The sequence below is a fragment of the Agreia sp. Leaf335 genome (assembly GCF_001423605.1).
In the GTDB taxonomy this organism is placed as follows: Bacteria; Actinomycetota; Actinomycetes; order Actinomycetales; family Microbacteriaceae; genus Agreia.
This window is the reverse complement of the sequence record NZ_LMOQ01000005.1, coordinates 1-54110: the sequence shown is the minus strand read 5'-3', so window position 1 is coordinate 54110 and position 54110 is coordinate 1. Positions and strand designations below refer to the sequence as shown.

General features: G+C 66.5%; 50 protein-coding genes, 1 tRNA gene, 1 rRNA gene and 1 pseudogene. 19 read left to right on the top strand and 34 right to left on the bottom strand.

The genetic code is table 11. The features are described 5' to 3' along the window. Positions 1–154 precede the first annotated feature (154 nt). From ligD to ASF79_RS16940, 4 genes are all read right to left on the bottom strand, one after another. Entirely contained in the window at positions 155–1177 is a 1023-nt protein-coding gene (gene ligD, locus ASF79_RS16955) for a non-homologous end-joining DNA ligase (RefSeq protein WP_055857438.1), read from the bottom strand. 63 nt (positions 1178–1240) lie between these two features. After that, on the bottom strand, positions 1241–2143 hold the full coding sequence (locus ASF79_RS16950; RefSeq protein ID WP_055857435.1) for a glycine betaine ABC transporter substrate-binding protein: 903 nt from the start codon (positions 2141–2143) through the stop codon (positions 1241–1243). A 71-nt stretch (positions 2144–2214) separates the two neighbouring features. Beyond that, positions 2215–3159, bottom strand: coding sequence for an ABC transporter permease (locus ASF79_RS16945; RefSeq protein WP_082496019.1), 945 nt, complete (start codon positions 3157–3159; stop codon positions 2215–2217). Continuing rightward, positions 3156–4460, bottom strand: a complete 1305-nt coding sequence (locus ASF79_RS16940) for a quaternary amine ABC transporter ATP-binding protein (protein ID WP_200933596.1) — start codon at positions 4458–4460, stop codon at positions 3156–3158. Before ASF79_RS16940 ends, ASF79_RS16945 begins: the two co-directional genes overlap by 4 nt. 353 nt (positions 4461–4813) lie before the next feature. Here ASF79_RS16940 and ASF79_RS16935 point away from each other — a divergent pair, with 353 nt between their 5' ends. Together ASF79_RS16935 and ASF79_RS16930 are read left to right on the top strand one after the other, a co-directional pair. Further along, positions 4814–5068: a DUF4190 domain-containing protein gene (locus tag ASF79_RS16935; RefSeq protein ID WP_055857433.1), complete on the top strand. Its 255-nt coding sequence runs from the start codon at positions 4814–4816 to the stop codon at positions 5066–5068. A 70-nt stretch (positions 5069–5138) separates the two neighbouring features. After that, complete coding sequence (locus tag ASF79_RS16930; RefSeq protein ID WP_055857430.1) at positions 5139–6137, top strand: LLM class flavin-dependent oxidoreductase; 999 nt, start codon at positions 5139–5141, stop codon at positions 6135–6137. Positions 6138–6152: 15 nt separating this feature from the next. Here ASF79_RS16930 and ASF79_RS16925 read toward each other — a convergent pair whose 3' ends face one another. After that, on the bottom strand, positions 6153–6785 hold the full coding sequence (locus ASF79_RS16925) for a hypothetical protein (RefSeq protein WP_055781743.1): 633 nt from the start codon (positions 6783–6785) through the stop codon (positions 6153–6155). A gap of 92 nt (positions 6786–6877) precedes the next feature. On the opposite strand from ASF79_RS16925, the gene ASF79_RS16920 reads away from it, so the two are divergent. Together ASF79_RS16920 and ASF79_RS16915 are read left to right on the top strand one after the other, a co-directional pair. Continuing rightward, positions 6878–7234, top strand: coding sequence for an MmcQ/YjbR family DNA-binding protein (locus ASF79_RS16920; protein WP_082466324.1), 357 nt, complete (start codon positions 6878–6880; stop codon positions 7232–7234). Between the two features lie 34 nt (positions 7235–7268). After that, the gene (locus ASF79_RS16915; RefSeq protein WP_055781745.1) at positions 7269–9080 is read left to right on the top strand and encodes a DEAD/DEAH box helicase; all 1812 of its coding nucleotides are present in this window, start codon (positions 7269–7271) and stop codon (positions 9078–9080) included. Positions 9081–9106: 26 nt separating this feature from the next. Here the strand turns inward: ASF79_RS16915 and ASF79_RS16910 are convergent, their stop codons facing one another. Then, complete coding sequence (locus tag ASF79_RS16910; RefSeq protein WP_055857428.1) at positions 9107–9499, bottom strand: PPOX class F420-dependent oxidoreductase; 393 nt, start codon at positions 9497–9499, stop codon at positions 9107–9109. Continuing rightward, positions 9496–10407: a DMT family transporter gene (locus ASF79_RS16905; protein WP_235480627.1), complete on the bottom strand. Its 912-nt coding sequence runs from the start codon at positions 10405–10407 to the stop codon at positions 9496–9498. Before ASF79_RS16905 ends, ASF79_RS16910 begins: the two co-directional genes overlap by 4 nt. Positions 10408–10447: 40 nt before the next feature. Here ASF79_RS16905 and ASF79_RS16900 point away from each other — a divergent pair, with 40 nt between their 5' ends. After that, complete coding sequence (locus ASF79_RS16900; protein ID WP_055857445.1) at positions 10448–10960, top strand: MarR family winged helix-turn-helix transcriptional regulator; 513 nt, start codon at positions 10448–10450, stop codon at positions 10958–10960. An 82-nt stretch (positions 10961–11042) separates the two neighbouring features. Next, on the top strand, positions 11043–12086 hold the full coding sequence (locus ASF79_RS16895) for an NAD(P)-dependent alcohol dehydrogenase (protein ID WP_055857424.1): 1044 nt from the start codon (positions 11043–11045) through the stop codon (positions 12084–12086). A gap of 140 nt (positions 12087–12226) precedes the next feature. On the opposite strand, the gene ASF79_RS16890 is transcribed toward ASF79_RS16895, so the two are convergent. Further along, positions 12227–12796 carry an ECF transporter S component gene (locus tag ASF79_RS16890; RefSeq protein WP_055857421.1) on the bottom strand — a complete coding sequence of 190 codons (570 nt, stop codon included), beginning with the start codon at positions 12794–12796 and terminating at the stop codon, positions 12227–12229. A 92-nt stretch (positions 12797–12888) separates the two neighbouring features. Between ASF79_RS16890 and ASF79_RS16885 the strand changes: the two genes are divergently transcribed. Beyond that, complete coding sequence (locus ASF79_RS16885) at positions 12889–13485, top strand: GIY-YIG nuclease family protein (RefSeq protein ID WP_156351900.1); 597 nt, start codon at positions 12889–12891, stop codon at positions 13483–13485. A 9-nt stretch (positions 13486–13494) separates the two neighbouring features. Here ASF79_RS16885 and ASF79_RS16880 read toward each other — a convergent pair whose 3' ends face one another. From ASF79_RS16880 to ASF79_RS16865, 4 genes are read right to left on the bottom strand one after another with little or no spacing between them, the layout of a single operon-like run. Then, entirely contained in the window at positions 13495–15804 is a 2310-nt protein-coding gene (locus ASF79_RS16880) for a glycoside hydrolase family 3 N-terminal domain-containing protein (RefSeq protein WP_055857419.1), read from the bottom strand. 4 nt (positions 15805–15808) lie between these two features. Next, positions 15809–16684 (bottom strand): carbohydrate ABC transporter permease, encoded by an 876-nt coding sequence (locus tag ASF79_RS16875; RefSeq protein ID WP_055781765.1) that lies wholly within the window; start codon positions 16682–16684, stop codon positions 15809–15811. Then, the gene (locus tag ASF79_RS16870; RefSeq protein WP_082466328.1) at positions 16684–17700 is read right to left on the bottom strand and encodes a carbohydrate ABC transporter permease; all 1017 of its coding nucleotides are present in this window, start codon (positions 17698–17700) and stop codon (positions 16684–16686) included. Before ASF79_RS16870 ends, ASF79_RS16875 begins: the two co-directional genes overlap by 1 nt. A gap of 10 nt (positions 17701–17710) precedes the next feature. Beyond that, on the bottom strand, positions 17711–18994 hold the full coding sequence (locus ASF79_RS16865) for an extracellular solute-binding protein (protein WP_055781767.1): 1284 nt from the start codon (positions 18992–18994) through the stop codon (positions 17711–17713). 223 nt (positions 18995–19217) lie between these two features. Between ASF79_RS16865 and ASF79_RS16860 the strand changes: the two genes are divergently transcribed. Next, positions 19218–20225: a LacI family DNA-binding transcriptional regulator gene (locus ASF79_RS16860; protein WP_055781772.1), complete on the top strand. Its 1008-nt coding sequence runs from the start codon at positions 19218–19220 to the stop codon at positions 20223–20225. A 10-nt stretch (positions 20226–20235) separates the two neighbouring features. Here the strand turns inward: ASF79_RS16860 and ASF79_RS16855 are convergent, their stop codons facing one another. Together ASF79_RS16855 and ASF79_RS16850 are read right to left on the bottom strand one after the other, a co-directional pair. After that, positions 20236–21957 carry an ABC1 kinase family protein gene (locus ASF79_RS16855; protein ID WP_055857415.1) on the bottom strand — a complete coding sequence of 574 codons (1722 nt, stop codon included), beginning with the start codon at positions 21955–21957 and terminating at the stop codon, positions 20236–20238. Between the two features lie 5 nt (positions 21958–21962). Next, positions 21963–22526 (bottom strand): PadR family transcriptional regulator, encoded by a 564-nt coding sequence (locus tag ASF79_RS16850; protein ID WP_055857411.1) that lies wholly within the window; start codon positions 22524–22526, stop codon positions 21963–21965. A gap of 149 nt (positions 22527–22675) precedes the next feature. Between ASF79_RS16850 and ASF79_RS16845 the strand changes: the two genes are divergently transcribed. The 7 genes and pseudogenes from ASF79_RS16845 to ASF79_RS16815 all read left to right on the top strand — a co-directional run bounded on the left by ASF79_RS16845 (position 22676) and on the right by ASF79_RS16815 (position 31794). Next, positions 22676–23146 carry a DoxX family protein gene (locus tag ASF79_RS16845; protein WP_055857408.1) on the top strand — a complete coding sequence of 157 codons (471 nt, stop codon included), beginning with the start codon at positions 22676–22678 and terminating at the stop codon, positions 23144–23146. A gap of 10 nt (positions 23147–23156) precedes the next feature. Continuing rightward, on the top strand, positions 23157–24086 hold the full coding sequence (locus tag ASF79_RS16840; protein ID WP_055857405.1) for a Ppx/GppA phosphatase family protein: 930 nt from the start codon (positions 23157–23159) through the stop codon (positions 24084–24086). Between the two features lie 15 nt (positions 24087–24101). Further along, entirely contained in the window at positions 24102–24737 is a 636-nt protein-coding gene (locus ASF79_RS16835) for a TetR/AcrR family transcriptional regulator (RefSeq protein WP_326942886.1), read from the top strand. Positions 24738–24879: 142 nt separating this feature from the next. Further along, positions 24880–26553, top strand: a pseudogene (locus tag ASF79_RS16830) (amidase); the annotation flags it as partial. A 405-nt stretch (positions 26554–26958) separates the two neighbouring features. Beyond that, complete coding sequence (locus ASF79_RS16825) at positions 26959–29838, top strand: aminotransferase (protein ID WP_055857396.1); 2880 nt, start codon at positions 26959–26961, stop codon at positions 29836–29838. Between the two features lie 66 nt (positions 29839–29904). After that, the gene (locus tag ASF79_RS16820) at positions 29905–30933 is read left to right on the top strand and encodes an agmatine deiminase family protein (protein WP_082496021.1); all 1029 of its coding nucleotides are present in this window, start codon (positions 29905–29907) and stop codon (positions 30931–30933) included. A gap of 90 nt (positions 30934–31023) precedes the next feature. After that, positions 31024–31794, top strand: coding sequence for an MBL fold metallo-hydrolase (locus ASF79_RS16815; protein ID WP_055857391.1), 771 nt, complete (start codon positions 31024–31026; stop codon positions 31792–31794). Positions 31795–31861: 67 nt separating this feature from the next. Here ASF79_RS16815 and ASF79_RS16810 read toward each other — a convergent pair whose 3' ends face one another. Both ASF79_RS16810 and ASF79_RS16805 read right to left on the bottom strand, forming a co-directional pair. Beyond that, positions 31862–32995 carry an FUSC family protein gene (locus tag ASF79_RS16810; RefSeq protein ID WP_055857389.1) on the bottom strand — a complete coding sequence of 378 codons (1134 nt, stop codon included), beginning with the start codon at positions 32993–32995 and terminating at the stop codon, positions 31862–31864. A gap of 108 nt (positions 32996–33103) precedes the next feature. Further along, positions 33104–33177 (bottom strand) — tRNA-Pro (locus tag ASF79_RS16805). 174 nt (positions 33178–33351) lie between these two features. Between ASF79_RS16805 and ASF79_RS16800 the strand changes: the two genes are divergently transcribed. Genes ASF79_RS16800 through ASF79_RS16790 form a run of 3 tightly spaced genes read left to right on the top strand, consistent with a single transcriptional unit; the run spans position 33352 to position 36312 of the window. Continuing rightward, positions 33352–34437: a LolA family protein gene (locus ASF79_RS16800; RefSeq protein ID WP_055857384.1), complete on the top strand. Its 1086-nt coding sequence runs from the start codon at positions 33352–33354 to the stop codon at positions 34435–34437. After that, on the top strand, positions 34434–35447 hold the full coding sequence (locus tag ASF79_RS16795) for an ABC transporter ATP-binding protein (protein WP_055857381.1): 1014 nt from the start codon (positions 34434–34436) through the stop codon (positions 35445–35447). Before ASF79_RS16800 ends, ASF79_RS16795 begins: the two co-directional genes overlap by 4 nt. Further along, the gene (locus ASF79_RS16790; RefSeq protein ID WP_055857378.1) at positions 35434–36312 is read left to right on the top strand and encodes an ABC transporter permease; all 879 of its coding nucleotides are present in this window, start codon (positions 35434–35436) and stop codon (positions 36310–36312) included. Before ASF79_RS16795 ends, ASF79_RS16790 begins: the two co-directional genes overlap by 14 nt. Positions 36313–36331: 19 nt before the next feature. Here ASF79_RS16790 and ASF79_RS16785 read toward each other — a convergent pair whose 3' ends face one another. After that, positions 36332–36727 (bottom strand): DUF3054 domain-containing protein, encoded by a 396-nt coding sequence (locus ASF79_RS16785; RefSeq protein ID WP_055857375.1) that lies wholly within the window; start codon positions 36725–36727, stop codon positions 36332–36334. Positions 36728–36803: 76 nt separating this feature from the next. Between ASF79_RS16785 and ASF79_RS16780 the strand changes: the two genes are divergently transcribed. Next, positions 36804–38078 (top strand): HNH endonuclease signature motif containing protein, encoded by a 1275-nt coding sequence (locus ASF79_RS16780; RefSeq protein ID WP_055857373.1) that lies wholly within the window; start codon positions 36804–36806, stop codon positions 38076–38078. A 44-nt stretch (positions 38079–38122) separates the two neighbouring features. Here ASF79_RS16780 and der read toward each other — a convergent pair whose 3' ends face one another. The 17 genes from der to rrf form a co-directional block, all read right to left on the bottom strand. After that, complete coding sequence (gene der / locus ASF79_RS16775; protein ID WP_055781817.1) at positions 38123–39631, bottom strand: ribosome biogenesis GTPase Der; 1509 nt, start codon at positions 39629–39631, stop codon at positions 38123–38125. Between the two features lie 25 nt (positions 39632–39656). Further along, positions 39657–40391 carry a (d)CMP kinase gene (cmk, locus tag ASF79_RS16770; RefSeq protein WP_082496020.1) on the bottom strand — a complete coding sequence of 245 codons (735 nt, stop codon included), beginning with the start codon at positions 40389–40391 and terminating at the stop codon, positions 39657–39659. A gap of 2 nt (positions 40392–40393) precedes the next feature. Beyond that, positions 40394–41476 (bottom strand): prephenate dehydrogenase, encoded by a 1083-nt coding sequence (locus ASF79_RS16765; RefSeq protein ID WP_055781819.1) that lies wholly within the window; start codon positions 41474–41476, stop codon positions 40394–40396. Between the two features lie 3 nt (positions 41477–41479). Then, on the bottom strand, positions 41480–42289 hold the full coding sequence (locus ASF79_RS16760; protein ID WP_055857370.1) for a pseudouridine synthase: 810 nt from the start codon (positions 42287–42289) through the stop codon (positions 41480–41482). Beyond that, entirely contained in the window at positions 42276–42896 is a 621-nt protein-coding gene (gene scpB / locus ASF79_RS16755; RefSeq protein ID WP_055857367.1) for an SMC-Scp complex subunit ScpB, read from the bottom strand. Before scpB ends, ASF79_RS16760 begins: the two co-directional genes overlap by 14 nt. Continuing rightward, entirely contained in the window at positions 42886–43713 is an 828-nt protein-coding gene (locus ASF79_RS16750; RefSeq protein ID WP_055857364.1) for a segregation and condensation protein A, read from the bottom strand. Before ASF79_RS16750 ends, scpB begins: the two co-directional genes overlap by 11 nt. After that, positions 43697–44587, bottom strand: coding sequence for a ParA family protein (locus tag ASF79_RS16745; protein WP_235500813.1), 891 nt, complete (start codon positions 44585–44587; stop codon positions 43697–43699). Before ASF79_RS16745 ends, ASF79_RS16750 begins: the two co-directional genes overlap by 17 nt. A gap of 85 nt (positions 44588–44672) precedes the next feature. Continuing rightward, positions 44673–45599 carry a site-specific tyrosine recombinase XerD gene (gene xerD, locus ASF79_RS16740; RefSeq protein ID WP_055857361.1) on the bottom strand — a complete coding sequence of 309 codons (927 nt, stop codon included), beginning with the start codon at positions 45597–45599 and terminating at the stop codon, positions 44673–44675. Between the two features lie 3 nt (positions 45600–45602). Then, entirely contained in the window at positions 45603–46256 is a 654-nt protein-coding gene (locus ASF79_RS16735) for an NUDIX domain-containing protein (protein WP_055857356.1), read from the bottom strand. Continuing rightward, positions 46249–48012, bottom strand: a complete 1764-nt coding sequence (locus ASF79_RS16730) for a CTP synthase (RefSeq protein ID WP_055857352.1) — start codon at positions 48010–48012, stop codon at positions 46249–46251. The genes ASF79_RS16735 and ASF79_RS16730 overlap by 8 nt, the downstream gene beginning before the upstream one ends. A gap of 118 nt (positions 48013–48130) precedes the next feature. Beyond that, positions 48131–49837: a DNA repair protein RecN gene (gene recN / locus ASF79_RS16725; protein ID WP_055857350.1), complete on the bottom strand. Its 1707-nt coding sequence runs from the start codon at positions 49835–49837 to the stop codon at positions 48131–48133. Continuing rightward, on the bottom strand, positions 49830–50744 hold the full coding sequence (locus ASF79_RS16720; protein ID WP_055781845.1) for an NAD kinase: 915 nt from the start codon (positions 50742–50744) through the stop codon (positions 49830–49832). The genes recN and ASF79_RS16720 overlap by 8 nt, the downstream gene beginning before the upstream one ends. A 2-nt stretch (positions 50745–50746) precedes the next feature. Beyond that, the gene (locus tag ASF79_RS16715) at positions 50747–51550 is read right to left on the bottom strand and encodes a TlyA family RNA methyltransferase (RefSeq protein ID WP_055857347.1); all 804 of its coding nucleotides are present in this window, start codon (positions 51548–51550) and stop codon (positions 50747–50749) included. Beyond that, positions 51543–51698 carry a hypothetical protein gene (locus ASF79_RS17605; protein ID WP_200933597.1) on the bottom strand — a complete coding sequence of 52 codons (156 nt, stop codon included), beginning with the start codon at positions 51696–51698 and terminating at the stop codon, positions 51543–51545. The genes ASF79_RS16715 and ASF79_RS17605 overlap by 8 nt, the downstream gene beginning before the upstream one ends. A 28-nt stretch (positions 51699–51726) precedes the next feature. Further along, positions 51727–52746 (bottom strand): HAD-IIA family hydrolase, encoded by a 1020-nt coding sequence (locus ASF79_RS16710; RefSeq protein WP_055857344.1) that lies wholly within the window; start codon positions 52744–52746, stop codon positions 51727–51729. Next, positions 52718–53557: a hypothetical protein gene (locus ASF79_RS16705; protein WP_235500812.1), complete on the bottom strand. Its 840-nt coding sequence runs from the start codon at positions 53555–53557 to the stop codon at positions 52718–52720. Before ASF79_RS16705 ends, ASF79_RS16710 begins: the two co-directional genes overlap by 29 nt. Before the next feature lie 478 nt (positions 53558–54035). Further along, positions 54036–54110: ribosomal RNA gene (gene rrf / locus ASF79_RS16700) — 5S ribosomal RNA — on the bottom strand; the annotation flags it as partial.

The window sequence follows — 54110 nt, the reverse complement described above, 5'->3', positions numbered from 1 at the left end:
CGAACATCGCCGGGATGATGGCGAAGTACTTGGCCCCCCCGGATCTGGCCCCGCTGGATTCGCTGGGGCCGGTTGCGCCAGCCTAGGGAGACAGCCGCGTGCCCCCAAGAGGGGGTATCGGGTTGTTACCCGATCTTTACACCGACGAAACGCGTCACGGTTGCTTCTTCGCCCTGCTCGGCTGCACCCGCGGCGGCTCTCCCGGCATCTTGGGATAGTCGGGAGGAAAGGGCAGCTCGCCCAGACCGCTCTCGATGTCGCGCGCCCACCACTCCAGGAGAACCTCGATGGAGCCGGGCGACGACTGCATCTGCGCCCACGGGTCTCCGGTCGTCGACAGGCGCTCGGGCACGGTCAGGATCGTGAAAGCCGTCGGGTCGGCCGCGTCGAGTTCGCTCCAGGCGAGGGGACACGAGACCGGTGCGTGGGCGAGCGCTCGTGGACTGTAGGCACCGGCCATCGTTCGATCGCGATTGGCCTGGTTGTAGTCGACGAACATGCGTTCACCGCGCTCCTCTTTCCACCAGTTGGTGGTGACCTGGCGTGGTATGCGCCGTTCCAGTTCTCGGGCCGCGGCGATCACCGCGTGCCTGACGTCGAGAAACTCGTGATCGGGTCGAATGGGCGCGAACACGTGCAGCCCGCGATTTCCCGAGGTCTTGATGAACGCCTCCAGCCCCGCCTCGGCAAGGACGGCCCGCAACTCGAGCGCCACGGGTTTCGCATCGTCGAAGTCGGTGCCCGGTTGAGGATCGAGGTCGATGCGCAACTGGTCGGGAAAATCGCTCGATGTGGCGCGCGACGCCCACGGGTGGAACACGATGGTGTTCATCTGCGCGGCCCAGACGGCCGCCGCGGGCTCATCGAGCACGAGTTGCGGATGCGTTCGACCGCTCGGGTAGACCACCATCTCACTGCGTACATAGTCGGGTGCGCCCTTCGGAGGGTTCTTCGAGAAGAACTGCTCGCCGTCTATGCCGCCGGAGAATCGCTGCAACGACACGGGTCGATCGCCGTTCGCGACGATGAAGGCCTCACCGACGGCGACGAGATAGTGCGCCAGATCGAGCTTGGTGATGCCGGGCTCCGGCCAGATCACCCGGGAAGGGCTCGAGATGCGCACCTCCCGATCACCGTGGGGGCCGGGAACAGTGATGCTTGCCGCTTCGCTCGCCATAGGGGCAGGCTACTCGTCCGGGCGGCGCGGAGTCACTCCCCCGCCGCCCGAACGACGTGACGGCTACTCGGCCGTCAGCGAGTCGACGTAGTCGCGGTTCTCCGAGATCCACTTCTCGACGACGGGGCCGAAGTCCTGGCCGTCGTAGTCGACGAACATGGCCTTCTCGAGCGAGTACAGCTGCTCGAGGTCCATCTTGTAGTCGCCGATCCACTTCGCGGCCTGCGGGAACTCCTTCGCGAAGTCCGACTGCGCGAACGCGTGCAGGCTCTCCACGGAGGAAAGCGTTCCCTCGGGGTCCTCGAGGGTCTTGATCGGCAGATCGGAGTATGCCCAGTGCGGTTCCCACAGGGTCACGACGATGTTCTCGTCCTTGTCGGTCGCGCTCTTGAGCTCGGTCAGCATCGCGGCCGTCGAACTCGTCACATATTCCATGTCCTCGAGACCGTAGGCGGGGATGACCCGCTCGGTGGTGGCCTTCGTAAGGCCGGCTCCTGGCTCGATACCCACGATCCGGTTGTCGAACTTGTCGGCGTTGTCTGCCAGTTCGGCCAGCGAGTCGATGGGGGCGTCCTCGTTGACCGCGATGGTCAGCTTGGATTCGTTGTTCCATGCCCCGATGTCGACGATGTCATCGCCGTACTCGTCGAGGTATGACGCGTGGGTGTCGGGCAGCCAGACGTCGAGGGTGAGGTCGTAGTCGCCGGTCGACAGGCCGGAGAAGACCGGTGCGACGTCGGCGTACTCGAGTTCGACGTCGTAGCCCTTCTCATCGAGGATGGCCTTCCACAGTTCCGAGGCGGCGATGCCCTCGTCCCAGCCGTTGAAGACGGCGAGGCTGAGTTCCTTCTTGTCGTCGTTACCGTCTCCGACGGTCTCGGCCTCGACGGCCGCGCAGCCTCCGAACGCGAGGACTCCGGCGGTCGAGAGGGCGAGCAGAGACATGATGCGGGTGCTGTTCTTCATGAGTGTTCCTGTTCTGGGCGACCGGATGGGCCACCCGTCGGGTGAGAAAGAGAGCTGCGAGCCGCCGCCGGTCAGACGAGGGCCGGGTCGGCGCGCTCCGGCGCCGGTTCGGTGTGGCGCTCTGGCGCCGCGGGCGCGGCCGATGCGCGTCGTCGTGCGGCACGGGCCCCCAGCATCCGGCCGAGCACCGTGTCGCCGTCACCGAGCGCGCCGGTCAGACGATCGAGGAAGATCGCGAGGATGACCACGGAGAGGCCCGCCTCGAAGCCCAATGCGACGTCGATCCGGTTGAGGCTCGCGACGACCTGAGCACCGAGTCCCCCGGCACCGACCATGCCCGCGATGACGACCATCGAGAGCGAGAGCATGATCACCTGGTTGACGCCGGCCATGATCGTGGGACGGGCAAGGGGCAACTGAATCTGCCTGAGGATGCGCCAGCGCGATGCGCCGAATGCCTGACCGGCCTCGACGATCTCCTTGTCGACACCACGGATGCCCAGCTCCGTCAGTCTCACACCGGGGGCGAGGGCGAAGATGACGGTCGCCACGATTCCCGGAACAACACCGACGCGAAAGAGGATGAGCGCGGGGATCAGGTAGACGAAGGCGGGCATCGTCTGCATGAAGTCGAGAACCGGGCGGATGATCCTCGACGCCACCGACGAGGTTGCGGCCCAGATGCCCAACGGGATGCTGACCACGATCGCCAGCACACTCGCGACGAGAACAAGCGCGAGCGTATCCATCGCGTTCTCCCACTGATCCACGCTCACGATGACGAGCAGGCCGACGGCGGTGCCGAGTGCGAACTTCCAGCCTCGGGCGAAGTATCCGAGAATGGCGGCGATCAGGATCACCGCCCAGAAGGGCGGCGACGCGAGCAGCAGGTCGACCACATCGTATGCGGCCAGGAATATGGCGCGAACCACATCGAATGCCCCACCGAAGGTGTCGGTGACGTACGAGATGAACCCGGCGACCCAGGTTCCGAGGTCGAGACGGAAGTCGCTCATCGCACGGCCCCTTCCGTCGTGGACTCGCGGAGGGTCTCCGCGATGACCTCCATCGTCAGGGTCGTCGGCGGAAGCTGCACGGGGACATCTCCCGTGCCGGTCGACACATTGCCGAGCGCGGCAAGCAGGGTCACGCGAGGGATGACGCCCAGCAGCCGTCCGTCGTCGCCGACGACCGCGATGGGGAGGTCGCTGCCGACGGATGGCTCGACCAAGTCGACGAGGTGCGCGTCGGTGGGGACGATGGTGGCCTCATGACGAAGGATCGCCTCGAGGTCGTTCTGGTTTGACTTGACCTGACGAAGCACGTCGCGGTCGCGCACGACCCCTGCGAGGCTGCGGTCGCGTCGGGTGACGAAGACGGCGGAGGTCTGGAGGTCGCGCATGATGCGGAGAGCGGCGCGCGGTCCGGCCGACAGGGGGATGACTGCTTTCGCCTGTTCCATCACGCTCGAGGCAGTGAGCACTCGGGCCCGGTCGACGTCCTGCACGAACTGGGCGACGTAGTCGTTCGCCGGATCCGTGAGGATCTCTTCGGGTGTACCGATCTGCACGATGCGACCGTCGCGCATGACCGCGATCCTGTCGCCGAGGAACATCGCCTCGTTCAGGTCGTGGGTAATGAAGACGATGGTCTTGCCGAGCTTCTGCTGCAGCTCGATGAGCTGCTCCTGCATCTCGCGGCGAATCAGCGGATCGAGGGCTGAGAACGCCTCATCCATGAGCAGGACGTCAGTATCGGCGGCGAGAGCGCGGGCCAGACCGACGCGCTGCTGCATGCCGCCCGAGAGTTCACCGGGCAGGGAGTCGGCCCAGCCGTCGAGACCGACGGTCGTGACCATGTCACGGGCGCGCTGAGTGCGCTCGGCCTTGGACACGCCCTGGATCTCGAGGCCGTAGGCGATGTTGTCGATGACGGTGCGGTGGGGAAGCAGAGCGAAGTGCTGGAACACCATCGACACCTTCTGGCGACGGACCTCTCGCAGCTTGGCCTTCGGCACGCCCGTGATGGGAGAGCCGCCGATGGTCACGCTGCCGCTGCTGGCGTCGAGCAGTCCGTTGAGCATGCGGATGAGCGTCGACTTGCCAGAGCCGGACAGGCCCATGACCACGAAGATCTCGCCGGGTTGTACGTCGAAGGACGCGTCGATGACGGCGGCTGTTCCGAGAGACGACAGCTCCGCTCTGGTACTGCCGGCCTTCAGCCTGTCGACGATGTCGGATGATCGGCGACCGAATGCCTTGTAGAGGTGTTCGGCCTTCAATGCCGGGGTTGTCAGTGTCACGTGAGGAATCTCCATCACGACTGGCGGCGCAGCGCAGCTTAAAGGCGGTCGCCAGACGTGTTCCGTACTCGCAGACGGGTTGCCGTGATCGCTCTCGACGCATCAAACAGCGCGGGCGAAAGCCACCGAGAGTCGCTGTCACGGCTTACCGTACGAACCCGCGGCAAGTGGCCTGCGGGTGCGCGTCTTGGGGTGATTGGCCAATGGACCGGGCACAACGGTAACAGCTATCCGATGCCCGTTGAAACTCATGCCACCCTCGAACGGGGGTATTCTGCTCAAAATGGCACGAACGATACGCCGCGATCCGCTACACGACAGCGATTGCGGACGATGCCGTTTCGTTACCTTCGGGTAACGTGTGGACCATGGATGCACACGGCGAGAATCCCCGCACGAACGTTCTCTCCATCGTGACGCTCGTCACAAGCATCCTCGGTTTCGCCATCGTGCCGATCATCCTCGGGCACGTCTCGATCGCACAGATCAGACGTACCCGCGAACAGGGTCGCATCATGGCGATCATCGGGCTCGTCATCGGCTACCTCACTCTGCTCGGTTACCTGATCGCGATCACCGTCGCCGTGATCATCTTGATCACCCGTGGAATGTCCGGGGCCTGAGAGTCGTTGAGTGAACAGGATGGCTAGCTCCAAGCACCGTCCGAGTACTCGAAACGAAAGCTGTCACACCATGTCGATTCCGCTGTCCATTCTCGATCTCGCCCCCATCGCACCCGGTCAGACCGCGCGCGAGAGCTTCGAGGACAGCGTCGCCCTCGCCCAGGCGGCCGAACGCACGGGATACCGTCGGGTCTGGTACGCCGAGCACCACAACATGGCCAGCATCGCGTCGTCCGCGACGAGCGTTCTGATCGGGTACGTCGCGGCGCACACGTCGTCGATCAGGCTCGGGTCGGGTGGGGTGATGCTTCCGAACCACTCGCCTCTCACCGTCGCCGAACAGTTCGGCACCCTCGAGACGCTCTACCCGGGGCGCATCGACCTGGGCCTGGGGCGCGCGCCCGGAAGCGATCAGAATACGATGCGCGCTCTCCGTCGGGACCCCATGTCGGCGGAATCCTTTCCCCAGGACGTGGTCGAACTCCAGGGATTCCTGAGCGGCGACTCGCGCATCCCCGGCGTGCAGGCCGTGCCCCGCGCTCGTGGCATCGTGCCGCTCTACATTCTCGGCTCGTCTCTCTTCGGCGCGCAGCTCGCAGCGCAGCTCGGGCTGCCCTACGCGTTCGCGTCGCATTTCGCGCCCGACGCGCTGCACGAGGCCGTCGCCGCATATCGCGGCGGATTCCGACCCTCGGAGCAACTCGCCGAGCCGCACGTCATCGCGGGAGTCAATGTCGTGGCATCCGACGATCACGATGACGCGGTCGAGCAGGCCGCGACGACGCGGCGCGCCAGAGTGCGCGGCATGATCTCCCGAGGCCCCGCGACCCCCGATTACACCGACGCTCAGATCGACGAGTTCCTCACCACGCCGAACGGTCGCCAGCTCGCCTCGATGATGACCTACTCCGCAGTGGGCACCCCCTCAGAGGTGCGGGACTACCTCGAGGACTTCGCTCGCCACTCGCACGCCGACGAATTGATCATCGCCCACCAGTCCCCCGAGCTGCGCGGGCGGCTTCGTTCTGTCGAGCTCACGGCCGAAGCGATGAACAGGGTGTCCGTCTAGCCGATCGCGCGACGATCACCAGGTGCCGGCGGGAGATTCGATCACCGGCACCGGAGCATATGACCAGTGGCCACCGTTCGCGTAGTGGCTCGTGGCCCAGGGCGACGCCCAGATCGCCTGCTCGATCTGGGCGGTGGGAGCCGACGAGGAGAAGCCGGCGACGATAGCCGAGTATCCCGGGTTGCCGTGCAGCGCCTCGGCCGCATTCTCGGCGGCGATGACGAGGTTGTCATAGCTTCCCAGACCGCTGTTGCCCCCGGATCCCCAGCCGTTGTTCAGCGGGTTGTTTCGGTTCCACCAGTCGTCGGGGCCGTTCTCCTGCCTCATCCATCGCATCATGACCGTGATGTTGTCGTCGGTGCGCGGAAAGTCGCCGAGCAGCAGCACGAGCTCTGCCCAATCGCGGTTCGTGCTCCCCTTGGCCAGACCCTGAACCCCGGCCACCGTGGCGAACGAATCACGCGTGACGGATGCCTGGCTGAGCCCAGCGGGCAGGTCCAGCACCTGCTCCGAAGCCGAGTATCCAGACGCGGAGCTCGCGGCCGCCAGGTCATCCTGAGCCGGTGCAGGCGGAGGAGCAAGCGCCGTCAGCGAGGCGAGAGCGAGAACCGCAGCGCCCGCGGCGACGCCGAGGACGCGACGCGTCACTCGTGAGCGTCGGGAGGCGGGCCGGGCGACCGGCCTCGACGGGGGCTGGTGATAGCTGTTCATGGCGACTACGCCAACTGTACGCTCGGATCATGCAGCAGCACTTCGCACGAGAGGACATTTTCGCCGTGTGCGACGCGCTGCCGGCCACGCGCGACGAGAATCCTTTCGGGCCTGAGACGAGCGTGTACAAGGTCGTCGGCAAGGTGTTCGCCATCACGAACCTCGACGGCGAGCCTGTCACGGTGACGCTGAAGGCAGATCCGCCGCACGCCGAGGCGTTGGTCAGGGACTACGGATGGATCACCCCCGGTTACCACATGAACAAGCGTCACTGGGTGACCGTGACCATCGGCCCCGACGTCGATCCCCAGCTCGTCACAGACCTGATCGTGAACTCGTACGAGCTCGTCGTCGCAGGGCTCCCCCGCGACAAACGGCCCGCCTGACGCCCGCGCCCACTCGTTGGGCTACCGTTGGAGGATGGCATCCTCTACAATTTCCGGCCCGACCGAGGCCGACACCGCGCAGGTCGAGCAGACATTCTCCGATCTCGGGCTCGACGACGCGGTTCTCAAGGCACTCAAAGACGTGGGTTATGAGACCCCGTCCGCGATCCAGGCCGCAACGATCCCCCTTCTTCTCGACGGCCGCGACGTCGTCGGACTCGCCCAGACGGGTACCGGCAAGACCGCGGCGTTCGCCCTGCCGATTCTGTCGCGCCTCGATCTCGCGCAAAAGACCCCTCAGGCCCTCGTCCTGGCACCCACCCGTGAACTCGCCCTGCAGGTCTGCGAAGCGTTCGAGAAGTACGCCTCACACCTGCGGGGAGTTCACGTGCTGCCTGTATACGGCGGCCAAGGCTACGGCGTGCAGCTCTCCGCTTTGCGCCGCGGCGTGCATATCGTCGTCGGCACGCCCGGTCGCATCATGGACCACCTCGAAAAGGGCACGCTCGACCTCTCGCAGCTGAAGTACCTGGTTCTCGACGAGGCCGACGAAATGCTCAAGATGGGCTTCGCCGAAGACGTCGAGACGATCCTCGCGGACACGCCCGAAGACAAGCAGGTCGCTCTGTTCTCCGCGACGATGCCCTCCCAGATCCGGCGTATCTCGGCCAAGTACCTGCACGACCCCGAAGAGATCACGGTCAAGAACAAGACCACGACGTCGGTCAACACGACGCAGCGCTACTTGATCGTGTCGTACCCCCAGAAGGTCGACGCTCTGACACGCATTCTCGAGACCGAGAACTTCGAGGGGATGATCGTCTTCACCCGCACGAAGAACGAGACAGAGACACTCGCAGAGAAGCTGCGCGCTCGCGGCTACTCCGCAGCGGCCATCAACGGCGACATCGTCCAGGCTCAGCGTGAGCGAACCGTCAACCAGCTCAAGTCGGGCAAGCTCGACATCCTGGTCGCGACCGATGTCGCCGCGCGCGGTCTCGACGTCGAGCGCATCAGCCACGTCGTCAACTTCGACATCCCCATCGACACCGAGTCGTATGTGCACCGCATCGGCCGTACGGGGCGAGCGGGGCGCACCGGCGACGCGATCAGCTTCGTCACCCCGCGTGAGCGCCGGATGCTCACGGCCATCGAGAAGGCGACCCGCCAGCCGCTGACAGAGATGAAGCTGCCGAGCGTCGACGATGTGAACGCGACGCGCCTCACGCGCTTCGATGACGCGATCACCGCCGCCCTCAGCCAGCCGGAGCAGATCCAGCAGTTCAGAGACATCGTCGGACACTACGTGGAGCACCACGACGTACCCGAGGCCGACGTGGCCGCGGCGCTCGCCGTGGTCGCGCAGGGCGACACTCCCCTGCTGCTCGACCCCGAGCCGGTGCGCACGCCGCGATTCGAGCGCGATTCGCGGGAGCGGCCCGAGCGAAACGATCGGTTCCGCGACGACCGTCCCGCTCGCGCCGAGCGAGGAACCCACGGCGACAAATGGGAGCGCCCCGAGCGCGGCGATCGCCCCGACCGTGCGCCGCGCAGCTCCGGTGGACCCAAGACCACCTACCGCATCGCGGTCGGCAAGCGGCAGAAGGTCGAGCCCCGGCAGATCGTGGGTGCCATCGCCAACGAGGGCGGCCTGAACCGCGGAGACTTCGGTGCCATCCAGATTAGGCCCGACTTCTCGCTGGTCGAACTGCCGAGCGACCTGCCCGGCGACGTGCTCGACCGCCTTCAGAACACCCGCATCAGCGGCAAGCTGATCGAGCTGCGCCCTGATCGCGCAGGTAACTCGGCCAAGCGCGAAGATCGACCGCGCTACGGCCGCGACTGAGCGAACCCTGCCGCTGTCGCCCCCGGCTACTGCTTCGTGATCTTCTCGATACTCATCACGAGAACGACACGATCCGCAGAGTCGGGCGGCGGCGTCTGCGCCGGGTTGCCGTAGCGCTTGCCCAGCACGACATAGAACGCGCCCGTGGGGTCGGGTTCGACGGCGATGAGACGCCCGCGCACTTCGAGATATCTGAACGGTTCATCGGGATCGATGACCGACAGGCTCATCGAGGAGTTGTGCTGGAGGTTTCTGAACTTGGCCCTCTTCGTGGTGTGCGTGAACCTCAGCGTGTCTCCGTCGCGCAGGAACCACATCGGATTCACCTGCACCGTATCGTCGGGTCGAACCGTTCCTAGATGACCGTAGTTCGGGTTCTCGAGCAGCTCCGCGTAGCCGGTGGGGATGATGTCAGTCATGTCCTCATCCAAGCACGCGCGGACATCAGGGCGCCTGAGAATGTCGGCTGCCCGAGCAGCACCCCGGCGAGGATGATCATGACTCCCACGGCTTGCCTGAGCGTGAGGAGCTCGCCGGCGACGAGCGTTCCGAGCAGCACCCCGGTTACCGGGTTCAACAGACCGATCAGTCCCACCGTTCCCGCGCCGAGATGCCGCAGGCCGGTGAACCAGGCGACGAACGCCACCGCCGTGCCGACAATCGAGATGTAGCCGTAGGCGAGCATGATCGTGACATCCATCGTCGGCGGCGCACCCTCGACGATGACGGCGACGGGGGCGAGAAGCACACCGGCTGCGATGAGCTGCCAGGCGGTCGACGAGAGCGCGTCGACATCGTCCCCCCACCTCTTCGCCAGCACGTAGCCGAGCGACGACATCAGCAGGGCAGAGACGGATGCCGCGACGCCGCCGGGATTCACAGCCTGGGCTCCGGTCAGCAGCAGAAGAGCGACACCGAGGATGCCGATGGCCGACGCGATGACCTGGACGACACGCGGTCGCGCGCCGAGAATGGCCCAGGCGAGCATCAGCATGACCACCGGCCCGGCCGCCATGACCGTCGACGCGATGCTCGTCGGTAAGAGCTGCGCGGCAAGGTAGACAAGCACGAAGAACGCGCCCATATTGAGCGTGCCCAGGACCACCGACTTCCACCACCACGATCCTCTCGGCCGCCGCCGAGCCAGCAAAAGAAGGAGTATTCCGGCCGGTAGCGCTCGAATGAGGGCGCCGTACAGCGGGTACCCGTCGGGCAGGAATTCCCGAGTGACGAAGTAGGTAGTGCCCCAGGCGATCGGAGCGATCGCCGTGAGCAGGGCCCACGAGCCTGGCCCGTTTCGATCGCTCATCGATGATTTAGCTTCCATGGAAGCTAGTATAGCTTCCACGGAAGGTAAGATGGGGATCATGTCAGTAGGCCAGCCGCTCCCCACCCCCGATCATGTGGCCCGCATCCAGCAGGAGTGGGCTCGTGAGCGACCCGATGTCGACGTGAGGCCACAGGGAGTCATCGGGCGTGTGCATCGCCTGGGTATGCACCTGACCGACTCCATCCTCGAGGTGTACGCGAAGCACGATCTGGGCGAGGGCGAGTTCGATGTGCTCGCCGCTCTCCGTCGCGCGGGCGCCCCCTACGAACGTGTGCCGGGCGAGCTTGCCGCTCACACCATGGTCACTACGGGAGCGATCACCAAACGGGTCGACCGCCTCGAGCGCGCCGGGCTCGTCGCCCGACGAGTCAGCGAGCACGACAGCCGTTCTCGGGTGGTGGCTCTCACGGAGGCCGGCCGAGAGGTCATCGATAGAGCATTCACCGAGCACATGGAGAACGAGCGGCGATTGCTCGACGGGCTCACGGATGAGCAACTCGCCCAGCTCGAATCGTTGCTGACCACGTGGCTGGCGCACTTCGAGGCATAGACGCCCGGCGGACGCCGCCGGACGCCGACTAGCACAGTCTCGCGCCCAGCCCGAGCACGGGAACGGCGGGAGATAATCAAGTATGCCTACAGTGAATGCGTTCGCCGCGACCTCCGCCAGCGAACCCCTGTCCCGAACCACCATCGAGCGCCGAGACGTCGGCGCGAAAGACGTCTTGATCGAGATCGCCTACTCCGGCATCTGCCACTCCGACATCCACACCGTCCGCGGCGAGTGGGGTGACATCACGTATCCGCAGGTTGTCGGTCACGAGATCGTCGGAACCGTCACCGAGGTCGGCTCAGAGGTCACTCTGCACAAGGTCGGCGACCGCGTCGGCGTGGGCTGCATGGTCAACTCGTGCCGCGAATGCGAGAACTGCCTCGCCGGCGAGGAGCAGTACTGCCTCAACGGGAACACCGGCACCTACGCCTCCGTCGACCGCGACGGCTCGATCACCCAAGGCGGCTACTCGACCCACATCGTGGTCGTCGAGGACTTCGTGCTGCGCGTGCCGGAGGCCATTCCGTTCGAGAAGGCCGCGCCGCTGTTGTGCGCCGGTGTCACCACGTACTCTCCCCTCGCTCATTGGAAGGTCGGGCCCGGATCGCGGGTAGCCGTCGTCGGCATGGGCGGACTCGGCCACATGGCCGTGAAGATCGCCCATGCCATGGGCGCGGAGGTCACGGTGCTGTCTCAGAGCCTCAGCAAGCAGGAGGACGGCCTGCGCCTCGGCGCCGACCACTACTACGCCACGAGCGATCCCGAGACCTTCGACAAGCTCAAGAACACCTTCGACCTCATCGTCAACTCGGTCAGCGCGAAAATCGACATCAACGCCTACCTCTCGCTGCTCCGTCTCGACGGAACGCTGGTGAGCGTGGGAGCCCCGCCCGAGCCCCTGCCGGTTCAGGTCTTCAGCCTGTTCGGCAACCGCCGCTCGTTCGCCGGCTCCGGCATCGGCAGCATCCGCGAGACCCAGGAGATGCTCGACTTCTGCGCGGAGCACGACATCGCACCCGAGACGGAACTCGTCGGCGCCGACGACATCAACGAGGCGTACGAGCGGGTCCTGGCCTCAGACGTGCGCTACCGCTTCGTGATCGACGTGTCGACGCTGGCCTGATCGACGCCACCGGCGACTGACGAATGCCCGACACCCCTCCGCGCGATCGGGAGGGGGGTCGGGCATTTGTTCTGCCACGGCCACGAGCTTCTCGGTCACGTCGTGAGGGACCTCGTCGACGAGCGACCTGATCCCATCCGCTAAGCGGCTTCGGCCGCGACCGGGCCCGGTCGCCGGCGCGCAGCGGCTCCGACACCCGCGCGGCGAAGGGCCGACGCTATTCCGATGCCCATCGCCGTACCGGCGAGGCAGCTGGCGAGGGTCAAGGCGAAGAAGGCGGCCTGCACACCGAACGGATAGGCCTCGAGGTTGAACGACTGGCGCGCGAGGATCGGATACGCCACTCCGACGACGACGGCACCCGCGTAGTGCTGCCAGATCGTCCAGAACCGATAGCCCACGAGGAGGAAGCCGACCTCGGCGAAGAACGCCCACCAGACGTTCGTCGCGACGGTCGCAAAGCCGTAGCCCGAGAACGGGGCGAGTACGAGCCCGGAGATGACGCCCACAAGAAGGCCGGCACCCGGACGTTGGATCAACCTCAAAGCGATGACGGCCGGCAGCAGCCAGAGGCCGGCGATGGCGACGGAGAAGAACGGCACCGAGGCGTAGAGCGCCGTCGACAGCCAGTTGGCGGGCGCGAGAAGCAGTCCGCCCGCCACACCGAGGACGGCGCAGGTGAGCAGGTACGCGGTCGAGGCTCGTTTCATCGTGTCGTCTTCTCCGATCGTGCCGAGTCGACGCTCGACTTAGGCAACCCTAACTTAGCCGGGATGTCGCCGGTACGCGATACCGTGTGGCCATGAATGCGGCATCCCGACCACAGGCTTCCTCGCCGATCCCCCTGTCGTGCAGCGCGATCGACTCGCACGGCACGTGCGGAGCCGCCGTTCCTCCGCACGCCGAGTTGAGCTTGTGCCTGCGCCATCACCTCGCGGCCTACGACTGGGTCGCCCGAGATGTCGGCGTCACCGATGTGCTCCCCTCGCCCTGCATGGCGTGCGGCTCCCGGCTCGGCGTACGCTACCCGTCGGGCTGGCTGTGCGGCGTGTGCGAGTGGAAGGTGGGCGAACTGCCCGACGGGGTCGTCGCATCCACTCGCCTCGATGTCGTGTACTACCTGCGGGCTGGCGATCGCATCAAGATCGGCACCTCGGCGAATCCGCGCGCCCGACTGGCCCAGCTGAGCTTCGACGAGGTTCTGGCGTTCGAACGCGGCACGCGCGTTCTCGAGCAGCGGCGCCACCGGCAGTTCGCCGAGCATCGCATCGGCGTGGGCGAGTGGTTCGACGTCAACGACGACCTGCTCGCGCACATCGACGGCCTCCGCCACGGAGCCGACGATCCATGGAACGACTACAGTCTCTGGGTCAGCGAGCACCTCGCGGCGCATGGCTGACCCGTCGACTCACGACCGATCGCGGGCGATCGTCACTGCCGAGACGGCCGGCGCATCCGAACCGAACAGGTAGTCGCCGCCGGTCAGACGCACGGTGGCTGTGGCCTGCTTCTCGGCGCACGATCCTCCCACCCACAACTCCACGTCGCCGGGCTCGACGACTCGAACGAAGTCGCGGTTGCTGAAGCCCAGCCGCGCGGAGGGAACCTCGAACACAACGCGCGCTTGCTCACCGGGCTCGAGATCGAGTCGCGCGTAGCCGAGCAGCTGGGCGACCGGGCGGGTGACGCTCGCGACCACATCGTGCCCGTAGAGCTGAACCAGGTCGCTGCCCGCCCGGTGGCCGGTATTGCGCACGAGCACGCTCGCTCGAATGACGCCATCGGTCGGAACGCTCTCCTCGACCCGCAGCTCTGTGCGATCGAATGTCGTGTAGCCCAGCCCGAAGCCGAAGGGGCGCACGGGGGTGCTGTCTGAACTGGTCACCTCGTTCGGGCCGCCGAGAAGCGGATGCAGGTAGCTGAAGGGCTGAGCTCCGGCCGAGCGCGGAAGCGACACCGGCAGGTGGCCGGACGGATCGCTGTCGCCCGAAAGGACCGAGACGAGGGCCCTTCCTCCCTCCTCGCCGGGGAAGAACGACTGCACGACCGCGGCCGCGGCGCCCTCTCCGTCGAGCGCCCAGCCGATCGCGTATGGTCTGCCCGAGAGGACCACGACGATGACGGGGGTCCCCGTCGCGATGACCGCCTCGACCAGCTCGCGCTGGACACCCGGCAGCTCGAGCGATTCCACATCGTTTCCCTCGCCGACGGTTCCCCTCCCGAAGAGTCCGGCGCGGTCGCCCACGACCAGGATGGCGACATCGCTCGATCGAGCGGATTCGACGGCGGCTGCGATACCGGAGCGATCGTCTCCTTCAACCGCGCAGCCTTCGTGGAGGGCGATGCGGGCATCCGGATACCGTGCACGCATCTCTTCGGCGACCGTCGGAATCTCGAATCCGAGAGGAACGCCCGGGTGGTGCGCGAGCACGTGGTTGGCGAACGAGTAGCAGCCCATCAGCGCCTCTGCGCTGCCGGCGTTCGGGCCGATCAGGGCGATGCTCGCTGGAGCGCCGAGAGGCAGCGTCGAATCGTTCGACAGCAGCACGATCGACTTCTCCGCCAGCTCGCGGGCGATCTCCCGGTGCTCGGCGTCGTCGAGATCGATGGACGCGGGGGGCGAGTCGAAGGTCGCGTCGAGCAGGCCGAGTTGCTCTTTCTGCGCCAGCACGCGGGCTACGGCACGATCGACGAGAGATTCGGGCGTGCGACCGTCTCGGACGCGCTCCGCGAGGGGCTCGAGATATGCGTCTCCCCCCGGCAACTCGACGTCGATTCCGGCCTCGAGGGCGAGGTGGGCGGCGTGGCCGCGATCCGTCGCCACGGCGTGCATCGTCTCGAGGAAAGCGACAGAGAAGTAGTCGGAGACGACGACGCCGTCGAAACCCCAACGGTCGTGCAGGATGCCCGTCAGGTACTCGGCAGTCGCCGCGACGGGCACTCCGTCGATCTCGGCATAGGAGTTCATCACGCTGCGAACACCCGCTGTGCGCACCGCCATCTCGAAGGGCGGAAGCAGCACGTCTTCGAGTTCGCGTCGACCCACATGGACCGGGGCGTGGTTCCGGCCCGCCTGCGAGGCCGAGTACCCCACGAAGTGCTTGAGGGTCGCGTGCACGCCGGCGTCTTGCAGGCCCCGCACGTAGGCCGTGCCGATCGTGCCGACGACGTACGGATCTTCGGCGATGCACTCATCGACCCGTCCCCAGCGCGGGTCCCGGATGACATCGAGCACGGGGGCGAGACCCTGGTGCACACCGAGTTCGCGCATCGAGCGGCCGATCGCGTACCCCATACGCTCGACGAGCTGCGGGTCGAACGCCGCTCCCCAGGCCAGCGGCGTCGGGAAGGTCGCCGCCTTCCAGGCGGCGAGTCCGGTCAGACACTCCTCGTGAACGAGAGCGGGGATACCGAGCCGGGTCTCCGTCTGCAGCCGACGCTGCTCGGACCAGAGCCAGGAGGCGCGCTCGACCGGGTCGACCGGACGCGTGCCGTAGACCCGGGTGAGATGCCCGAGCCCGTGCACCGTCGCATCCTCGTATCTCGTCGACGACGCCATCTCGCCGGCCATCGGCGCGACGACCTCGTCGCCCTGGTCGACCCAGAACCCCACCAACTGCGCGAGCTTCTCTTCGAGGGTCATCTGCGAGAGCAGCTCGAGCACGCGGCTCGATGCCTCGGGAGTCGCGATGGCGATCTCCACGTGTTCTACGCTCATGCCCTCAACCCTTGACCGCGCCGGTGAGACCGCCGACGATGCGGCGCTCGAACAGACTGAAGAAGATGAGCGCCGGGATCATCGACAGGGAGGTGAAGGCGAGCACCTTGGCCGTGTCGACCGCGTATTGCGATGCGAAGGCTTGTGTTCCGAGCGGCAGCGTGTACGACGCCTCGCCGTTCAAGATGAACAGGGGAAGGAGATAGGCATTCCAGCTGCCGATGAACGCCAGGATTCCGACAGTGATGACGCCGGGCAGCGAGAGCCGAAGAACCATGCGGAAGAAGAAACCGAGACGGCCGAGCCCGTCGATGGCGGCGGCCTCCTGAAGCTCGTTCGGAATGGCCGCGAGGAAGGGAACCAGCACGATGATGGTCAACGGAAGCGCGAACGCGATCTGGGGAATGACGACGCCGGCGAGCGAGTTCGTCAGGCCGAGGTTGCGAACCAGGATGTACAGCGGCGTGATGGCGACCGTGAGGGGGAACATCAGCCCGGCGGTGAAGAGCGCATAGACGACTGCCCGACCGCGGAACGCGTAGCGCGACAGGCCGTATGCAGCCATGAGCCCCAAGGCGACGACGAACGCCGTGGTGCAGACCGCGGCGACCGTCGAATTCAGAACCTGAGTCCAGAAGGAACCGCTGGCGAGCACATCGCCGAAGTTCGACCACGCCCAGGCCTGAGGGAATCCGGAGGGATCGACCGTGATCTCGGAGTTCGTGCGGAAGCCGCCGAGGATGATGTACGCGACGGGCGCCAGCATCAATCCGATGAGGACGAGGGCCACGAAGTAGGAGACGAGGCTCGAGCGCCTGGTCTGTTCCGAGACGCGCCGGTTACGGCGAGGTCGCGATGCGACCGGTGCTGCGATGGCCATCAGTGTGCGCCTCCGGTAGTGGTGACCGCTGAATCGCGGCGCAGGATGAAGCGCTGATAGAGCAGCGCGACGACGAGTGAGATGAGGAAGATGACGACCGCGACAGCGTTGCCGTAGCCGTAGCTGCCGGCGTTGCGACCGTTGGCCACCATGTATGTCGCCATGGTCGACGTGCCCGCCGTGCCTGCGACGTACTGGCCCCAGACGATCCAGACCAGGTCGAACAGTTGGAGCGAGCCGATGATCGACAGGAACGCCCAGATGCGAACCGTCGGTCCCATCAGCGGCAGAACGATGTAGCGCTGAACCTGCCAGTAGCTGGCACCGTCGATGCGTGCGGCCTCGGTGATCTCATCGGGAATGCCCTGCAGACCGGCGAGGAACAGGATCACGGCGAAGCCGACGTACTTCCAGGTGATGATCACCAGCAGAGTCCAGATCGCCGCACTCGGGTCGCTCAGCCAGTCGGTGGCGAGGCCACCGAGACCGACCTTCTCGAGAAGACCGTTCAGTGCGCCGTTGGACTGGAGCATCAGGCTCCAGCCGAGACCGACCACGACCTCGGAGATGACGTAGGGCACGAAGATCAGCACTCGGATGAGCGACTGGAAGCGGAGTCTGCGGTTGAGGAGAAGGGCGATGCCGAGGGCGAGGGGGCCCTGCAGCACGAGCGACATCACGACGATGAACGCGTTGTGGCTGAGAGCCTCGAGGAAGGCCGGGTCGGTGAGAATCGTGACGTAGTTGCGCAGCCCGACGAAGTCGGTCGCCGCTCCGTACCCCGACCAGCTGAAGAATCCGTAGTAGGCGGCGAGTACCACCGGCAGGATGACGAAAGCCACGAAGACCACCAGGGCGGGCCCGATGAGCAGAAGGAGTTCTGCTCGCTTGGGCCAGCGGGATCGTGCCCGTGGGGGTGTCCCCACCGGGGGCAGCGCTGGAGCGCCTCCCCCGGCAGGACTACGGCTGCCCCGCGCAGCGTCTTGTGTGTGCGTTTCTTCGCGCAGGACAGCCATCGGTTCTTCCCTACGACTTCGCTGCCGCAGCGTTCACTGCGTCGACGATGCCTTGTGCGTCGCCCTTGCCGGCGAACATGTCGACCACGGCCACGTTGAGCGCGTTGCCCACGTTCTGTCCGTAGAGGGTGTCGAGCCAGACGCTCACGTAGGGTGCGTCGTTGTATGCCGTCAGAACGTCCTTCAGTGCAGGGTCGGAGACGGTCGACTGAGCTTCGGTCGATGCGGGAACAGTCTGGAAGGCCGTCGCGTATGCCTCCTGATTGCTCTTCTCGGCCATGAAGTTGAGGAAGTCGACGCACTCCTTGGGAGCGTTCACCCAGCAGCTGTAGCCGTCGACGCCGCCCATCATGGCTCCGGCCTCACCGTCGCCACCCTCGACCGAGGGGAAGGGGAACCACTTGAGGTCGGCCAGAGGCTTCTGGTCGGGGGTGAGCGACGCGATCACTCCGGGATCCCATGCACCCATCAGCTCCATGCTGGCCTGCTTGTTGGCCAACAGACCGGCTGAGGAACCAGCGCCCTGCTGGGCAGCGGTCGTGAGGAAGCCGTTGTTGAAGGGCTCCGTGTCGATGAAGGACTGGAGGTTCTCGCCCGCCTTCAACCAGCAGTCGTCGTCGAAGTTGCGGCTCGTCGCGGCGTCGTTGAGAACGTCCTGCGAGCAGGCTCGCAGCGCGAAGTTGTAGTACCAGTGCGCTGCTGGCCAGGCGTCCTTCGCACCCACCGCGATGGGGTCGATGCCGGCGGCCTTGAGCTTCTCGTCGGCGGCCTCGAGGTCGGCGATCGACTTCGGCGTCTCGGTGATCCCCGCCTGAGCGAAGAGATCCGACGAGTAGAAGAAGCCGGAGGGCAGTACCGCAACGGGTACTCCGTAGTTCTTGCCGTCGACCTCGAAGGCCGACAGGCTGTTCCCGACGGCCGTCTTGGTCGCGTCGGTGAGACCGGAGCTGATGTCCATGGCCTGGCCGGCCTTGACCACATCGGCGAGCTTGCCACCACCGCGAGCCATGAAGACGTCGGGTGCGTCGCCGGAGTTGAGGGCGGTCTGAAGCTTGCCGTCCATCTCCTCGTTCTGCACCGACTGGATCTTGACCGTGACGTTGGGGTTCGCTTTCTCGAACGCCGCGGCCGTGTCGGCCCAGTACTTCTTTCCGTCTCCGGTCGTGGAGTTGTGCCACATCGTGAGCGTGACTTTTCCGTCGGACGAATCGCTCGATCCGGCGCTGCATCCGCTGAGCGCGAGCGCACTCAGGAGAATGGCGGCCGAGCCAGCGACGAATTTGGTGAGTCTCATGTGATTCGTACCTGCTCTCTTCATTGAGGGGCGTCCGCGGCAGTGCGGGCGCTTGGCTGGTGCACGGGTGGTGCGTCGTGCCGTCCCACCGAGTACCCGGAATGATCGTCATCCGAGGCAACGCTGTCTGGTCGGGCGTGATCAGTGTGCGTGAGCCCTTGTAGACCGTCAAACGTTTTCGAAATCATTTTCGCACGCGCCTCGCGGCGACTATGCTCGGCCCATGATGGCGAGGGCGACGATCCACGACGTCGCGGCGGCGGCGGGTGTTTCCGTCGCCACCGTGTCGAAGGCGGTCAACGGCAGGTACGGCGTATCCGCGGTCACGACAGACCGGGTTCTCGAGGTGGTGGCGGCTCTCGGATACGAGTCGAGCCTCGTCGCGAGCAGCATGCGCTCGCGTCGCACGGGCGTGATCGGAGTGCTCGTCGCCGGATTCGAACCGTTCAGCGCAGAGGTCTTGAAGGGCGTCGCCGCCGGCCTGCGCGACTCGCGGTACGACCTGCTCGCCTACAGCGGATCACGGCGCGGAGAAGGTGACGGGTGGGAGCGGCGATCACTCAGCCGCCTGAGCGGCACCCTCATCGACGGCGCCATCATCGTGACGCCGACGATCGTCAATGTCGCCGCCGATGTGCCGATCGTCGCGGTCGATCCACACACCGGTCGAGCCGATCTGCCGACGGTCGAAGCCGACAGCCGAGGTGGCGCTTTCGAGGCGACCACCTATCTGATCAGCCTCGGGCATCGACGCATCGGTTTCGTATCAGGTCGGCCCGACCTCAAGTCGTCGCGTCTGCGTGACACGGGCTATCGCGAGGCTCTCGCCGCCGCATCCATCCCATTCGATCCAGCTCTCGTGCGCGTCGGGTTCTACGAGGCCGACACCGCGAGTCGCGCGGCCCAGGATCTCCTGACACGAGGCAATCGGCCCACCGCGGTCTTCGCCGCCAACGACCTCTCGGCGATTGCGATCATCGACGTCGCGCAGTCACTGGGCCTCGAGGTGCCCCGCGACCTGTCGGTGGTCGGCTTCGACGACGTGCCCGAGGCATCCCGACTGGCTCTGCCTCTCACGACCGTTCGCCAGCCGATGCAGAGAATCGGTCAGGCGGCGGCGCGCATGCTCACCAGCCTGATGGATGGGGAGACGCTCGCATCGACCCACGTGCTGCTGCCCACTCGACTGGTCGCCCGTGCCACGACCGCGCCGCCCGCACAGGTCACCTGAGCGAAGCCGATCAGCCGACGCGGCGCCCGGAGAACAGCGCGTGCAGCAGCGGGATCGCCGAGATCACCATCAGCACCGTGCCGAATACCGTGTCGTCCGACCGCACCAACGCGCCCGCGACGAGCAGTGCCCCGAACAGAAGGGCAGAGACGACCCTCCGCGCCGCGTGCTCGAGCCGGATCACCCGCCGCTCGAGTCCCGGATTGGAGACGGCGATGGAGCCGTCCTCGATTCGAGTCACCAGGCCGTCGATGCGTTTCGGGAGTCGCAACGCGATGGTTGCGCTGTCGAGCGCCTGTCGACCCAGGTCGCTCACGACGTTGCCGCGTTCGTCACGGATCAACTGCGCCGCGTAGGGCTCGACGGAATCCCAGAGGTTGAACGACGCGTCGAGCGCACTGCAGACCCCCGACGTGAGCGACATCGCGCGGATGATCAGGAGGAAGTTCTCCGGCAGCTGGAACGGCAGTGATCTGACGACATGTCCGAATTGATCTGCGAACTCGCGGAACTCCCGCGGGTCGACCTCGCGCAGCTCGGCGAATCCCATGCCGCCGAATCGAGCGAACAGCTGCGTCATGGCGCGCTCGAGTTCCCTCGTGTCTGCCGACGGGAGCAGCACGCCCACGTCGCGGATCGCATCCACCAGGCCCTTGCCGTCGCGCGACGCGGCGGCGATGAGCAGCTTGCGAAGCCCGCTGCGGGTGTTCGAGGGGACTTCGCCCATCATGCCGAAGTCGATGAAGGTGAGCCTGAAGCCCGGCCTGCCCGTCGCATCCGATACCTGGCCGGTCGGCGTCACGAAGATGTTGCCGGGGTGCGGATCTGCGTGAAAGAAGCCGTTCGTGAACATCTGGTCGAACATGACCGCGGCGAAGACCGGGGCGACGTCGGCGGGATCGATGCCCGCCGCGTGCAGAGTCGCCGCATCGGTGATCTTGATCGCGGTCACGTCTTCGAGCGTCAGAACGCGGCGCGTGGTGCGCTCCCACACGATCGCGGGAACGGAGACGCGCTCGTCACCGGCGAAGTCGGCGGCGAATCTCTCGGAGCTCTCCGCCTCGTGCAGGTAGTCGATCTCCTCAAGGCTCGTGGCCGCGAATTCCTCGACGAGCGAGGGCATGTCGACACGATCCGACACCAGTCGAACGTGACTCAGCCAGCCGCCCACCTTGCGCAGCGCGGCGAGGTCGACATCGACGATCTCGTCGATGCCGGGGCGTTGCACCTTGAGCACCACTGCCGTGAGGCCCGTGTCCGCCGCCACGGCCGGTGCGAGAAGGGCACGGTGGGCCTGGCCGAGGGATGCTGCGGCGACCGGCGTCTCGTCGACTCGCGCGAACGCCGTGTCGAGCGACACACCCAGCTCGGCCTCCGCGAGCGCCCGGATGGCCGCGAAGGGCACGGCGGGCACCTCGTCTTGCAGACCCTCGAGTTCTTTCGTGATCTCCGGAGGGAGAACGTCGAGGCGCGACGACATGAACTGGCCGACCTTGATCATGAGCCCGCCGAGATCGACGGCGAGCACGTGAAAGCTCCGAGCGAATCGGCGCATGCGCCTGGTTCGCGTGCGTTCCGCGACCTTCAGGAGCCCGATGCGCGGCAGGAACAGCTCGTACCACCACGTGACCGCCAGGTGCCAGGCCGAGAAACGCAGGATGCGGCGATAGCGCGCGCGGGTGTTGCCGGCGCCGGACGAAAAATCTGCCCGGGCCGGCCTGAGTGACGACACTCCGGTCAGTCCTGCGCGAGGATCGAGTACAGACGTCGACGAGCGTCTTCGAGAACGGCCACGGCCTGCTGCACCTGCTCCGGTGTTCCGGTGCGACCCACCTGTGCGGCGGCCTGCGCGAGTTCGATTCCGGCCTTGGGAAGGGCGCCGAACGCGGGGGCGTCTTCCTTCGTGTCGGTCGACGCCCACGGCGTCGACGTGCCGTCTGCGTCGACGACCTGCCGACCCGTGTCGGTGAGAGCGTAGGTCTTGCGACCGTTCGACTCCTCCGCGCTCACTAGACCTTCGTCGGCCAGGAGCTGCAGGGTCGGGTAGACACTGCCGGCACTCGGCTTCCAGCTGCCGCCCGAACGTTCTTCGATCTCGCGGATGATCTGATACCCGTGCATGGGCTGCTCGGCGAGCAGCGCGAGCACCGCCGCGCGCACGTCGCCCTTGCCCATCCGGGTTCCCGCACCGGCCTTCTTGTCGAACGAGGCGCGGAGCTGCTCCATCGCCTGCCACATACCGTCGGTGTGCGAGCCGAGATTGCCGAAGTTGAATCCGCCTGCGGGGAATGAGTTGCCCATGATGACCTCCTGGATTGATCGCGAACGATACTCAACGATATATCGTCGAAGCTGTGATCTGCCGGGGAGTGCTCGATCGGCGATCAGGGATCGATGAGAGTCTTGAGAGGTCGCTCACCGCGATTCTCCACTCTTTCGAAAGCTGTTCCATGACTACCCCTGCCACGACTCCCCCGCGCCCCGCTCGAACCTCCCTCCTGCGAACGGTGTTCCGCGTCGCACTCGGCCTGTTCCTCCTGCTTGCCGGCATCAGTCATCTGACCGTCAATCGTGAGGCCTTCCTGGCGCAGGTGCCCACATGGCTGCCAATCGACGGCGATGTCGTGGTCGTGGCATCCGGCATCGTCGAGATCGTGCTCGGTCTCTCGCTCGTCGTTCTGGGCCGCTATCGCGTTCAGGTGGGCTGGATCGTGGCCGCGTTCTTCGTCGCCATCTTCCCGGGCAACATCTCCCAGCTCGTGACGCACACCGACTCCTTCGGCCTGAACACAGACCTGGCCCGGTCCATCCGATTGCTCTTCCAACCGGTGCTGGTGATCTGGGCCCTGTGGTCGAGCGGGGCATGGCAGGCGTGGCGCGCCCGGCGCCGGCGTCGTCCGGCACAGCAGAACACCCAATAGACTCCGCGTCATGCGACTTGGCGTCATCGATGTGGGATCCAACACTGTTCATCTTCTGATCGTGGATGCCCACCCCGGCGCGAGCCCGGTGCCCTACCACTCCCAACGCTCGACGCTGCGTCTCATGCGCTACCTGGATGCCGATGGTGCCATCGCCGAGGAGGGCGTCCTGCGCATCGTGGCCGCGGTGAAGGAATCGGCGGACACCGCCCGCGCGATCGGGGTCGACGATCTCATCTCGACCGCCACGAGCGCGATCCGTGAGGCCACAAACGGTGATGACGTACTGCGCCGGATCGCGCACGAGACCGGCGTCGAATTGGTCGTGCTGTCGGGAGAAGACGAGGCGAGGATCACCATGCTCGCCGTGCGACGGTGGCTCGGCTGGTCGGCGGGCGAGATCCTGCTGTTCGACATCGGTGGCGGCTCCTTCGAGATCGCCCAGGGCGCGGACGAGTACCCCGATGTGCAAGCCTCGCTCCCCCTCGGCGCGGGACGAACGACCGTCGGGTTTCTCGCGGAGGACCCGCCGCAGCGCTCGGACATCTCGCGTCTGCGAGCGCACGCCCGCGCCGAGTTGACGCAGCTGCGTGACGAGCTCTTCGCAGACCGCCCTCGACCAAAGCGGGTCGTCGGCACCTCGAAGACCATCCGCTCGCTCGCTCGTTTGGTGGGCGGTCCGTCCGATCCCGTCACCGGAGACCTGGCGCAGCTGCACTACGCGGGCCTTCGCGAATGGGAGCCGACACTGAGGGCGATGACCGGATCGACGAGAGAGCATCTGCCCGGCATCACCCCAGAGCGGGGATATCAGATCCTCGCCGGGGCCGTCGTGCTTCGCACCGCGATGAAGGTCTTCGACGTTCAGACCATGACGATCTCACCGTGGGCCCTGCGCGAGGGAATCGTGCTCCGCTACATCGATGCCCTCGACGACTGAAGAAGGAGGCCCGCCATCGTTCGCCCTCCTCACCCCCTGCTCAACCGGGAACTGATCACTTGTACCGCCCTCGGTCTCATCGACCGAGAGGGCTCAGACGGGGCGAGTGTGCGCCGAATCGCCGCGAAGCTCGGCGTCAATCCGACCTCTCTCTACAACCATGTTCCCAACCGGGCAGCCATCATCGAAGATGTTCGAGCGATGGTCTCGGCCAACATCGACTCGGGGCCCCTTCGCGAACTGGTATGGGAGGACGGCCTCCGAGCGTGGGCGCGCTCGTATCGCTCGGCATTCGCCGGCCACCCCCGCGCCATTCCACTCCTGATGACGACACGGGCTTCGGCACCGGTCCTTCTCGCCGAATACGAGGACTTCGCCCTCGCCGCAGAGTCCGTCGGGTGGACGAGCGCGGACGTGCTGCCACTCCTGACCGCCTTCGAGTCCTTCATCCTGGGCAGCGTCCTCGACATGTCCGGGCCGAAGGTCGTCTTCGATCCCACCGGCCAGGAAGAGCGGTTTCCGCGCTTCGCGGCGGCATTCTCCTCGTTGGAGCACGAGGATCCGGAGGATCCGGTCGCCTCCCGCGCGTTCGAACTGGGACTCAGCATGCTCGTCTCGTCGGCGAGGCCGGAGCATCACCAGCGCCGCTGAACACTGCGCGAGACCACGACGCCACCTGCCGTCGAACCCGTCTCCGGCGCAGCTAAAACAAACAGTGTATGTTTTAGGTGTCGCGCCACCGGCGTAGCACCGACAGGTCTCCCCTGACAGGTCTCCCCTGAAAGCGAGAAACATGGAATCGCGGGACTTCACGGTCGTCGAAGCGGACATCGACCGGCTGCACGCCGCGATGAGGTCGGGCGAGGTCACGAGCGTCGAGCTCGTGGCTCGATATCTCAATCGCATCGCGTTCTACGACCGGTCGGGCATCCGGCTCAACTCCGTTCCGATCATCAACCCCGCGGTATTCGACGAGGCCCGGGAGTCCGACGTCCGACGCGCGCTCGGCACCACCCGCGGGCCTCTCGACGGAATCCCGTTCACCGCGAAGGACAGCTATCGGGTCAAGGGTCTGCCCGTCGCCTCCGGTTCGCCGGCCTTCGCCGAGCTGATCGCTCACGACGACGCCTTCGCGGTCGCACGTCTCCGTGAGGCTGGGGCGATCTTCCTCGGCTTCACCAACATGCCGCCGATGGCAGCGGGCGGCATGCAGCGCGGTGTCTACGGACGCGCCGAGTCGCCGTATAACGCCGAGTATCTGACGTCGGCCTTCGGATCCGGCTCGTCCAACGGGTCCGGCACGGCGACGGCGGCGAGCTTCGCGGCGTTCGGACTCGGCGAGGAGACCTGGTCGTCCGGTCGCGCGCCCGCGTCGAACAACTCGCTCGTGGCCTACACCCCGTCGCGCGGAGTCATCTCGGTTCGGGGCAACTGGCCCCTCGTTCCCACGATGGATGTGGTCGTACCGCACACACGATCGATCGACGACCTGAAGCACGTCCTCGACGCTGTCGTCGCCGATGATCCCCGCTCGGACGGCGACCTGTGGCGCATCCAACCCTGGATCACCCTGCCGCGGCCGTCGGACATACGACCGGTGTCGTTCGTGGCCCTTCCCGATCTCCCCCTCGCCGGCGTTCGCCTCGCGGTTCCGCGAATCTACGTCAATGCCGACCCCGACAGCAGATACCCGATCGAGACACGTGAGTCGATCATGGACCTGTGGGCGCAGCTGTGCGACGATCTCGAGGAGGCGGGCGCCGAGGTCGTCGAGACATCGTTCCCGGCAGTCGACAACTACGAGAAGCTTCACGAGGGCGACCGCGATTTCGTCGATCGAGGGTGGGTGAGCGAAGAGTTTCTGCGCGACGAACTCGGAAGGCTGTCGGCCTGGGCACTCGACGACTTCCTGCGCCAGAACGGCGATCCGGCGCTCGACCGGCTCGCCGATGCGGATGCCTCGCTCGTCTTCCCCCACCCCCGCGGGGCACTCCCCGACCGCTACGGCGTCTTCGACTTCGACATCGCCTACGACATGTCGGATGTCGTCGCAGACGCGCACGAGGGCGTCGCCCCCTGGACGGAGATCGAGACTCTCGAGGCGGGACTGCGGGGGCTCGAGAAGACCAGGCAGGTCGACGTCGAGGAGTGGCTGACGAACGAGATGTTCGACGCGGTGATCTTTCCGACCGCCTCCGACGTCGGCCCTGCCGACGCGGACCTCACCGAGGCCTCCGCCGACATCGCTTGGCGCAACGGCGTGTGGGTGTCGAATGGCAATCTCGTGCCCCGCCACCTCGGCATCCCGACCGTGACCGTTCCGCTCGGCCTCATGACAGACACCGGCATGCCGGTCGGCGTCACGGTGGCCGGCTCGGCTCATACCGATCCCCGGATCCTTCAGCTGGCGTCTGCCATCGAGAATGTCCGACGGCGCCGGGTCACCCCGCCGAGAACACCCGCTCTCGACGACGAGGCCCTGTTCTCCAGCCACGTCGCGCCCTCCGCGAGCGCGCTCGCGGTACGCATCGACTCGGTCGACATCGAGAGACACGACGACGATGCCACTGTCCGGTTCGTGGCGACCATCACCGATGGGGCGGCGGACCTGTGCGCTGCGTTCGTCGACGGTCGTTCGATCACCGCGACGAGACAGGGCGATCGCATCGTCGGCAGTCGGCGGGTGGATGCGGACACGTACGGTCAGCCCCACAGCGAATGGAGACCGCCTTACGGCCCCCTCGTGACGGTCGTCGTGCGCAGCGCCGACGGGTCGGTCGCCGGGGCGATCGCGACGACCGCCGCCGCGCCGCTCTGACGCCCGAGCATTGACTCTGGCACCGCCGTTCTCATCACCACTCAAGGAGCACCCATGTCGAGCACGATCTTCGACTACTTCGCGCAGGTCGAACTGCCGACGCCCACCCTCGAGGTCGACGAAGTGCTGGGGCTCGTCTCCGCCCACTTCGGCATCGACGCCGACGCCCGATCGCTCGGCAGCCAGCAGGATCAGAACTTCCGCCTGCTCTCCCCCGAATCCGGCCGAGCGCTGGGGGTTCTCAAGATCAGCAACCCCGCGTTCAGCGAGACCGAAATCGACATGCAGGATCGCGCCGCCGAGGTGGTGGCCGACCACGACCCGACGCTGCGCATCCCCCGCATCGTCACGGGACCCCTCGGCCCGATGTCCGGCTGGTGGGACACCTCGCAGGGACGCTTCCACGCCAGAGTGATCGAGAACATCGCCGGCAGCACGCTCATGGGTTCGGACTACCTGACACCCGACGTGGTCGAGCGCATGGGCGAGCTCTCGGCCCGGGTGAGTCGCGCGCTCGAGACATTCGAGCATGTCGCGACGAGTCGAGTGCTGCAATGGGACCTCCGATACGCAGGACGCGTCATCGAGACCCTCCTGCTACTCGAACCCGACGCATCCGTGAGAAGGTTCGTGCAGCACGCGGCGCGGCGGGCGCAGTATGCGCTCGACGAGGTGCGCGACGGGCTTCCGGTGCAGGCGGGCCACTTCGACATCACCGACGACAACGTGCTGCGCCCCGAGGGCGAGCGACTGCCCGACGCGGTGATCGATTTCGGTGACGTGTCAGCCTCGTGGCGCGTCGGTGAGATCGCCATCACCGTCTCGTCGTTGCTGCATCACGACGGAGCGACTCCCGCCTCCGCCCTGCCCGCGGTTCGGGCGTTCCACGCTCTGCGCCCGCTCGACGACGACGAGATCACGGCGCTCTGGCCACTCGTCATCTTGCGCGGCGCCGTTCTCGTACTGAGCGGTCGCCAGCAGGTGCGACTCGACGAGGCGAACAGTTATGCCGACGCCGCGCTCGACCGCGAGTTCCGCGTCTTGAAGGTCGCGGCATCCGTGCCCTCGGAGGTCATGGCCGGTGCCATTCGCGACGCCCTCCGGCTCGGCGCCAGTCCGGTTCGATCGTGGAGCACTGCCCCCGTCCTCCGCTCGTTCGATCGAGCCGTTGCACTCGACGGCGGCACCGTCTCGCCGGTGAACGACGACGGCGCCTGGTTGAGGGCGAGCAGCATCGACGACGAAGCGATGGCTCTCCTCGACTCCGGAGCCGAGGCCGTGTATTTGTCGGCGTGGAACGCCGTACTCGCCGGGGCTCCGACTCGCACGCCGTCGGCACCCGACACCGTCCCCACCGGAACGACTCTCTGGCTCTCGTCAGAGACGCCGATTATCGGATCGGTCGAGATCTCGGTCGTCCGCCCCGGTGTGATCGCGCTGACCGTCGGCGACGAGACGCTCACGATCTCCGGTTCCGGGGTAGACACGACGGTCGGCGTGCTGCCCCCGCGAACCCGACTCTTCGCTCAGCGTGGGCGCCGAGAGACACCGGATGCGCCGCACGCCGTCTCCGCCGACCTCGCGGCGGCATGGCGAGCGGTGCTGGGCGATCCCGCCCCCGCACTCGGACTACCGGTCGCCGAATCGCCGTCGCACGACGACGTCCTCGCGCGCCGGGAAGCCGTGCTGGCCGAGGTGCAGGAGCACTACTACTCGGCACCACCGCAGATCGAACGAGGGTGGCGAGAATACCTCATCGGCGTCGACGGTCGGGTGTATCTCGACATGGTCAACAACGTCGCGTCCGTCGGGCACGCCCATCCGCGCGTCGTCGAGGCCGCTACCCGGCAGCTGCGGTTGGTCAACACCAATTCTCGATTCAACTACCGCGCGATCGCCGACTATGCCGAGCGTCTCGCCGCAACGCTGCCCGACGAGCTCGATACCGTGTTCTTCGTCAACTCCGGCTCCGAGGCCGCGGATCTCGCGATCAGGCTCGCCATGGCCACGACGGGGCGTTCCGACATGGTCGCGATGCGCGAGGCCTATCACGGCTGGACGTTCGCGAGCGACGCCGTGTCGACATCCATCGCCGACAACCCGGCCGCCCTCTCGACCCGCCCCGAGTGGGTGCATACCGTTGCGGCCGCGAATTCGTACCGCGGCGCACTGCGCGGCGCCGACGCGTCCGGCTACGCCTCCGAGGCCGTTCGGGTGATCGACGACCTCGCCGCAGGGGGAAAACCGCCAGCCGGATTCATCGGCGAACCGTACTTCGGCAACGCGGGCGGCGTCGCGCTGCCCGATGGCTATCTCGCCGAGGTCTACGCGGCGATCCGCAGGCACGGGGGAATCACCATCGCCGACGAGGTACAGGTGGGGTTCGGTCGGCTCGGTGAGTGGTTCTGGGGTTTCCAACAGCAGGGGGTGGTGCCCGACGTCGTCGCCGTAGCGAAATCGATCGGAGCGGGGCAGCCGATCGGGGCCGTGATCACCCGTCGCGAGATCGCCGACCGCTACCGCACGCAGGGGTACTTCTTCTCGTCGACAGGAGGCTCGCCGGTATCGGCCGTCATCGGCATGGCCGTGCTCGATGTCATCGAGGACGAGAACCTGCAGGAGAACGCTCGAACGGTCGGCGCGCATCTCAAGAGCCGACTCGAGGCCCTCGGCGCGGAGCACGACATCATCGGCACCGTGCACGGCTCGGGCCTGTATCTCGGTCTCGAATTCGTGAGGGATCGCGACACTCTCGAGCCCGCGACAGAGGAGACCGCCGCGATCTGCGATCGTCTGCTCCATCTCGGCGTCATCATGCAGCCCACGGGCGATCACCAGAACGTCCTGAAGATCAAGCCTCCCCTGTGCATCACCCGCGAGTCGGTCGACTACTTCGCCGACCAGCTCGCCCGGGTGCTCGCAACAGGATGGTGACGCTCCACCTCATTCCCCTTCCTCTCCCCTAACGAACACCCCGAAAAGGAGCCCGACATGTGGCGCATGCCCTCTGAGACAGCCGAACACACGCGCACCTGGATGGCCTTCCCCCGTGAGGGCTTCACCCTCGGCTCGGAAGCATCCGAGCGGGAGGCTGGCTACGCCGCCTGGACCGCGGTCGCGCACGCCATCCTCCCCTTCGAACCCGTGTCGATGGTCGTCGATCCGACCGAGATCGCTCGAGCGCGTCGCATGCTCGACTCGTCGATCGAGATCGTCGAGGCCCCGCTCGACGAGTTCTGGATGCGCGACATGGGCCCGACGTTCGTTCTCGACGACGAGCGGCCCGGGGTACTCGGCGCGGTCGACTGGATCTTCAACGGTTGGGGCGCGCCCGAATGGGCCGAGTGGACGAAGTCGGCTCAGATCGCGCGGATCGTCGGCGAGCACGTCGGCGCCGAGATTCTCAGCTCGATGCTGGTCGCCGAGGGTGGAGGCCTGCACGTCGACGGCTCCGGCACAGTTCTCCTGACCGACACCGTTCAACTCGACCCTCGACGCAACCCGTACGCCGACAGGGCGCGGGTAGAGGCGGAGATGAATCGCACGATCGGCTCGACGCAGGCCATCTGGCTGTCTCGGGGGCTCACCCGTGACTACGACGAGCTGGGCACCAATGGCCACGTCGATATCGTGGCGACCTTCGCGTCGCCCGACCGGGTCCTGCTGCACGCCCAACAGGACCCCGCACACCCTGACGCCGAGGTGAGCGATCTGCTGCGCGGCGAACTCGAGCGGGCGTTCGCGAGTCTGGGCCGCTCCGTCGAGATCACCGACCTTCCCGCGCCCACGACGCTCCGCGACGATGTCGACTTCGTCGATTGGAGTTACGTCAACCACCTCGTCGTCAACGGAGGTGTCATCGCCTGCGGCTTCGGCGAGGAACAGGCGGACGCCCGCGCTCGCGGCATCCTCTCCGACGCCTACCCCGGTCGCACGGTCGTCACTGTCGACGCCCGCGAGCTCTTCGCCCGCGGTGGAGGCATCCACTGCATCACTCAGCAGCAGCCCGCAGTGTCTTCGATCCGCTGAATCACTCGTTAATCACCCTCGAATCCGGCACGGGTGCCGGAGAGATCAGGACCACATGACCACCGGAGAACTGCATTCATGCCAGCCCCTATGACTTTGCCCATCGTCTCGGACTGGTTCCGCATGCGCGACGTGGCGCCGGGACTTGTTCAGATCGACGAACCGTACGCACACGAATTCGTGCGCGGCAACATCTGGTGGCGTCAAGGACGCGATCGCGATCTCGTCGTCGATACCGGCCTCGGCGCCGCCTCCCTGAAGCAAGCTCTTCGCACGGTCGCGCTGACGCAAGCACGCCCGTGGCGCGAGCCGATCGTCGTTCTCACCCACGGCCACCTCGACCATGCCGGCGGCGCCGCCGAGTTCGAAGACGTCCGAGCTCACCCCGGCGATATCCCTGCGGCCGTCAGCTCCCTGCACGCCCCCACCTTCGCTCGAGAACTGGGAATCGATGCAGATCCGGGGATCCCGGATGGTCTCTTCGTCACAGCATCACCTCGCAACGATTGGGACCCGGCCCGTCATGATGTCGGTCATATAGCGGCGGCTCCACTCCTCGGCGGCCAGATCGTCGACCTCGGCGACCGGCAGTACGAGGTGTTGCACCTGCCCGGGCATACCCCCGGCAGCCTGGCACTCTTCGACCGCGTGCACGGCGAGTTGTTCTCGGGCGACGTGGTGTACGACGACCAGCTCCTCGATAGCCTGCACGAGTCAGACGTGACCGCGTACCGACAATCTATGGAACTGCTCTCTGAACTGGATGTCGACACCGTCCGCCCCGGACACGGCTCGTCGTTCGACGAGTACGTCTTGCGCCGCATCCTGAGCACCTACCTGGAACGCCCGCATCGCGCCTAGCGTGGCGGACGGGGTGTCGCGAGGTCCGAACAGAGACGACCGGATTCAGACGAGAAGGCGCTTGGCCTCACGAGTCGGACGGTGTCGACTCCGGAGTTGCTGGCTCCGGTCGGGCGAGCATCAGAATGCGGCGCAGATGCATCGCGGTGAGCACACCCGGCCCCATGGATCGGCCCTGCTGCAGAGTGCGGTCGTCGACCGTCTCGAGCAGGTGCCGCACCGCTCGGGCGGCCTCGGCCCGCAGGCGATGCGCCTGGCTGCTGTCGTCCGCGCCGACGGGGAGCGCATCGGCTACCGCGCGGCAGGCCGCCGTCAGCGGTTGCGGAAGAGCGGGGTCCAGGTCGAGGGCTGCCGGGCCGTCCCAGATCGTGTCGGCGATGGTGACCGAGATGTCGCGGATGTGATGCGCGATCGTGTCCAGAGCATCCATCTCGGCCCAGACGTCTCTCGGATCGGCGCGACGAAGCAGCGCTCGCGGGTTGCCGCGACGGCTGTCGTCCGCCTCCATCAGGGCGACACGGATCTCCCGGGTCGTGCCTGCTAGGGAAGCCGCGTCGCCGGCCCAGCCGTCTCGCTCGGGCGGCCAGGACGCCGATACGGCGTCGCCGATGTCACGCAGATGCGAGGAGAGCTGAGCGCGAAACGCGTCGACGCGCGCAGAGGCCTGAGCGGTGAGCGGTGCGGGAGCGATCAGCACGTTGACCAGAAGGCCGATCGTCACCCCCACCGCCGTCTGCACCAGGTAGCCGAGCGAGTAGTCGTCTGCCTTCTGCCCCCCGATGATCAGAACGAACAGGGCGGCCATGGGAACGTACTCGCGCCCCGCGCCGAACCATCCGGTTCCGGAGAACAGCACGGCGACCCCGACCACGGCGGGGATGCTCCACCAGGTCGGGCCTACCGTCAGAATGACGAGCGTCGCGAGCCCGATGCCGGCGGCCAGACCGAGGATGGTCTGCAGCCCCGAGCGCACCGACCCCATCAGCGTCGGGTACATGCTGATCAGCGCGCCGAGCGGGGCGTAGTAGGGATAGTCATTGACGACACCGGGCATGTGGGGCGCCACCAGCCAGGCGATGCCCACCGCTAAGGCCGTCTTGGCCACGAGAAGAAGTCGCGCAGGCGCGGCTGCCTGGCGGGTCGCCGTGCGGATGGCGGACGCCCAGGTGCGCCATCGGCCGTTCGGCGCGGTGTCGGTCATGATGGTCGACTCCTTCCAGCACAGGTTCGGCACGCGAAGCGCAGGCAACGCGCAGTCCGCAGACGACGAAAGCCCTGACAAGCATTGCTTCTCATCAGGGCTTATCTGTCGGGCTGACAGGATTTGAACCTGCGACCCCTTGACCCCCAGTCAAGTGCGCTACCAAGCTGCGCCACAGCCCGTGGCTTGTTGCCCGCGAAGACAACTTGTCCATATTAGCCTGACTTTCACCCTCCCGCGAACACAGCCCCCCGTCCGAGGAATCGGACGCAATTCACGGACTTTCGGCGTACCGTGAAGAGAACGCGCCGTGGTGTTCGACTCCGACGCTCGCTTCACCTGAAAGGTGGCACGCCATGCCTCGCACCTGGCACCGTTGGATCCCCGCAGCAGCAGCTCCCGTCGTGGTGGGCGCCGTCGTCCTGGGCGGAGTCTTCGCCAGCAGTGCGTCCGCCGATCCGGCGGACAAGACGCCGCAGCAGGTTCTCGAGCTCGCCGCCTCGAGCACGGTGGAGACGTTCTCGGGCACGATCGAGCAGTCGTCGAACCTCGGCCTGCCCGACGCATCCGGGCTCGGCGGTGCCGGCTCGTCTGGAGCATCCGACGACAACGAAATCTCCTCAGCACTCGAGTTGCTCACCGCCTCGCACACGCTGCGTGTCTACGTCGACGGCCCCACCAAGAGCCGGGTGCAGATCCTCGACGACATGGCCGAGCGCGACGCGATCCGCAATGGCGACGATCTCTGGCTCTACGACTCGAGTGACGCCTCGGCCGCGCATTCCACTCTGCCGGCCGACACATCCACGTCGCCCGAGACGCCCTCAGAAGAGCTCACCCCCGCAGAACTCGCCACGAGATTCCTCGACGCGGTCGACCCGAGCACCGATGTCTCGATCGGAGATCCGGTGAAAGTCGCCGGTCGCGCCGCCTACGACCTGATCCTCACCCCCGACAGCTCCGCGACTCTCGTCTCGCGCGTCGACATCGCCGTCGATGCCGACACCGGGCTTCCGCTCAGCGTCGACGTCTTCGCGCAGGGCTCGTCCGACCCGGCATTCCACGTCGCTTTCAGCTCGCTCTCGCTCGATACTCCCTCTGCCGACCTGTTCGATTTCACTCCCCCGGCCGGCACCGATGTCACAGAGAAGACGCTCCCGAACCGCGATGAGGCGGCCGCACACGATGGCGCCACACCGGATGCCGGGTCGCGCCCGGAGCCGACCGTCACGGGAACGGGATGGGACACCATCGTCGAACTGCCCTCGACAGCCGGTGCCCCCGCGCCGAGCGACTCGCCGATGCTGTCCCAGCTGCTGACTCCGGTCGAGGGCGGTCGCGTGCTGCAGACCACGCTGCTCACCGTGCTCATCACCGATGACGGCCGCGTTCTCGCAGGCGCAGTACCGGTCGACAGCCTCCTGGCTGCAGCCGCGCAGTGACCTCCGGTGCCATCGCGAACCCGTCTGAGCTCGCGATCGAGACCACAGCGCTGACCAAGCGGTTCGGGCGTCAGACGGTGGTCGACGACCTGGCGCTGTCGGTTCCGCGCGGGTCGGTCTTCGGCTTTCTCGGTCCGAACGGCTCGGGCAAGACCACGACGATCCGCATGCTGCTCGGTCTGGCCCAGGCCAGCGCCGGTGACATCTCTCTGCTGGGCGAGCGCATGCCGCAGCGATTGGGAGCAGTGCTGCCTCAGGTCGGTGCCCTGATCGAAGGTCCGGGCTTCTACCCGTTTCTCTCCGGTGCGGCCAATCTGCGTCGTCTGGATTCCGCAGACGGCTTCGCCCCGAGTCGAACGCGCTCCGATCGCGTCGCTCGGGCGCTCGAGAGGGTCGGATTGACCCACGCCGCCGACAAGAAGGTGAAGGCGTATTCGCTCGGTATGAAGCAGCGCTTGGGAATCGCCAACGCACTCCTCGCCCCGCGCGATCTGATCGTGCTCGACGAACCGACCAATGGGCTCGACCCGCAGGGCACCCGCGAGGTGCGCAGTCTCATCCGGTCGCTCGCCGACGAGGGAACGACGGTCTTCGTGTCGAGCCACCTGCTGGCCGAGATCGAGCAGATGTGCACCCATGCCGCGGTCATGCGTGCGGGCCGACTGATGGCGCAGGGAACGCTTGATGAGCTGCGCTCGGCCGGCACGACCCGCGTGAGCCTCACCACGCCCGATGCCGAGGCCGCCGCCCGAGTCCTGCTCGCGCTGGGCCTCGACACCGGGCATCCGGATGCGCCGGGCCCGGTCGGCGGATCGACCGTCGGCCCCGCTTCGACAGCGTTGCCAGGCACCGTCGTCTCTGCCACGCTGCCCGAGGCCGTCGCACCGGAGGACATCGTCGCCGCGCTGGTCGCCGCGCAGGTGCGCGTGCGCGGCTTCAGCGTCGATCACGCGTCCCTCGAAGACCTCTTCGTGGCGCTGACCGGGGAGGGATTCGATGTCGTCCAGTAACGGTGCGGTAGCCGCCCGACGAGGCGTCGCAGAGCGCCGAGCCCGCCGCGGCCTCGGCCTGGGCTTTCTCGCCTCCGAGCTGGCCGTGCTGTTTCGCCGCCGACGCACGTGGGCGATGCTGCTCGCGCTCGCTGCTGTTCCCGTTCTCATCGCCGTCGCGGTGCGTCTCTCGTCGTCGGGATCGAGCGGCCGCGGACCGGCCTTCATCGACAGCATCACGCAGAACGGCCTCTTCGTCGGAATCGCCGGGCTCACCATCGCCATCCCGCTCTTTCTGCCCCTGACGGTCGGTGTGGTGTCGGGCGACTCGATCGCGGGCGAGGCCAACACGGCGACGCTGCGTTATCTGCTGGTGTCGCCCGTCGGGCGCATCCGGCTGCTCGTGGTGAAGTATCTGGCGGCCGCCGTCTTCTGTCTTGCGGCGACGCTCACTCTGGCTGTAGCGGGCATTCTCATCGGAATCGCGCTCTTCCCCGTCGGACCGGTGACGCTGTTGTCGGGAGATACCGTGAGCATCGGCGACTCCCTCGTGCGCTCGCTGCTCATCGCCCTCTACGCGACGGTGTCGCTGCTGGGGCTCTCGGCGATCGGCCTGTTCATCTCGACTCTCACCGACGCGCCAGTGGGAGCGATGGCCGCCACGGTCGTGCTCTCGATCGTGGCCCAGGTACTGGACTCGCTCTCCCAGACCGCGTGGCTGCATCCGTGGCTCTTCAGTCACTACTGGCTGAACTTCGCCGACATGCTGCGTCAACCCATCGAGTGGTCGTCGTTCGGTCAGAACGCGCTGCTGCAGCTCGGCTACGTCGTCGTCTTCGGAGCGCTCGCCTACGGGCGATTCTCGAGTAAAGACATCCTGTCTTAGCTCGCGTTTCAGCTGATGATTACTGAGCCGCGCGCCGATTCCGGCGGGTGACGACGAGCCCGGCGAGGGCGCGCCAGCCGAACAGGAACGCGGCGAGCACCAGGAGCGTCACGATCACGAACGACACGGCGACGCCCTGACCACTGAGGGCCCGCAGAAGTACACCGATCACGACGGTGGATGCCCAGACCGGCAGAGCCGCTCGCCTCATCGACAGGGGCTCGCGCCACGCTCGTGAGACGAGCCACCCCAGAGCGAGCCCCACCTCGAACGGCCATGCGGTGTTCAGCGTGCCGAGCAGGGTGAAGCCCTCCTCGTGACTGCCCCGACCGATGAGCACGAAGACGAGCACCAGAACCAGGTCTGCGACGGCGGCGATGAGGGCGAGACGAGGGGCTGAAACGGGGGTGGGCACCTGAAGATCCTACGGTTCACATCCCTGTGAAGCTGTCGGTCGGGTCGATGTCGGAGGGTGCGTGTTGACTTGGAACATGCACACGACGAACGATATGCACGCACCGCCCGACGAGACCGCGTTCTCGTCGCATCGCTCGCTGATGAACGTGCTCGGCCTACTCGTCGACGATTCGATCGACGCGAATGCTGAGCTCAACAGGGCGCACGCCCGCCGGGCCAAAACCATCGATGACGCGCGCCAGTGGTGCGAATTCACATACCAACTCGAGAACGCTCCCCGATCCATGGGCTGGTCGCCCGAGGTCACCTGCCGACGCGTCCTCGAGTCCGAGCTGGCGGCGGCCCTGAGCATTCCCGAGCGCACCATGTCCCGCCTGATCGACGAAAGCGAAGCACTGCTGCATCAGCTCCCCGGCACCTACGAAGCACTCAGCCGCGGCGTGCTGAGCTATCGGCATGCGCAGGTCATCATCGATCAGGCGCTATCGCTGCCGACAGAGAGTCGTATCCCCTTCGAGGACGCCGTTCTCGCCGATGCCGAGATGCTCACCGTGTCCAAACTCGAACGGCGCGCTCGGCGACTGCGTGAACTCACGCACCCCGAAAGCATCCAGTCGAGAAGGGCGACCGCAGCCCTCGATCGGTCAGTCGAGCTGAAGCCTGCCCACGACGGCATGTCGTGGCTCACGGCGTACGTGCCGTGCGCGCGGGCCCAGGCGGTCTACAACCGGCTGAGCGACATCGCACGTGGCCTGCAGACAGCAGACGAAAGCCGCACGCTCACCCAGTTGATCGCCGACGTCGCTCTCGACCTGCTCGAGAACGGCGAGCCGACGCTCGCCGGGGCGAGCCAGGGCATCAGACCGACCGTGCTCGTTACCGTGCCCGCCCTCACACTGCTCGGAATGAGTGAAGAACCGGCCACGCTCGAAGGATACGGACCGATCGACGCCGACACTGCCCGTCGAGTGGCTGCGCGGGCTCCCAGCTTCTACCGACTGCTCACCCACCCTGAGACGGGCACGGTGCTCTCCGTCGGACGCGACCACTACGAAGTTCCCGCCGACCTGCGTCGATGGCTGCGCGTGCGAGATGAGACCTGTCGGGCTCCCGGCTGCAACAGACTGGCGCGTCGAAGCGATTGCGACCACTGCACCGACTGGAACGCAGAGGGACTCACGGCTCACGACAACCTCGCGCACCTCTGCCGTGGTCATCACTCGTTGAAGCACCGCACCGACTGGGTCTACGTGCATCGCGGAGGCGGCACCCTCGAATGGACGTCGCCGACGAAGAAGACGTACGTCACGCATCCAGCGGTGCAAATGACAGGAGCGCCGACCCTGTAACCGGATCGACGCTCCTCACTTAATCTCTTTCGCGTGCTTGTCGGCTAGCGCTTGCGCTTCTCGCGCACGCGCATGCTGACGATGATCGGCGAGCCTTCGAAGCCGTAGACCTCGCGCAGTCGGCGCTGGATGTAGCGACGGTAGCCCGGGTCGAGGAACCCCGTCGTGAACAGCACGAATGTTGGCGGGCGACTCGACGCCTGGGTTCCGAACAGGATGCGGGGCTGCTTTCCACCGCGCACGGGGTGCGGGTGGGCCGAGGTGAGCTCAGCGAGGAACGCGTTGAACTTGCCCGTCGGGAGGCGCGTGTCCCACGAGTCGAGCGCGAGCTCGAGGGCGGGGACGAGCTTCTCGAGGTGACGACCGGTCTTGGCCGACATGTTGACGCGGGGAGCCCACGACACGTGCGCCAGATCCTGTTCGATCTCACGCTCGAGGTAGCGACGACGTTCGTCGTCGAGCATGTCCCACTTGTTGAAGGCGAGCACCAGTGCGCGGCCGGACTCGAGGACGAGGTCGATGATCCGCACATCCTGCTCGCTGATGGGCTCGGTCACATCGATCATCACGACGGCGACTTCGGCCTTCTCGAGCGCCGCCGAGGTGCGCAGCGACGCGTAGAAGTCGGCGCCCTGCTGCAGGTGCACGCGACGGCGGATGCCGGCGGTGTCGACGAAACGCCAGATGCGTCCGGCGATCTCGACCTGCTCGTCGACCGGGTCGCGCGTGGTTCCGGCGAGCTCGTTGACGACGACGCGCTCCTCGCCGGCGGCCTTGTTCAGCAGCGACGACTTGCCCACGTTGGGGCGACCGAGAATGGCCACGCGACGCGGGCCGCCGACCTCCTGCTTCGCGACGGCGGAGACCTGAGGCAGGTCTTTCATGATGATGTCGAGCAGATCGGCGACACCGCGACCGTGCAGAGCCGACACGGGGTACGGCTCTCCGAGGCCCAGCGACCACAGCACAGAGGCGTTGGGTTCCTGGCGCAGGTCGTCGACCTTGTTCGCGGCGAGATAGACGGGCTTCTTCGCCTTGCGCAGCAGGCGGACGACGTGCTCGTCGGTCGACGTGGCACCGACGTTCGCGTCGACGACGAAGAGAACGGCGTCGGCCAGGTCGATCGCGATCTCGGCCTGCATGGCCACGGACGCGTTGATGCCCTTGGCGTCGGGTTCCCATCCGCCCGTGTCGACGATCGTGAAGAAGCGGTCGGCCCATTCCGCCTTGTACGAGACGCGGTCGCGCGTGACACCCGGGGTATCCTCGACCACGGCCTCGCGGCGTCCGAGGATGCGGTTCACGAGCGCGGACTTGCCGACGTTCGGCCGTCCCACGATCGCGAGCACAGGCAGCGCCGGCAGGTAGGTGATGGCGTCGGGGTCGTCGGTCGCGGCCTCGAGGATCTCGAGGTCGTCGTCGTCGAGATCGAAGTCGGCGAGACCCGCGCGCAGCGTCTCGGTGCGAGCGGAGATCAGCTCGTCGTCGAGGGTACCGAGCCTGTCGAGCAGGGTCGGATCGGTGCCCTCGAAGTCGTCTTCAGAGTCGGTCATCGGGCTGGACGGGTTGGGAGCCTTTTTATCGGCCATGCGAGATCCTCGCTGTTTGAGTGTGGACGATCTCGACCACCGCGTGAACGGTCTGGTCGAAGTCGAGTTCGGTTGAATCGAGGGTGAGAACACCATCGGCGGCGTTCATGAAATCGACGACTCGGGAGTCGGCCTGATCTCTGGACCGGAGCTGTTCACCCACGACGGCAGCACTCTGATCGGTCAGTTCCTTGGAACGCCTCGCCATTCTAGCCTCTTCTGACGCCGTCAGCAGGATTCTGACGGGCGCATCCGACGCGACCACCGTTGTGATGTCGCGACCCTCGACCACGATCCCGGGATTCGGGGTCGCACGGATGATGTGTCGGAACAGAGCCGTGAGCCCTGCCCGCACCTCGGGAACCTTCGAGATATGGCGCACAGCGTTCGTCACCCGCGGTTCCCGGATGGCGTCGGTGACGTCGATCTCGCCTACCCGTACGAAGTAGTCGTCGGGCTCCGTGCCGATGTCGAGGTCGAACGTCTTCTGCGCCTCGATGGCGGCGGCCGGGTCCTCGAGGTCGATGCCGCGCTCCAACAGACTCCAGGCCAGAGCGCGGTAGCAGGCACCCGAGTCGAGGTAGGCGTATCCGAGTGCGGCGGCGGCGGCCTTGCTCACACTCGACTTGCCGCTGCCGGCCGGGCCGTCGACGGCGACGACGAACGTCGTGCTCTCGTTGACATCGGCCACATTCTCGTGCTGCGTGTTCGTACGATCTGGCATCGTCATCCTGCAATCCTCCAGCCGCGTTGCGACAGTTCATCGGTGAGGCGCTGCACCGCTTCGGGCAGCACCGAGATCTCGGCGAGGCCGATCTGCGCTCCGGGCGAGTGCTCGAGGCGCAGATCCTCGAGGTTCACGTTCGCCTCGCCGATCTCCAGGAACAGCCTCGCCAGTTCGCCCGGCTTGTCGTCGACCATCACCACGAGCGACGAGTATCGCCGGTCGAGACCGTGCTTGCCCGGAATGCGAGCGACTCCCACGTTGCCTCCGGCGAGCTCCTCGTTGATGCGGCGCCGCGACGCACCCTGCGAGGGGTGCTCGAGGGCGTCGATGAAGCGGTCGAGGTCGGCACGGAAGTCGCGCAGCACGTCGAGCACGGGGCCCGCGTTGGCGCCGAGAATCTGCACCCAGAGCTCGGGATCGCTTGCTGCGATCCGCGTCACGTCGCGCAGGCCCTGCCCCGCGAGATTCACTGCGGCGTCGGGCGCATCGGAGAGTCTGCGGGCCATCACGCTCGAGATCACCTGGGGAACGTGCGATACCAGAGCGACCGATGCGTCGTGCTGCTCGGGACTCATCTCGACCAGTGTGGCGCCGAGATCGAGGATCAGGTCATCGAGCAGTGCCGCCCGCTGGTACGACACTCCCCCGTGATCGGCGACCACCCAGGGCCGCCCGAGGAACAGATCGGCCCGACCCGACAGCGGGCCGCCCCGCTCGCGTCCGGCGAGCGGGTGCGAGCCGATGTACCGCGAAACGTCGGCTCCGGATGCGCGCAGCTCCTCGAGCGGCGCGAGTTTGACGCTGGCGACGTCGGTCACGAGAGCGTCGGGGTAGGCGAGGAGTTCCGCCGCGATGATCTGCGCGGTCACGTCGGGTGGAACGCAGACGACGATGATCCGGGGCGCATCGTCGGCGCGGGCACCGCGACCGGCTCCATAGTCGATGGCGATGCTGAGGTTCGTCGGAGACGCGTCGGCGAGGATCACGTCGACGCCCCGGGCCCGCAGCCCGAGGCCGATACTGGTGCCGAGCAGTCCGACGCCGACGACGCGGACCTGGCCGTCGAGGCGCGATTCGACCATGGTCTACTCCCCCGATTCCGGCGACGCAGTGGGCGGGATCGAGTCGTTGGAGCGTGACAGGGTCAGGATCTGGCCCAACTCTGCACCGCTGAGCTCCCTCATCGCCCCCGATCGGAGGTTGCCGAGGTGAAGGGGGCCGAACGAGCGCCGAACGAGGTCGACCACAGGGTGACCGACCTCTTTGAGCATGCGCCGCACGATGCGGTTGCGACCGGAGTGCAGCGTGATCTCGATCAGACTGAACCCGTTCGAGGTCTCGAGTAATCGCGCCTTGTCGGCCGCGATCGGGCCGTCCTCCAGCTCGAGACCGCTCGTCAGGCGTTGCACGGTCTGCGGCGTCATGGCCCCGCGGACCTTGGCGATGTAGGTCTTCATCACGCCGAAGGAGGGGTGGGCGAGAACATGCGCAAGATCACCGTCGTTGGTGAGGATCAGCAGACCAGATGTCTCGGCGTCGAGGCGGCCCACGTTGAACAGTCGCTCCTCGTACTGCTCGGTGAACTCGCGCAGATCCGGCCGGCCGTTCTCGTCGGCGAGGCTCGACACGACCCCGACGGGCTTGTTGAGCATGACGTAGCGCTTCGACTGATCGAGCTGGATGGCGACATTGTCGACGGCCAGCTTGTCGACGGCCGGATCGATCCGTCGCCCCGGCTCGCGCACGACCTGGCCGTTCACCCGCACACGGCCGGCGGCGATCAGCTCCTCGGAGGCGCGACGCGAGGCCACTCCGGCAGCCGCCATCACCTTCTGAAGACGAATGCCCGTCTCGTCGGGTGTGGCGGGCGCCTGTGCATCGTCAAAGTCGTTCATCAAAGCCTTCCGCGCCGTCTGCGAGCAGCGGCGAAATCGGTGGGAGTTCATCGAGGGAGTTGAGGCCCAACTGGGTGAGCACGAGATCGGTCGTGCCGTAGAGGATCGCGTGCGTCTCGGCATCGGTCGACACCTCGGTGATGAGCCCTCTGCCGAGCAGGGTTCGCACGACGGAATCGACATTCACCGCACGGATCGAGGCGATGGACCCGCGAGAGATCGGCTGTTTGTAGGCGATCACGGCGAGAGTCTCGAGGGCGGCCTGACTCAGCCGCGACGGGTTCTGCGTCGACACGAAGTCGGTGACCACGTAGTCGTAATCGGCGCGGACGTAGAGCCGCCACCCGCCACCGACCTCGCGCAGCTCGAAGCCACGCCGGATCGATCCGCCCACGCCGTCGAAATCATCGACGAGTCGTTCGATGGCCTGCCGCACGACGGCGACGGGGCGTGAGACCACCGTGGCGAGAGCGACGAGGCTCTGCGGCTCGTCGGCGACCATGAGGATCGCCTCGAGCGCGCGGTCGACATCGGCGACCACGACGGGTGCGGGCGCGGCAGGGTCGTCGGCGGCGGGGAGGTCCTCGATCGAGGTGTCAATTGTCATAGTCCGCTCCCAGATTAGAGAGGTTCTCCTCGGTCCACGACTCGGCCGTCCAGCTGAGCGTGAGTTCTCCGAGCGGCTCGATCTGCTCGAACGAGATCGACGCGTGCCGGTAGAGCTCGAGTACCGCGAGGAACCGGGCGATCACGACACCCTTCTCGGCGACGCCGGCGATGAGCTGGCGGAACGACACCGGGCCCGCGCTCGAACGCAGCAGGGTCACGACGTGGGCCGCCTGTTCCCGGATGCTCACCAGCGGCGCGTGCAGGTGCTCCAGTCCCACGGTCGGAATCTCGCGCGGGGAAAGTGCCAGGGCGGCAAGCGCAGCGAAGTCGTCCGGCGTCAACGTCCACACGAGTTCCGGGGTCTGTTGACGGTATTTCTCTTCCAGTCGAACCTGACGCACGTGTCGGGTCGACTCAGCGTCGAAGCTCTCGCCGAACCACTCGGCGACCTGCTTGAACGCTCGGTATTGCAACAGACGGGCGAAGAGAAGGTCGCGGGCTTCGAGGAGCGCGACGTCCTCAGCGTCGACCAGTTCGCCCTGCGGCAGCAGGCCGACGATCTTCAGATCGAGCAGAGTGGCGGCCACGACGAGAAACTCCGAGGCACGATCGAGTTCCTCGGCGGAGTCGAGACCTCGGAGGAAGCCGATGAACTCGTCGGTGACCTTACTGAGCGCGATATCGGTGATATCGAGCTCGTGCTTCGAGATGAGCGACAGCAGCAGGTCGAACGGACCCTCGAAGTTCTCGAGGCGGAGTTGGAACGCGGGCGCGTTCTCGCCCGCGTAGAGGTCTGGGCTAGGCGACCGCGCCACGCGCGACCAGTTCTCGGGCCAGTTGCTTGTACGCCTTCGCCGCGGAGTGCTCCGGTGCGAACTGAGTGATGGGACGGCCGGCGACGGACGCGTCGGGGAACTTGACCGTGCGACCGATCACGGTTTCGAGTACGGCGTCACCGAACGCATCCACGACTCGCTCGAGCACCTCGCGCGAGTGAAGCGTGCGCGGGTCGTACATCGTCGCGAGGATGCCGTCGAGCTCGATGGCCGGATTGAGCCTGTCGCGCACCTTGTCGATGGTCTCGACGAGAAGCGCGACACCGCGGAGGGCGAAGAACTCGCACTCGAGGGGAATGAACACACCGTGGCTGGCGGTCAGGGCATTGATCGTCAACAACCCGAGCGATGGCTGGCAGTCGATGAGGATCACGTCGTAGTCGGCGCTGACTTTTCGCAGAACCCGAGCCAGGATCGTCTCTCGTGCGACCTCGTTCACGAGGTGCACCTCGGCGGCCGACAGGTCGATGTTCGCGGGGATCACATCGAGTCCCTCGACCGAGGTGTGCTGGATCGCGGCGGACGGATCCTTGGCGCTTCCGAGCAGGAGGTCGTAGATGGTCAGCGCGTCGTGCGTGTTCACGTTGAGGCCGGCCGACAGAGCACCCTGCGGGTCGAAATCGATGGCGAGAACCCGGCGGCCGTAGCCCGCGAGCGTCGCACCGAGATTGATGGTGGTCGTCGTCTTGCCGACTCCACCCTTCTGGTTGCAGAGAGAGATGATTCGAGCGGGGCCGTGCGACTTGAGCGGTGCAGGATCTGCGAACTCGCGCAGGGGTCGCCCCGTGGGGCCGAACTTCGGCGTCTCGAGTCCCGGAAGCTCGGACCGACCGGTGTTCTTAGTGCCCGCCACGAACGCTGCTCCCATTCCTCCCGGCAAGTGTCACCGGAACGAACTCAACTGTACCGGCCCTGCGACGCCCGGCCGTGTAGGCGGCTCAGCGCGCCCGCGGGTGAGCCGTCACGTACATGTCCCGCAGCGTGTCGGCGGTGACCAGAGTGTAGAGCTGTGTCGTGGCCACAGACGAGTGGCCGAGCAGGTCTTGCACCACGCGCACGTCGGCCCCGCCCTGCAATAAATGGGTTGCAAAAGAGTGTCGAAAGGTGTGCGGCGAGACGTGTGCTTCGAGTCCCGCACGACGGGCGACGGACTGGATCACCAGCCATGCCCCCTGGCGTGACAGCCGCTGGCCGCGCTGGCCGAGGAAGAGTCCCGGCGTCGCCCGACCACGGGCCGACAGCACCGGTCGCGCCCGCACGAGATAGGCATCCACCGCCTCACGCGCGAAGCTGCCCACCGGAACGACCCGCTGCTTGCTGCCCTTGCCGATCAGGCGAACGATCTCGGCGTCGTCCATCACGTCGTCGACGTTGAGCCCCACGGCCTCCGACACCCGGGCGCCGGTGGCATAGAGCATCTCGAGCAGGGCACGGTCGCGGAGAGCCAGCACATCGTCTCCGGTGACGGCGCCGAGGAGGGTGCTCATCTGGTCGATCGTGATGGCCTTCGGGAGCCTGCTGGCGAGTTTCGGCGGCTTGATCTCCCGCGCTGCATCACTCTCGACGGCCCCCTCGTCGGCGAGATGTCGATGGAAGCCGCGCACCGATGACAGCACGCGCGCGACGCTCGAGGCCGCGAGGGGTGCCGACGGAGCCTCGTCTTGCCTCTCGACGGTGCGCAGCGACCCAGCGAACAGACCGATCTGCGCCGGGGTGATGAGCCGGGCATCCGATGTGCCCTGAGCCGCGAGCCAATCGGTGTAGCGGCCGAGGTCTCGGCGGTAGGCCGCAAGCGTGTTGACCGACAGCCCGCGTTCGATCGTCAGGTGACGCAGGTACTCGTTCACCTGCGGCTCGAGAGCCATGCGCTACGACGACTGCCGAAAGCTGCGCAGCGCCTCCCGCTGAGGCCATGGCGCATCCGCAGGGGCCAGGGTCGACCATCCGCGAGACCGAGCGACGAACGCCGCGTAGACGGCCACGACCAGAGAAGGGTTCTGCACGCGCCGGGCCACGATCGCGTCGAGGGCCTCGTCGAGAGGCACCCACCGCTTCTCGATGTCGGCTTCTTCGTCTTCGCGCGCGAAGGCGTCGGTGTCGGTGAGACCACGGGCGAGGTACACGCGGATCGCCTCGTTGTTTCCCCCGGGGGTCGTCACGTAGTCGCTCAGCACACTCCACGAGTCTGCGGAGAGGTCGACCTCCTCGGCCAGCTCGCGCTTCGCCGCCTCGAGCGGATCCTCGTCGGCGACGTCGAGCAGGCCTGCGGGAATCTCCCACTCGCGGGAACGGATGGGATGCCTGTACTGCCTGATCAGGAGAACCCGATCCTCGTCGTCTACGGCGAGAACGGAGACCGCTCCCGTGTGATCGACGAATTCGCGGGTGATCTGATCGCCGTTGTAGTCGAACGTCTCGCGCCGCACATCCCAGATGGCACCCTTGAAGACGACCTCGCTCGAGACGATCGGGAGGTCGATGCGCTCATCGGCGAGCTCGTCGACGGGCAGGTTCTCAGACACCGGACGCTACCCCGTCGACCTCGCCGATGGACGCGGCCTCGTCTTGAGAGAAGAGGCTGGATGCCTCGTGCCGCTCGAGCGCGGCCTCGACGAGTCCACGGAAGAGCGGGTGCGGGTCGCTGGGCCGGCTGCGCAGTTCGGGATGCGCCTGGGTGGCGACGTAGAACGGGTGCACCGTGCGCGGAAGCTCGACATACTCGACCAGCGAGTCGTCGGGCGACGTTCCGCTGAACCACAGACCCGCATCCGCGATCTGCGAGCGGTAGTGGTTGTTGACCTCGTAGCGGTGACGGTGTCGCTCGCTGGCGACCGGAGCCCCGTAGAGCGCCTCGACGATAGAGCCTTCGGCGAGCTTGGCCTCGTAGAGCCCCAGTCGCATCGTGCCGCCCAGGTCTCCCCCGGCGATGATGTCGACCTGCTCAGCCATCGTGGCGATGACGGGGAACTCTGTGTCGGGATCGAACTCGCTCGACGACGCACCCTCGAGGCCGGCCTCGTGCCGGGCGTACTCGATGACCATGCACTGCAGGCCGAGGCAGAGTCCGAGTGTCGGGATGCCGTTCTCGCGGGCAAAGCGGAGCGCACCGAGCTTGCCCTCGATGCCCCGCACGCCGAATCCGCCGGGAACACAGATTCCGTCGACCTCCGAGAGTTCGCGCGCGGCGCCCTCCGGAGTCTCGCAGTTGTCCGACGGGATCCACTTGATCGCGACCTTCGTCTTGTGCGCGAACCCGCCGGCCTTCAGCGCCTCGGTGACCGAGAGGTAGGCGTCGGGCAGGTCGATGTACTTGCCGACCAGGCCGATCGTCACATCGTGCTTTGGCTCGTGCACGGCGGTGAGCAGAGGCGACCAGCGAGACCAGTCGACGTCTCCGGCACCCTGAGTGAGGTCGAGGCTGTCGATGATGTAGGCGTCGAGACCCTGGTTGTGCAGCATCGTGGGGATGTCGTAGATGCTGGGCACGTCGACGGCATTCACGACGGCCGCCTCGTCGACGTCGCACATCAGCGCGATCTTGCGCTTGTTCGACTCGGAGACGGGGCGATCGCTGCGCAGCACGAGCGCATCGGGCTGGATGCCGATCGAGCGCAGAGCGGCAACGGAGTGCTGCGTCGGCTTCGTCTTCTGCTCGCCGGATGCGCCCATGTAGGGCACCAGCGAGACGTGCACGAAGAACACGTTCTTACGACCGAGCTCGTGTCGCACCTGGCGGGCCGACTCGATGAACGGCTGGCTCTCGATGTCGCCGACCGTGCCCCCGATCTCCGTGATGATCACGTCGGGACGCGGTGAACCGTCGGCCGGCTGCTCGGCCTGGAGCCGCATCCGGCGCTTGATCTCGTCGGTGATGTGCGGGATGACCTGCACCGTGTCGCCGAGGTACTCGCCGCGGCGTTCCTTGGCGATGACCGTCGAGTAGATCTGACCGGTCGTCACGTTGGCGGCCTGGTCGAGGTTGATGTCGAGGAAGCGCTCGTAGTGACCGATGTCGAGGTCGGTTTCGGCGCCGTCGTCGGTCACGAAGACCTCGCCGTGCTGGAACGGGTTCATGGTGCCCGGATCGACGTTCAGATACGGGTCGAGCTTCTGCATCACGACGTGCAGTCCGCGTGCGGTGAGGAGATTGCCGAGACTGGCGGCCGTGAGGCCTTTGCCGAGACTGGAAACCACACCGCCGGTGACGAAGATGTGCTTCGTCGGGGTGTTCGAGGTCGAGGGGAGGCCGGTCACCGGAGTGCCCGCCTGGGATGCCATCGACGAGCCGGAAAGGACCTGGGGATTTTGACCATCTGCCACGGAGTTTCATCCTAACAGTCGTGGTGGGCGGTGCGACCCGTGATTCTCGCCCGGCGGGTCCGCCGAGCGAGTAGAGCTATCCTGCTGCCGCGAGATCCAGCAGTTCGCGGGCGTGTTCGAGACCGCTCTTCGAGTCGGGAAGACCCGACAGCAGTCGCGCCATCTCGGCCGCCCTCGCATCGCCGTCGAGCTGGGTGACACTCGACGCGGTCACCGCGCCAGACGAGTCCTTGACGACGGTGAGGTGGTTCGTGGCGAATGCCGCGACCTGGGCGAGGTGGGTCACGACGATCACTTGAGAGGTCTTGGCGAGCAGCGCGAGTCGACGTCCGATCTCGATCGCGGCCGCTCCGCCGATGCCCGCATCGACCTCGTCGAAGACGAAGGTGGGCACGGGGTCGGTTGCAGCCAGAACCACCTCGATGGCGAGCATCACTCGCGAGAGCTCGCCGCCCGATGCACCCTTGGCCAGCGGTCGAGGAGCGCTGCCGCCGTGCGGTTGCAACAGGAACGTGATGGCGTCGGCTCCCGAGGCGCTCAGCTCGTCACGTGGCGAGACCTCGATGACGAGTCGCGCCGTGGGCATCGCAAGGGCGGCGAGTTCGTCGGTGACCCGCGCGGAGAGTTCGACGGCGGCCTCGGTGCGCGCGGTGGTGAGCTCCGCGGCGAGAGCGACAGATTGCGCATCGAGATCTTCGAGCTCTGCTCCGAGTTGCTCGATGCGATCCGAGTCGTTGTCGAGCTCGAGCAGACGCGGACCCGCCGACTCTCCGAAACGGATCACGTCGGCCAGCTCTGGTCCGTACTTTCGCGCGAGCACGGCGAGTGAGGCGCGACGCTGCTGAATGGAATCGAGCTCCGCGGCCGAGTCCGCATCGAGTGACGCGAGATAGCTGGAGAGCTGGGTGGAGACCTCGGCGACCAGGAAACCCGCGCTGGCCAGCGAGTCGACGATGGGGGCCAGGGCCGCATCGTGCGGAGCCACTCGCTCGAGCTGGCGACGCGCGCTGTCTAAGAGCCCGATGATGTCGGGATGAGAGTCGATGGCCTCGCTCGACACGAGGTCGCGGGATTCCTCGGCCGCGAGGCGCAGATCTTCGAGATTGGTGAGCTTCTCGGCGCGCTCCGCGAGTTCGACGTCTTCGCCGTCGATCGGGTCGACCTCGGCGATCTCGGCGAGAGCGACGCGCAGCCCATCGGCCTCGCGTGCGCGTTCATCGCGCTCGTCGACGAGCCGCGAGAGTTCGGCTCGAGCGGCACGGGCGCGACCGAACGCGTCGGCGTATCGAGCGGCGACACCCGCGACGGCCTCGCCGGCGAACCGGTCGAGGGCGGCGCGCTGCTCCGTCGACGAGGTGAGTCTCATCTGGTCGGATTGACCGTGCACCACGATCAGATGCTCGCCGAGTTCGGCGAGGAGACTCGCGGGAGCACCACGGCCGCCGACGACGGCCCGGCTGCGCCCTTCGCTCGAGACGGTGCGCAACAGGATGAGCTCCGCCAGATCGTCGCCCTGAGGATCGAGGTCTCCCCCGGCATCCTGTACCCGCGTTGCGATGTCGCCCTGAGCAGGCACCAGCCACCGCCCCTCGACCGAAGCCTGTTTGCTTCCGCTTCGCACCGTTCCGGAGTCGGCGCGCGCGCCGAGCACGAGGCCGAGAGCCTGCACGACCATCGTCTTGCCCGCGCCGGTCTCGCCGGTCACGGCGGTGAAGCCCGCGCCGAGCGGCAGCACAGCATCGTCGATGACACCGAGGTCTCGAATGGAGATTTCGTTAATCACGGGAAACGGGGCCTCGCCATCCTGATACCGGCAGATTGAACTTGCCCACCAGACGATCGGAGAACGGCCCCAGGTGCAGGCGCGCCAGCCGCACGGGGGTGGGGGAACGGCGTACGACGACGCGGGCTCCGAGAGGCAGGTCGTGGGTTCTCCGGCCGTCGCACCACAGCACTCCGGTGCCCTGGGTTCGCGGAAGCACCTCGACGGCGAGAGCCGAATCCGGACCGACCACGAGCGGCCGCGCGAACAGCGCGTGCGGGCTCAGTGGAACCATCAGCAGCGCGTCGAGACTCGGCCAGACCACCGGTCCGCCGGCGGAGAAGGCGTACGCCGTGGATCCCGTCGGGGTAGACATGACAACGCCGTCGCATCCGAAGCTCGACAACGGTCTGCCGTCGACCTCCATCACGACCTCGAGCATGCGTTCCCTGCTCGCCTTCTCGACGGTCGCCTCGTTCAGCGCCCACGTCTCGTAGACGACCTCGGAGTCGACCTTCACTCGCACGGAGAGCGTCATGCGCTCCTCGACGTGGTAATCGAGCGCGAGGGCCCGCCTCACGGTCTCGGTGAGATCTTCTCGCTCGCTCTCGGCGAGAAAACCGACATGGCCCAGGTTGACACCGAGCAGAGGAACGGCAGACCCGCGCACGAGCTCGGCCGCGCGAAGAATGGTTCCGTCTCCGCCGAGCACGATGACGAGCTCGAGATCGGCCATGTCGACATCGACGCCGAGAACGGGCATGCCCGCGAGCTGCTCGGGGTAGGCTCCGACGTCGTCGACCTCTTGGGGGGCGATCACGGCAGTGACACCGGCGTCACGCAGCTGAGCGCAGACCCGCACAGCGGCGTCGACCGAATCCTGGCGGCCCGTGTGCAGCACCACGAGGATGTTGCGCTGGTTCACCATTCTCAGACTCCCGTCATTCTGGTCACGCGATCCAACCATTCTGTCGGATTACGACCGACAAGCGCGCTCAACCAGATCAGATACTCCTTGTTGCCAGCGGCCCCGACGATTGGGGAGGATGCGATTCCCGCCGTTCCGAGACCGAGATCGAAGGCGCTCCACAGCACCCGCGTCACAGCCTCGCCGCGAAGGCCGGCATTCTTGACGATGCCCTCCCTGATACCGGTGCGACCCACCTCGAACTGAGGCTTCACCAGAAGAACGAAGTCGGCATCGGGCGTCGCTACCGTCTGCAAGGCCGGCAGAACCGTGGTGAGCGAGATGAACGAGAGGTCTCCCACGACGAGCGAGGGCGCTTCGTCTACCAGAGCTGCCGCGGCGAGTGTCTCCGGCGTGGCGAAGCGCACATTGAAACCCTCGACGACGCGAACGCGCGGATCGTCGGCGACCACCGAGGCGAGCTGTCCGTGACCGACATCCAGAGCGATCACCTGCCGGGCCCCGCGCTCCAGGAGGACCTGGGTGAAGCCGCCCGTCGATGCACCCGCGTCGAGCGCGAGCCGGCCGTCCACGACCACGTCGGGGAAGGCATCCAGAGCAGCGACGAGCTTGCCGGCCGCCCGACTCACATAGCCGTCGTCACCGTCGACGGAGAGCGCCTGGCCTTCTCGCACACGGAAAGACGCCTTGACCTGGGCCACTCCGTCGACTCGTACCAGGCCGGCCGTGATGAGCTGCGCGGCGTGCGTACGGCTCCGAGCGAGCCCGACAGCAGATAGAGCGGCGTCGAGTCGAGACTCAGTCATCGAGTAGGGCGTCCCCGCCCTCGAGCCGCACGCGCAACGCATCGTGCAGCTGCACGTACGCGTCGGCTCGGGCGTCGAGTGGTTGTTGTTCGATGACACGTACGCGCGAGAGGAGCGCGTTCGAGATCACGGGGTCGGCGTCAGTCACAGCTTCTAGAGTACCGTCGCTGCATCGCTCAACCGGCGTAGAGCTCCTCGGGTACCTGCAGACCGTAGATGGCGCGTCCGGACTTCCAGATGACCGCGCACGCGGCCCGAAGCAGGTCGGTCGGATTGTCTCCGGCCGAGGCCACCACGACATCGTTGCCACGGATGAGGACTGTAGCGCGATTGACCGTCGCTTTCTGCGAGTCCTTGGAGAAGGTCGTCTCGGGATACGGCTCGAACAGGCCGCGAAGGTCGTCGAGTATGAACTGCGGCCTCTCGTCGGGCTTCGCCGACAGAAGCTGCTTGGCCTTATCGACGCCAGTGAGAACGTGCACCACGGGCATTCCCGCGCGGTTCGCTCCGAGGATGTCCGTGTCGAGCCTGTCTCCGACGAAGAGAGGTGACACAGCATCGAAGCGGCGCTGGGCCTCCTCGAAGATCGGTACCTCGGGCTTGCCCGCGACCACAGGCAGTCGTCCGACCGCCGTGTGCACCGCAGACACGAGTGTGCCGTTGCCCGGGGCGATTCCGCCGGCCACGGGAATGGTCCAATCGGTGTTCGTCGCCACCCACGGGATGCCCCGGTGAAGTGCGAAACTCGCCTCCGCCAGCTGCTTCCACCCCACGTCGGGCGAGAAGCCCTGGATGACTGCGGCCGGCTGATCGGCGGCATCGCGCGTGACACGGAACCCGGCTTTGCCGAGTTCGTCGATGAGGCCGTCGCCGCCGACGACGAGAATCAGGGAACCCGGTTCGACGAGGCCGGCCAGAAGCCTGACGGCGGCCTGCGGGCTGGTCACGACGTCGCTCGGCGAGACGTTCAACCCGAAGCTAGAAAGATGTTCTGCCACCTGGGTGTCGGTTCTCGACGCGTTGTTGGTCACGTAGCCCACCCGGGCTCCGGATGCCGAGACACGAGACAGCGCGTCGACCGCAAAGGGGATCGCTGTGGGCCCTTGATAGACGACACCGTCGAGATCCGCGAGGACCACGTCGACCCCGTCGAGAGGGGTTGCCACGCTACGAGTCCGACGGGCGAACAGGCTCACTGCCGTTCTCCTCTTCCGGCGCACGCTGTTCTTCGGGCGCACGCTGAGCGGCGTCGCTGATCACGTCGTCGACGGAATCGAAGACGATGTCCTCTTCATAGACTTCCACGAGGTCGCCGTCATCACCGCCGAGAGCCGCGTCGGCGCGTGTTGCTCGCTCACGCCACGACTCCGCCTCATCGACCCGGCCGAGGTCCTCGAGCACATCGGCGTAAGCCGAGAACAGATCGGCACTGTACGAGTAGGCCACGTCGGGGTTCAACTGGGGTATGTCGAGCTCGTCGAGCGCCGCCTCGGTCTGACCGAGGTCGAGGCGCGCACCGCTCATGGCGATCGCGACGGCGACCTGGGTGGCCGACGACAGCTCGGATCGCTGAACAGACCTGCCTACCTCGAGGGCCCTATCGGGGCGCCCGACGCCGCGCTCGCTGTCGACCATCAGGGCGAGCTGCTCGTTCGATCCCGAGATACGACGGTAGGTCCTCAGCTCCCGGATAGCCAGAGCGTAATCACCCGTGGCATAGGCCGTGATGGCAAGGGTCTCTCGAACGATGCCGATGCGGCCGGCGCGACGCGCAGCGGAGATGGCGTGCCGGTGAGCAAGCTCCGGATCGGACTCGATGAGCCTCGCAGCCATGGCGAGATGCTGAGCAACGCCCTCGGCGTTCTCCTTGCTGAGAGTCTTCAACTCGTTGCGCGCACCCTTGTCGAGATCCCGCGCGGTGACACCCTCGGGAATCTCCGGGTCGTCATGGCGCGGCCGCACGGCGCGGAGAGCTCGAGCCTGCTTCTCCTCTTCGCTGAGTTCCACCTCGCGTGAACGCGCGTCGCGGTCGTTCCGAGCCGGCTTACCGCCACTGGTCCAGAGCTTACGGTCGGAGCCCCTGTCGGGACGCCCGCCGCGGACAGGCCGATCACGCTGAGGTCGATCGCCGTCGCGTGCAGGGCGGTCGGTACCACCCTGTCGGTCGGGGCGATTCGGACGGTCGCCGCGGTTCGGTCGATCGGGACGATCCGACCCCGACGGACGTCCGGACTGCGGACCCCGGTTCTGGCGGGGAGCATCGTCTCGTCGGCCAGGTCGCTGCGGACCTCGATCAGGTGAATCGGTCATCGAAAATATCTCCCCACGCTGACGCGGACTCCGCGGCGTGCTCTGAATGCTGTGTAGTTGATTGGTTCATCCAATGCTTCACACACGGTACACGGTCACGCGTGTCGTAGCAGTGAATGGATGGTTAAACAGCGAATGGCCACCCCGGTGAGGGGTGGCCATTCGTGTAATAGGAGTCCGGCGGTGTCCTACTCTCCCACAAGGTCCCCCTTGCAGTACCATCGGCGCAGAGAGTCTTAGCTTCCGGGTT

What these genes read in the sequence shown, in the direction of transcription:
- ASF79_RS16920 (WP_082466324.1), top strand. Translation starts at nt 6,878, where the DNA reads ATGCAGCAGCACTTCGCACGAGAGGACATTTTCGCCGTGTGCGACGCG.
- ASF79_RS16765 (WP_055781819.1), bottom strand. Translation starts at nt 41,476, where the DNA reads ATGGTCGAATCGCGCCTCGACGGCCAGGTCCGCGTCGTCGGCGTCGGA.
- ASF79_RS16905 (WP_235480627.1), bottom strand. Translation starts at nt 10,407, where the DNA reads ATGGAAGCTAAATCATCGATGAGCGATCGAAACGGGCCAGGCTCGTGG.
- ASF79_RS16800 (WP_055857384.1), top strand. Translation starts at nt 33,352, where the DNA reads ATGCCTCGCACCTGGCACCGTTGGATCCCCGCAGCAGCAGCTCCCGTC.
- scpB (WP_055857367.1), bottom strand. Translation starts at nt 42,896, where the DNA reads ATGACAATTGACACCTCGATCGAGGACCTCCCCGCCGCCGACGACCCT.
- ASF79_RS16870 (WP_082466328.1), bottom strand. Translation starts at nt 17,700, where the DNA reads ATGGCTGTCCTGCGCGAAGAAACGCACACACAAGACGCTGCGCGGGGC.
- ASF79_RS16880 (WP_055857419.1), bottom strand. Translation starts at nt 15,804, where the DNA reads ATGAGCGTAGAACACGTGGAGATCGCCATCGCGACTCCCGAGGCATCG.
- ASF79_RS16790 (WP_055857378.1), top strand. Translation starts at nt 35,434, where the DNA reads ATGTCGTCCAGTAACGGTGCGGTAGCCGCCCGACGAGGCGTCGCAGAG.
- ASF79_RS16820 (WP_082496021.1), top strand. Translation starts at nt 29,905, where the DNA reads ATGCCCTCTGAGACAGCCGAACACACGCGCACCTGGATGGCCTTCCCC.
- ASF79_RS16825 (WP_055857396.1), top strand. Translation starts at nt 26,959, where the DNA reads ATGTCGAGCACGATCTTCGACTACTTCGCGCAGGTCGAACTGCCGACG.
- ASF79_RS16890 (WP_055857421.1), bottom strand. Translation starts at nt 12,796, where the DNA reads ATGAAACGAGCCTCGACCGCGTACCTGCTCACCTGCGCCGTCCTCGGT.
- ASF79_RS16845 (WP_055857408.1), top strand. Translation starts at nt 22,676, where the DNA reads ATGACTACCCCTGCCACGACTCCCCCGCGCCCCGCTCGAACCTCCCTC.
- ASF79_RS16850 (WP_055857411.1), bottom strand. Translation starts at nt 22,526, where the DNA reads ATGGGCAACTCATTCCCCGCAGGCGGATTCAACTTCGGCAATCTCGGC.
- cmk (WP_082496020.1), bottom strand. Translation starts at nt 40,391, where the DNA reads ATGCCAGATCGTACGAACACGCAGCACGAGAATGTGGCCGATGTCAAC.
- ASF79_RS16885 (WP_156351900.1), top strand. Translation starts at nt 12,889, where the DNA reads ATGAATGCGGCATCCCGACCACAGGCTTCCTCGCCGATCCCCCTGTCG.
- ASF79_RS16865 (WP_055781767.1), bottom strand. Translation starts at nt 18,994, where the DNA reads ATGAGACTCACCAAATTCGTCGCTGGCTCGGCCGCCATTCTCCTGAGT.
- ASF79_RS16860 (WP_055781772.1), top strand. Translation starts at nt 19,218, where the DNA reads ATGATGGCGAGGGCGACGATCCACGACGTCGCGGCGGCGGCGGGTGTT.
- ASF79_RS16895 (WP_055857424.1), top strand. Translation starts at nt 11,043, where the DNA reads ATGCCTACAGTGAATGCGTTCGCCGCGACCTCCGCCAGCGAACCCCTG.
- ASF79_RS16815 (WP_055857391.1), top strand. Translation starts at nt 31,024, where the DNA reads ATGACTTTGCCCATCGTCTCGGACTGGTTCCGCATGCGCGACGTGGCG.
- ASF79_RS16875 (WP_055781765.1), bottom strand. Translation starts at nt 16,684, where the DNA reads ATGGCCATCGCAGCACCGGTCGCATCGCGACCTCGCCGTAACCGGCGC.
- ASF79_RS16900 (WP_055857445.1), top strand. Translation starts at nt 10,448, where the DNA reads ATGTCAGTAGGCCAGCCGCTCCCCACCCCCGATCATGTGGCCCGCATC.
- ASF79_RS16760 (WP_055857370.1), bottom strand. Translation starts at nt 42,289, where the DNA reads ATGAACGACTTTGACGATGCACAGGCGCCCGCCACACCCGACGAGACG.
- ASF79_RS16715 (WP_055857347.1), bottom strand. Translation starts at nt 51,550, where the DNA reads ATGACTGAGTCTCGACTCGACGCCGCTCTATCTGCTGTCGGGCTCGCT.
- ligD (WP_055857438.1), bottom strand. Translation starts at nt 1,177, where the DNA reads ATGGCGAGCGAAGCGGCAAGCATCACTGTTCCCGGCCCCCACGGTGAT.
- der (WP_055781817.1), bottom strand. Translation starts at nt 39,631, where the DNA reads ATGACCGACTCTGAAGACGACTTCGAGGGCACCGATCCGACCCTGCTC.
- ASF79_RS16780 (WP_055857373.1), top strand. Translation starts at nt 36,804, where the DNA reads ATGCACACGACGAACGATATGCACGCACCGCCCGACGAGACCGCGTTC.
- xerD (WP_055857361.1), bottom strand. Translation starts at nt 45,599, where the DNA reads ATGGCTCTCGAGCCGCAGGTGAACGAGTACCTGCGTCACCTGACGATC.
- ASF79_RS16945 (WP_082496019.1), bottom strand. Translation starts at nt 3,159, where the DNA reads ATGAGCGACTTCCGTCTCGACCTCGGAACCTGGGTCGCCGGGTTCATC.
- ASF79_RS16810 (WP_055857389.1), bottom strand. Translation starts at nt 32,995, where the DNA reads ATGACCGACACCGCGCCGAACGGCCGATGGCGCACCTGGGCGTCCGCC.
- ASF79_RS16950 (WP_055857435.1), bottom strand. Translation starts at nt 2,143, where the DNA reads ATGAAGAACAGCACCCGCATCATGTCTCTGCTCGCCCTCTCGACCGCC.
- ASF79_RS16720 (WP_055781845.1), bottom strand. Translation starts at nt 50,744, where the DNA reads ATGGTGAACCAGCGCAACATCCTCGTGGTGCTGCACACGGGCCGCCAG.
- ASF79_RS16940 (WP_200933596.1), bottom strand. Translation starts at nt 4,460, where the DNA reads ATGGAGATTCCTCACGTGACACTGACAACCCCGGCATTGAAGGCCGAA.
- ASF79_RS16840 (WP_055857405.1), top strand. Translation starts at nt 23,157, where the DNA reads ATGCGACTTGGCGTCATCGATGTGGGATCCAACACTGTTCATCTTCTG.
- ASF79_RS16910 (WP_055857428.1), bottom strand. Translation starts at nt 9,499, where the DNA reads ATGACTGACATCATCCCCACCGGCTACGCGGAGCTGCTCGAGAACCCG.
- ASF79_RS16730 (WP_055857352.1), bottom strand. Translation starts at nt 48,012, where the DNA reads ATGGCATCCCAGGCGGGCACTCCGGTGACCGGCCTCCCCTCGACCTCG.
- ASF79_RS16930 (WP_055857430.1), top strand. Translation starts at nt 5,139, where the DNA reads ATGTCGATTCCGCTGTCCATTCTCGATCTCGCCCCCATCGCACCCGGT.
- ASF79_RS16935 (WP_055857433.1), top strand. Translation starts at nt 4,814, where the DNA reads ATGGATGCACACGGCGAGAATCCCCGCACGAACGTTCTCTCCATCGTG.
- ASF79_RS16915 (WP_055781745.1), top strand. Translation starts at nt 7,269, where the DNA reads ATGGCATCCTCTACAATTTCCGGCCCGACCGAGGCCGACACCGCGCAG.